Origin of the sequence: Lacipirellula parvula (assembly GCF_009177095.1) — a bacterium.
In the GTDB taxonomy this organism is placed as follows: domain Bacteria; phylum Planctomycetota; class Planctomycetia; order Pirellulales; family Lacipirellulaceae; genus Lacipirellula; species Lacipirellula parvula.
In genome coordinates, this window is record NZ_AP021861.1 from 4148912 (window position 1) to 4205264 (window position 56353).

Consider the following 56353-nt stretch of genomic DNA (forward strand, 5'->3'; position numbering starts at 1 on the left):
CGCAGTTCACGATCGAACTGCCGGCGCCGCCGCGATTGAGCGGTTAAGTTGCCTTCCCCTTTTTCAGCTACGCCGGCCCCCGTATCATCGTTAGCTATGTCGACTCCCACCGCCGCCAAAGCTGGTCCGCCGATTAAGGTGCTCGTCGTCGACGACGAGGCGGCGCACGCTGAAGCGGTCGCCGACAGCCTCGCGCGGGTCGGCTACGACTGCACCGTCGCCACGAGCGGCGCCGAGGGGATGGCGATGCTCGCCCGCGACGCCTTTGAGGTCGTCGTGACCGATCTGCGGATGAAGGACTCGACCGGCCTTGAGCTCCTCGCCAAGTCGAAGGAGCTCCTCCCCGACGCCGAGGTGATCCTCGTCACCGGCCATGGCTCGGTGCAATCGGCCGTCGAGGCGATGCAGCAAGGCGCCTTCAACTACCTGCTAAAGCCGCTCGACCTGAAGCAGCTCCGTTCGGTGGTCGACAGCGCCTCGCGAACGCAGCATCTGCGGCGAGCAAACGCCGAGCTCAATCGCCGACTCGACGAGAAGTTCGGCTTCGAAGGGGTCATCGGCAACAGCCCCCAGATGCACGACGTCGTCACCCGCCTGCAACGGATCGCCCCGACCGACGCCACCGTCCTCATTCAGGGCGAGACCGGCACCGGCAAGGAGCTAGTCGCCCAGGCGATCCACCAGAACAGCCCGCGGAAGAACCGTCCGTTCGTCGCGCTCAACTGCGCCGCGCTCAGCGAGAACATCCTCGAAAGCGAGCTGTTTGGCCACATCCGCGGGGCGTTCACCGACGCCAGCGCTGATCGCGTCGGCAAGTTCGAGTACGCCAGCGGCGGGACGCTGTTCCTCGACGAGGTCGGCGACATGCCGCTGCCGACGCAAATCAAACTGCTGCGGGTCCTCGAAAGCGGCGAGATCACTCGCGTCGGCTCGAACGAACCGGTCAAAGTCAATGTACGGATCCTCTCGGCCACCAATCGCGATCTTGAGGAAGCGATCAAAAGCGGCACGTTCCGCGAAGATCTCTACCATCGGTTGAAGGTGCTTACGGTCCGCCTGCCGCGGCTGAGCGAACGCTCGCAAGACATTCCGCTGCTGATCGAACACTTCATCCAGCTTCACAGCGCGCGGCATCACAAGAAGATCAAAAGCATGACGACCGCCGCGCGACGGCGGCTGATGGCGTTCAACTGGCCCGGCAACGTCCGGCAGCTGAAGAACGCGATCGAGAGCATGGTGGTGGTCGACTTCGACGAAGTGCTCGACGTGGACGACTTACCGCCGGAACTACTCACGCCGGGCGAACAACCCGAACCGGTTGGCGCGAGCGCCGGCCTCGGCGAACTCGTCGGCCGGCCGATGGCCGAGATCGAAGGGCTGTTCATCGCCGAGACGCTCAAGTCGACCGGCGGCAACCGCGAGGAAGCGGCCGAGATGCTCGGAATTGGCGAGCGGACGCTCTATCGGAAGATTAAAGAATACGGACTGAATTAAGGAAGCCAGTCAGTTGCCCGTGGTCCGTTGTCAGTTGCAAAAAGGCTGGTGACATTCCCCAGCAACTGACAACGGACCACTGACCACGGACGAAGTTCAATGCCAACCATTCGCCAACTGCCGCCGAGCGTCGTCAACAAGATCGCCGCGGGCGAGGTGATCGAACGGCCGGCGAGCGTGGTGAAGGAACTCGTCGAGAACTCGCTCGACGCCGGCTCGCGGCGGGTCGACGTCACGGTAGAGCAGGGGGGAACCGAGCTGATCCGCGTCGTCGACGACGGCTGCGGCGTGGCGCCCGAGCAGCTTGAACTCGCCCTCGCCAGCCACGCGACGAGCAAGATCATCGACGCCGACGATCTGTTCCGCGTCGCCACGCTAGGCTTCCGCGGCGAAGCACTCGCCTCGATCGCGGCGGTGAGCCGGCTGACGTTTCGCAGCCGCCCCGTCGATGCGCCGCTGGCGACGGAGCTCGAAGTCGTCGGCGGAGCCGCGGAACCGCTCCGCCCGACCGGCGGTCCCTGCGGCACGACCGTAGAGGTCCGGAACCTGTTCTTCAACACGCCGGTGCGGCAGAAGTTCTTGCGAACGACGCAGACCGAGATGGGCCATCTCACCGAGGCGCTCACGCGGCTCGCACTCGCTCATCCGCACGTCCACTTCACGCTCAACCATGGCGGCCGGCTCATTCACGACCTCCCGCCGGGCGACGCGAGGCAACGGATCGCGGCGCTGTTGGGGCAAGATCTGGCCGACAGCTTGATCTCGATCGAGAGCGCCGAAGACGACATCTCGCTGCAAGGCTTCGTCGCGAACCCGACCCACAGCCGGCCGAACAATCGCCTGCAGTACCTCTTCCTCAATGGCCGCTTCATTCGCGACCGCTCGCTGCAGCACGCCCTCGGCGAGGCGTATCGCGGCCTGCTGCTAACGGGCCGCTTCCCTGTCTGCTTTCTCCATCTGCAAATGCCGGCGGCGGCGGTCGACGTCAACGTTCACCCGACGAAGCTTGAGGTTCGCTTCCAGGATGGCGGCCGCGTCTACAGCCAGCTGCTCGGCACGCTCCGCACTAAGTTCTTGTCGACTGACTTAATCGCCCGCGCGTCGAGTCCATCAAGCGGTAGCGCCGACGACGATGAGATCATGGCCGCCACACCCGCGGCGTCGCAGGGGCTGTGGGATTGGGCGAAACGGCAACTCGGTCCCGCCACGGGCGACGGCCAAGTGCCGGAGTTCGTCCCCTTCGCCGATCGCGACCAGCGCAACGCGTTGCAACTCCATCGCGTCGCGCCCATGCCGTTCGGCGGGCGCTCGCCGGCGCCGCACGGTTCCGCGTCGCCGCTGGCGGCAGACGAAGCCAACCGCAACCTCGCAGACAACGCAGCAGCAACCGACGAAAACCCCTTCCGCGCCGAGTACGCCCGCTCCACCGGCGAGCGGTTCGACGAACCGCACGCCGGCGTCGAGTCGCTCCGCGCTCCGCGGGCCCTGCAGATCCACAACCGCTACCTCGTCACCGAGACTGAAGAAGGGCTCGAGGTGATTGACCAGCACGCCCTCCACGAGCGGATCCTCTACGAAGCCCTCCGCGAGCGGGTCCTCGCCGGCGCCGTCGAGAGCCAGCGGCTGCTCGTCCCCGAACCGGTCGACCTCGCCGCCAGCGAAGCGGCCGCCGCCGTCGAGAACCGCGAGGTACTGGCCAAGCTCGGCATGGAGGTCGAGGGGTTTGGCGGCGAGACGGTACTCGTTTCCTCCTATCCGGCGATGCTCGCGAACCTCGCCCCTGCGGAGGTTCTCCGCACGTTGGTGGAGCAGATTCTGGCAGGCGGAAAAACGCCCGATTCCCGCGACGTGCTCGACGAACTCCTCCACATGATCGCCTGCAAGGCGGCCGTCAAATACGGCGATCGCCTCACCCCGCAGGAAATCGAGGCCCTCCTGGAGCAGCGGGGGCTCGCCCAGGACCACCATCATTGCCCGCACGGCCGGCCCACCGCCCTAATTTTCACGCGCGAACAGCTCGACCGGCAATTCAAGCGGATTTGATCGATCGGGCCGATTGGTTCACAATGGACCGGCTATGGCCCGCCCCCGAGGGTCAAGCATCCTTCTTGCGAGTGTAGAGCCCCCATGATCTGCGTTGCCATTGGTCGTAGCCGCCACAAACATATCATGGCCGAGCATCAGCATCTGGCTGAGCAAGGCGCCAAGATGGTCGAGCTGCGCCTCGACTACGTCGCCGGCAAAGTAAACATCCGCCGGCTGATGGCAGGCCGCCCCGAGGGGTGCCAGGTGATCATCACCTGCCGCCGCAAAGAGGACGGCGGCAAGTGGCCCGGCTCCGAGGAAGCGCGGCTGCTCCTGCTGCGCGAGGCGATCGCCGAGGGGGTCGATTACGTTGACCTCGAAGAAGACATTGCCGGGCAGATCCCGCGGTTCGGCCGGACGAAGCGGATCGTCAGCTACCACAACTTCCGTAAGACGCCTGACGACCTCCGCGACCTCCACGCGCGGATGACGCAGCTCAATCCCGACATCATCAAGCTCGCTACGATGGCGAACTCGCCGCACGACAACCTGCGGATGCTCGAGATGATGCAGGAGAGCGAGATTCCGACCGTCGGCATGTGCATGGGCGACATCGGTACGCCGTCGCGAATTCTGGCCGGCAAGTTTGGCGCTCCGTTCACCTACGCGACGTTCCACCACGAGCGGACGCTCGCTCCCGGTCAGCTCAGCTTCAAGCAGATGACCGACATCTACAACTACGAGCGGATCGGCGCCAACACCACCGTCTTCGGGGTCATCGCCGACCCGGTCGGTCATAGCCTAAGCCCGCACGTTCATAACGCGGCGTTCCAGGCAGCGGGGATCGACGCGGTCTACGTGCCGTTCCGCGTCCCGGCCGATGCGCTCGCGCTGTTCATGGAAGACGCGACCCGGCTCGGCATCAAAGGACTCAGCGTCACGATTCCGCACAAAGAACAGATCGCCCGCAGCCTCACCAAGGTCGACCCGGCGGTGAAGAGCATTGCCGCGGTGAACACGGCGATTTTCGACGGCCAGGAAATCATTGGCTACAACACCGACTACAACGCTGCAATGGACTGCCTGGAGCACGCTCTTGGCGAAGTCGGCTCCGATCCGAGTCCGCTCAAAGGCAAGCGCGTGCTGGTGCTCGGCGCCGGCGGGGTCGCGCGACCGATCGTGTTCGGGCTGCGGAAGCGGGGAGCGACGATCACCATCGCCTCGCGGACGATGCCGCGGGCCGAACGGCTGGCGAACACGTTCGAGGCGAAGGCGATCGACTGGGAAGCGCGGCATCGCGGCCCGTGCGACGTGATCGTCAATTGCACGCCGATCGGCATGCATCCCAACGTCGACGAATCGCCGATCCAAAAAACCTTCCTCAAGCCGAACATGCTGGTGTTCGACACGGTCTACAATCCCGAGTCGACGCTGCTGATCAAGGACGCCCGGTCGCGCAATTGCGCGACGGTCACCGGCGTCGAGATGTTCGTGCGACAGGCGATGCTGCAGTTCTTCCTGTTCACGCGGCAGGAAGCCCCCGCCGAGTTGATGCGGGAAGTCCTCAAGCGGGCGATCGGTCCCGTGAAGTACTTCCCGCCCGCAGCGGAGCGGCAAGAGCCGGAAGAGGAAATCGATTTGCCGATGGACGAGTCGGACGAAGGTTAGTCCGCCAATTCAAAAAAACAGAATACATTCAACACAGAGGACACGGAGAACACAGAGAAGAAGGCGAAACGTGGCATCACCTCTATGTCTTCTCTGTGTCCTCTGTGCTCTCTGTGTTGAAAACCTCATCAATATCTTTGCTTAGGGGTTTGAACCCTTTGCGTCGCCGTCTTATGAGCCCTCAATCCATCGCCTTGATCGGCTATCGCGGCAGCGGCAAGACGGCCGTCGCCCAGGCGCTCGCCGCGCGCCTCGGTTGGGAATGGGTCGACGCCGACGTCGAGGTCGAAGAGCGGGCGGGCAAGTCAATCGCCGCGATTTTTGCCGACGACGGCGAAACGTCGTTCCGCGATCTTGAGGCGATCGTCGTAGATCTCCTCTGCTTGCGGAAGCAAACTGTCGTCGCTCTTGGCGGCGGCGCGATCTTGCGGGAGGTGAATCGCAAGGCGATCCGCGGTTGCGGCGCCGTCGTCTGGCTGCAGGCTTCGGTCGAGACGCTGGAAGCCCGCATCACGGGCGATCCCGCCACCGCCGCGCGCCGCCCGAACCTGACCGCAGGCGGCGGCCGGGCCGAGATTTCTCGCCTTTTGACCGAGCGGACGCCCCATTATCGGGCATGTGCTACGCTTGAGGTCGATACCGAAGATAAGAGCCTGGCCGATATTGCCGACGAAATCGTCGCGGCGCTCGGTCAGGCATAACCTCTCGATAGAGTTCAAGAAAAACATTTAACACAGAGAGCACAGAGGACACAGAGAAGAAGTCATTGCGGTTGCTTGGCATTGCGTTTCTCTGTGCTCTCTGTGTCCTCTGTGTTGAAGCCTTTCTTCTGAACTTTCATTCGCACCGTTCACTCCAGCGACTGCATGATGCTCGCCCCGCCGCTTTGGATCGGACTCCTCATCGCCGCCGTCGCCGGCTTGGCCGCCGGCGCCTACGTCAATTGGGCGACCTACGCCCTCGCTTGGAACCGCCGGCTGATCTCGCCCTGGTCGCCCCCGCATGAACGGGCGCCCGCGCGGCGACTCAGCGATCGCATTCCGGTGTGGGGCTGGTTTGGATTGCGGCGCGAGGCGAAGGTGCATGGCGCCGGTTTTTGGCTGCGGCCGCTATGCGTCGAAATCACGACGGCAGGAATGTGGGCGGCCCTCTACTGGTGGGAAGTCGAACGGCAGGGGCTACTGCACCACCAATTCGAAGCGCTCGTCGGCGGCGCGCTGCAACCGGGCGTGCTCGTCGCCCCGGAGTCGATCACGCTGGCGACGTTCGTCTCGCATGCGCTGCTGATGACGCTGATGCTCGCCGCGAGCTTGATCGACTTCGATGAAAAAACGATCCCCGACGGCGTGACGACGCCCGGCACGTTGCTCGCGCTGCTGCTGGCGGCCGCACTGCCAATGTCGCTGCTGCCGCATGCCGCGGAGCGGAGCTTAACGCCAGTCGCAGGCGTCGAGATCGCCGTGCCGCTGCCACCGGAGGCGATGAAGGGCAGCGCGCTCTACGTCGAGCCGCTGTCGCTCGTCGCGCCGCATCCTTGGCCAACTTGGCTCGGCGGCGCGCCGCAAACGACAGGGCTGTGGATCGGTCTCGCCTGCTACGCCATTTGGTGGATTGCGCTGACGCCGCGGATCATGCGCTGGCGCCGCGGGCTGGTATTCGGGCTGCGCGTGCTCACGGCCCGTTCGCTGCGAGAGCTCCTGCGGCCCGATTCGGCGCTCATCGGCGTCTGCGGATTCGCCGGCATCGCGGCCATTTGGTACCGCGGCGGGGCAGGGTGGCTGGGGCTGCTTACGGCGCTCGTCGGCATGATCGGCGGCAGCGCCATGGTGTGGGCCGTGCGCATCGTCGGCCGCGTCGCGCTCCGCAAAGAAGCGATGGGCTTCGGCGACGTCACGCTCATGATGATGATCGGCGCCTTCCTCGGCTGGCAGCCCACGATCTTCATTTTCTTCATCGCGCCGTTTGCGGGGCTCGTCATCGGCTTCACGAAGTTCATCTTCCGCCGCGACGACATGATTCCCTACGGCCCATTCCTGTGCCTCGCCACGGCCGTGGTGACGGTGTGGTGGGCCTGGTTCTGGAACCAGGAGCCAGGGAGCTATCAATCGATCTTCGAACTTGGCTGGCTGCTGCCGTCGGTACTGGCGATCGGCGTCGTCATGCTAGGCGCGATGCTGGTCATTTGGCGAAATATCAAGGAAGCGATTTGGGGCGTGGAAGAGGAGTGGGCCGAGTAGCCCTTCAACCATGCGTCGATTGTTCGAGACGATTACTGAGTTCGATACAGACGCCGCCCGCGAGGCGCTGCGTCGGCACCGCTACGGCGTCATCGAAGCCACCGGCGGCCGCGTAACGGCGATCCACCTACGTCCCTGGCCGAAGCTCCTGTCGTGGTCGGAGTTCTGGCCCACCAGCAGCCGCTACCACGCGCGCGGCGAGGGGGATCGCTGCCTGATCTACTACAACCAGCCGCTGGGGCACTCGAATTACCTCGCGCTGAAGTACATCGTCTCGACCGCTGGCTCCTCTTACGCGACGTTTTGTGCGGCGGTGAACGAGCTCGACCGCATTGCCGAGCTGAAGCGGAGCGACGCCCTCTTGTGCGACGCGGCGAACGTGCGGCTCAGCGATCGCTTGTTCGCCCGCTTCGGCTGGGAACCGCATGCCGCCTCACGCTGGCATCGCAATTTTATCAAGCGGTTTTATGGGGCGTATCCGGCAGGACGTGGCGGCTGAGCGGGTGGCTGTCAGTCGTCCGTGGTCAGTCGTCAGTTGCTGAATGCGGGGAAAATGAACCCGGCAGCAGCCGCAACTGACCACGGACCACTGACAACGGACAGCTAGCATCTATTACAACCGCCCTTGCTCCATGCTCGCGGCGATGCTACCGTTCGCCCGCTTCGAGACCCCACCCATCACGCCGCCTGTCACTCGCGCCGTGCACCGCACCGTTCTTACCATCGCGACGCTCGCCTTCCTTGCCGGTTGCGGCAAGCTGTCGATTGCGCCCAATCAGCAGCAAGCGCAGCTCGCGATGCAGCAGCAGGTCACGACCCTGGCTCAGCAGAACACCGAGTATCAAGCGCGGGCCGCCTCGCTCGACAAGAACAATCAAGAGCTTGAGTCGCTGCTTGCCCAGTCGCGGCAGCAGGTGCAGTTGTTGACCGATGAAGTTGGCGCCACGCGGACACAGTTGCAAACGACGACCGATCAACTGCTCGCGATGCGGACAAGCAACGAAGAGCTCAATAAGATGAGCACGCAGTTGGTCGCCACGTCGAACAAACGGGCCGGCGCCGAGATCCGTCCGAACAACACGCTGCTGAAGAATCTTTCCGTCAAGCAGATCCCCGGCGTCGAAGTGCGGCAAGACGGCGACGTCGTGCGGGTCGAGATTCCCGCCGATCGCGTCTTCATGCCGGGCAGCAATTACTTTCAGAACGGCGGCGAGCAACTGCTTGACAACGTCGCCGCCGATCTGCGGCAGAACTTCCCCGATAACCTGATCGGCATCGAGGGTCACACCGACGACGGCGCGACCCACTCGCAGCAATTCCCGACAAACCACCATCTGTCGGCCGCCCAGGCGCTGGCCGTCTACAACTCGCTGGCTCAGAAGCAAGTCATGGCGCCGAACCAGCTCTTCGTCATCGGCCACGGCGGGAATCACCCGGTCGTGTCGAATTCGAGCGACGCCGGCAAAGCGCGGAATCGCCGCGTCGAGTTCGTGATCTATCCGGAACGGCTTGCCTCTCGCTAGCAGCCCCGGGTCAACGACCCGCCGGAGCGAACTCGTCGATGCGTTGCCTACCGCTGCTTCCGACACATGCGAACTGAAGCGATTTAGCTGTTAACTCCAACGATCAACGCTCCGGCGGGTCGTTGACTCGCGGCTACTGTTCGGCGGCGAGGATTGCGTCGACGACGCCGGCCGTTGTGTAGGGATCGGCGATGGCTGAAACCTCGTAACCGGCGTCGGTGAGGACGCCCGCCGTCAGCGGGCTGATCGCGACGAGCTTTGTTTGCTTGAGATCAGCGCCGAACATCGCGATCAGCGACCGAGCGATCGCCGAGCTCGTGACGGTCGTCCACTCGATGCGGCCCTCCCGCAACGCGTCGGCGATCTCGGGATCTGGCGTCGTGACGTCGCGGCTTTGGTAGACGACCGCTTGCCGCACGGTCGCTCCGGCCGCTGTAAGCGTTTCGGCCAACACTTCGCGGCCACGGCTCGCCCGCAGCAACAAGATGTTCGCCCCTTTCGCTGCCGGCGCGAGGGCCTCCGCCAGCGATTCGGCTCGGTATTCCTCCGGCAGCAAGTCGGCGTGTAAGTGATACTCACGCAGCGCCTCGGCCGTGCCGGGCCCGATCGCCGCGATCTTGCAGCCGCCAAGCGCCCGCAGGTCGAGCTTGTGGGTCGCCAATCGATCGAGGAAGTAACGGACGCCGTTGGAACTGGAAAAGACGAGCCATTCGAACGACGCCAACTCGCGAATCGCGGCGTCGGCGGCCAACCAATCGGCGGGCGGGCCGATCTCGATTGCCGGCTGGTAGTAGACAGCGGCGCCGAGTTCGGTGAGCGCTTCGACCAACCCCTCGGATTGCCCAGCGGGCCGCGTTACTAAGATCGACCGCCCCACGAGCGGCCGCGCGGCGAACCAGTCGGAAGCCGACCGCGCCGCGACCGCTTCGCCCACGATCACGATCGCCGGCGGCCGCACCTTGCCTGGCGCGAGCACCGTCGCGAGTTCGCCAAGCGTCGTCGTCAGCGCCTGCTGCTGCGGCCAACTCGCGCGGCGGACGATCGCCACCGGCGTATCGCGGGGCTTGCCATGGGCGATCAGCTCGGCCGACCACTGCGGCGCCGAAGTCACTCCCATGTAGAAGACGAGCGTACCGGGAAAGCGGGCGAGCCCCGCCATGTCGAACGAGTCTTCACGGTCGCGCGACTGCTGGCCAGTCACCAGCGCGACGCATGACGCCGAGTCGCGATGCGTGAGTGGGATGCCGGTATAGCTGCTGGCCGCTTGGGCGGAGGAGATGCCAGGGATGACTTCGTACGGCACGCCCGCCGCGTCGAGCGCCGCCAGTTCTTCCGCGGTGCGGCCGAAGATCGCGGGATCGCCACCCTTGAGCCGAGCGACAATCTTGCCAGCCCGCGCGGCGGCGATCATTTGCTCGTGAATCTCGTCCTGCGTCACCAGCCGCCCGTGGCCATGGCGGCCGAGGCAACAAAGTTCGGCGTCGGGGCGAGCGTATTGGAGGATCCTGGGGTTCACCAGGTAGTCGTAGAGCACCACCTCGGCCTCGCCGAGCCGCTGGCGGCCGCGCAAGGTGAGCAGCCCTGGATCCCCAGGACCGGCTCCGATGAGGTATGCTTTACCGGTGGATTTTGCCATTTATGAGGTTGGTACGGCGTTGCGGCGGGTAAAGCGGCCACAACATTGCTGGGGCCTGGGCTGCTGTTAGAATAGCAACCAGAGGCCCGGCTTGCGCATCAGCGCGAGCCGAAGATTCGTTTCGCTTTTCAGTGCACGCCCGGAACCGGCACGGCTTACATGGCGACGGATTCGCAAACTGCTCCGCTCTCCGCCCCGCGCGGACCTGCTCCCCTCGCGCCGAGCGTACGTCATCGCCTCACCAAGACGTACGAGCACGCCCAGCGCTGCGTCGAGAAGGGGGACCACGAGTACGCCAACGAGCTCTACACGCAGTGCGTATCAGAGGATCCGGCGAACGTCGTCTACTTGCAGGCGTTTCTGACGAACCTCCACAAGAAATACAACAACAATAAAAAGGGCGCCAAGCTCGCCGCCCTGAAGGTGAAGTCCTACCGCTCGGCGATGGCGAAGGCGGCTCAGCAAGGACTGTGGCTGCAAGCGTTCACCGCCGGCTGCGGGGCGCTCGCCCTCAACCCGTGGGACATCCAATCGCTGCTGGCGATGGCTTCAGCCTGCAACGAACTGCATGTCGACGAAGCGCAGCTCAGCTACCTCCGCCGGGCGCTCGACGTCGACGGCAAAGACCCGGTGGTGAACCGGCAAGCCGCGCTCGCGCTGCAGCGGATGGGGCAGTTCGACCAATCGATCGCCTGTTGGCATCGCGTCGAACAGGCCAAGCCGCACGACGAGGAAGCGCAGCAGGCGATTCGCAATCTATCTGTTGAGAGAACCATCCATCGGGGCGGATACGATCCGGCGCTACTCGGCGGGAAGCAGGCGAGCGACGGCTCTGTTTCAACGGGATCGATGACTGTCGCGCGACTGTCGAAGTCGGGCGAGGAGACCGAGGAAGAGGCGGCCGAGCGAGCCCTCGCTCCGGAGGAACGCTACAAGGCTCAAATCGCCAAAGATCCCTCGTCGATCGAAGCTTACTTTCGGTTGGCAGACCTATACCTGCACGACGGCCGACTCGACGACGCCCAGCAGGCGCTCGACCTCGCCAATCAAGCGAGCGGCGGCGGCCAGCTGTCGGTCCGCGAGCGGCTGGAAGACCTGCAAGTCCGCCGCGCTGCCAGCCAACTCGCGTCGGCTCAGAAGTTCTTCGAATCGCAAAACACCCCGGAAGCGAAGCAGCTCTTTGACCGGGCCCGCGCCCAGGCGAACCAGGTCGAACTGGAGGTCTTCGCCGCCCGGGTCGACCGCGATCCGCACAATCCGCGGCTGCAGTTCGAGCTGGGCCAGCGGCTGAAACGAGCCGGCAAGACGAAGCAGGCGATCACCGCCCTCCAGGCCGCCCGCAGCGAACCGAAGCGGAAGGCCCTCGTCCTGCTCGAATTGGGCGAATGTTTCCAAAAAATCGAGCAGTACAAGCTCGCCCTGTCCCACTACGAACAGGCCCTCGAGGCTGTCGAGCCGGGCGACCAGGAAGTGCGGAAACTGGCCCTTTACCGGGCCGGCGTGCTCGCCACGGGCCTCCGGGAGCTCGACCGGGCGGAGCGGCATTTGGCCGATTTGGCCGGTATGGATTATGGCTACCGGGATGTGTCAGACCGGCTAGACAAGATCGCCTCGTTACGCGATAGTGGTTGATTCGCCAGACGGCCGTAGGCCGATCATGGGTGTGTGCGGCGTACGAGGCGCCGCCAGCCGATCCGAATTCTCAGACCCCACATCGCAAAAACACGATGCCCAGTTCACCGAGTGCCAAGAAGCGTCTCCGTCAGAGTATCGACCGCCGTGCCCGCAACCGCGTGGTGCGCTCGACCCTCCGGACCCAAATCAAGAAGGTTCGCACCGCCATCGCCGCCGGCGACGTCGCTGCCGCCGAAACCGAATTCCGCAACGCCGTCGTGAAGCTCGACAAGGCCGCTGCGAAGAACATCCTGCACGCCAACGCCGCCGCTCGTCTGAAGTCGCGGTTGTCGAAGGCGGTGAAGGGACTGAAGACGAAGGCCACCGCCTAGTCTGGTCGCTGCAGAATCGGATCACAGGAAAGACCCTGGTCGGGATCGGCCGGGGTCTTTCTGCGCGCCTGCGGCGCGGGTGAGTAGGTGTTTGGGTGAGTGCGTTGCAAGCGGGATGGCGATGCGCGAGTGGTGACGCACTCGCCGCTGCTAGCCTGAGGCAAGCTTGCCTCAGGTTAATGCCCGTGGCGTGGCGGCCCCACTCTCACCACTCGATCTTCTCCGCCGCGAAGATAGGGCCTTCGACGCAGGTCCGTTTGTAGTCCCACTCGCCGTCGGGCTGGCGGACTTTCACGACGCAGCTAAAGCAGATGCCGATGCCGCAGGCCATCGGGGTCTCGAGTGAAAGCTCGCACGCGACGCCACGCTCGATCGCCAGATGGGCAACCGCTTCCATCATCCGCTCCGGCCCGCAGCAGGCGATGCGAATCGAGGTTTCGCCATTGGCGGCAGCTTCGTCGAGTAGCTCGCCCAGCGTCGCCGTGACGAGCCCCTGACGGCCGACGCTGCCGTCGTCGCTGCTGACGCGGACGTCGATCCCGGCGCCGCGGAAATCGTTGACTCCCGCCAGCAAGTCCGCTGTCCGCACGCCGTAACAGAGCGTCGCGCGGCCCGCACGGAGCGGTTGCCGCGACGGATCGCCGTAATGGCGGCCGCCGAGGGCTTCACGCCCCAGGGCGAGGAAGGGCGTCTGGCCAATGCCGCCGGCCACCATGATCAGATGATCGACCGGCTCATTTGAAAAGCCGTTGCCGAGCGGGCCCCAGGTTTCGATCGCGTCGCCCGCCTTCACCTGGGCGAGCCGGCCCGTCATCCGGCCGACCACGAGGTAAACGACATCTACCCCCTGCGGCGTGCCGTCGGGGCCGAGCCAAGTGTCGTAGAGGGCCAGCGGCCGCCCCAGCAGAGGGTCGCTGCCGCCGGCCAGCCGCAACATGAGAAACTGCCCCGGCGTCACCCGAGCAGCGATCTCCGGGGCTTCCAGGCGGATGCGGTAGGTGCCGCTCGCCAGTAGCACGTTCTCGACGACGCGGGCCGTCGTCTGGACCGCCTGGTCGGCGTAGTGGGCCGCTCCGAGCGGGTTGGCTTCCTTGCTACAAGTTCCTCCGCTCACCGATTGCCTCCCGGCTTAGGCTTCCGATGGCCCTTTTGCGGGCCGCTCTTACGCTGGAACGCACCGGGACGCCCCGGCTTCTTGCCGCCAGCTGCCTTTTGCGGCGGCTTCCCGGCAGGCTTGCGAGGAGCGACCGCCGACGAGCCGTCGTCGCCGATGAGGCTGCGAGTTGGTTCCATCCCGCCGATCACGCGGGGGGGCTTCGCTGGGGCCTTGCGGCCACCAGCAGGCTTGTTGCCTACCGGCTTGCGACCGCCCGGTTTGCGATCGCCTGCCGGACCGCCGCCGCCAGGGCGTTGGGTCCGCGTCGTCGCTCGCTTGGGGCCGCCCGCTCCGCGTCGCGGCGGACGCCCAGCGGCTGCTTGCTCGGCTTCTTCCTTCGGGCCGGCTGCGGCCGCTTCGCGCAGCTTCTTGACTTCATCAGGAGTCAGCATCCGCACGGCGCCGCGCGGCATTTCGCCTAAGCGAATCGGGCCGACGGCGACGCGAATCAGCCGCTGCACCTTGTGGCCCAGCCGGGCCAGCAGCCGCCGCACTTCGCGGTTGCGGCCTTCGTCGAGCGTCATCTCAAGCTGCGTCGCCCCCTTCTTGGAGGACTTCACGCGAACGTCGACGGCGTGGACGAACCCATCCGACAGGTGGACGCCGCGCTTCACTTGGTCGAGCACGTCCTGAGCCGGCTGGCCAGCGACGAGCACGTCGTAGATCTTCTCGACGCCATGCCGCGGGTGGGTGAGTTGATCGGCCAGCGGCCCGTCGTTGGTCACGAGGATCAGCCCCTCGCTCGCCATGTCGAGGCGGCCCACGGCGAACATGCGGCCGACCCCAGGGGGAAGCAGGTCGATCACACGCGGCCGACCGCTGGGGTCGCGACTCGTCGAGACAACGCCCGGCGGCTTGTGGACCGCAAAGTACTGCAAGCGAATGCGCGGCAGCGGCTCGCCGTCGACCTTGATTTCCTGGCGAGCGCGATCGACGCGAACGCCGAGCTCGGTCACGATCTCGCCATCAATCTGCACACGACCGGCCGAGATGTATTCTTCGCAATCGCGACGGCTCGCGAGGCCCGCAGCGGCGAGCACCTTCTGCAGCCGTTCGCCTTCGCGCGGTTCGCTGGATGAGCGCGGGCCGGCCAAACTGGGCCGACGCTTCGGCGGTCCGCCCGCGAGCGGCTTCTTACCCACAGGGCGGCGTTCGCCCGCTGGCTTGCCGCCGGCCACAGGTTTGCCACCCGCCGATTTGGCGCCGATCGGCTTCCGTCCGGCTGGTTTACCGGGGCGACCACTCCCACTATTTGATTTGCCAGCGCGGGGCTTACCGGGGCCGCGCTTTCCGGGAGGGGACGCCATGGGTGACTGCTTCTGCTAACTGCCTGGATACGAATGAAACAACATCCTGCATGATAGCTTGCAGCGTCCGCCGACCCCAGTGGCGCCGCTCGTTCCGGGTGGAGGAGCCCTTCGCATTCCTAGCCCCGGGCTCCGCCCGGGGGTCGGCGTGAAATAGGGGCAACGTTCCACGGCGTGGTGCGCGACCCCCGGGCGGAGCCCGGGGCTAGTGGCAAACCGACGAGAGCGGATCAGTAGCGAATGCCGGGCTGGCCGACGGGCGCACTGTAGCTGGGCGTGGTCGGAATCGTCGGATAGCTCGGCACGCTGGTCGCGGCAGGCGGCGAGTAGACCGGGGCCGAGGGAGTGTATGACGGCACGCTGGGAGTCGTTGGCGTGAACGCCGGGGCGGTCGTGCTGGGAATCGTCATGGGGACCGACGAACCGCCCACGAACGGCACGGCCGGCGCCTGCGTCGTCAGCGAGTTGCGGCGCGCCGCTTGAACGATCGAGTAGTCCTGGGCCCGCTCGACTTCGTTCCGCGGGATACCGAACTCGCGAGGCCGGCCGCCGTCGATCTCCGGCCCCAAGTCGGGAAGCGGGTAAGGGTCGAACGCCTCGGCATTGGCGCGTTGGTATTTGGCCGGGCCAGGACTGCGCAATTGCGGACGATGGATCGTCGACGAACACCCAAGCGCCGACGCGGCGGCGAGGATCAGCAAGGTTCTGCCATGGAGTTGGCGGGCCATCGAACAATCCGGGAGCGGGTGCGCAGTGCGGGGAGCGACGCGCGGGGATTGTAAGAAGCTCGGCGATTTCGGCAAAGAGGAGCTGGCGCCCGGTTGCTAGCGTTGGCGCATGCTAACCGGGGAGCGAGATATCAAGCAGCAACGCATCTTCTCGGGCGAACACCGTGGCAGTTTCCACCGCTGCGGGCAGGAGCGCCGTTTCGCCTGCTTTCAGAACTTCCTTGTGACCGCCAGCGCTGACTTCGACTGCTCCCGCGAGAACTGCCAGCAAGTGAAACGAATCGCCGCCGCCTAGCGCCGCGTCCGATCCGGCGGCAATCGACACTCGGTCGAGCAGAAACTTGTCGCACTCAACGAGCCGCTCCCGTCCCGCTTCCTGAGCCGCAGGGTGCTGCGGCGCCACGGCCCCGCGCGTGTAGTCGATCGTCGCGAGCGATTCGTGGACGTGCAGTTGCCGTGGGTTGCCGGCGGCGTCGACGCGGTTCCAATCGTGGAGGCGGAACGTCGTGTCGCTCGCCTGCTGGATCTCTGCGATCACCAGCCCCGCGCCGAGCGCGTGGACCGTTCCCGCCGGAATGAAGACGCAGTCGCCGACGCGGGCCTCGAACTCGTGAAGGCAGGTTTCGCAGTGGCCGGCGGCGATCGCAGCCGCTAGTTGTTCCGCCGTGACGCCCGGCTTCAGTCCTGCGTAAATCTTGCTGCCGGGATCGGCGGCGATGACGACCCACGCTTCGGTCTTGCCAAGGTCAGGAGGTTCGAGCTGGGCGCCTTGCTCGTCGTTTGGATGGACCTGCACCGACAGCGTGCGGTTGCAGTCGAGAAACTTAAACAGCAGCGGAAAGCTCTCCGTCGAGACGCCGCCCCCAAGAAGGGCTGTGGGCTGCTCGCGCACCAACTCGCCCAATGTCCACCCCGCCAGCGGGCCGTTGAGGATCACGCTCTGGTCGGCGCCGTGATCGACAATTTCCCAACTTTCGGCATAGTCGTCCCCAGCGCCAATCACCTTGCCGAGCATCGTTCCGAGTCGGCGTCCTCCCCACAAGTAACGGCGGAAAAGGGGCTCGAACCGGAGCAAATAGTCGCAGCGGGGAGTCATGGCGTCGGTCGGAAACCTAGGCTTGGGTGCGAGTTAGGACGCGGCAACGGCCGGCGGCGTGCGTTGTCGCCGCAGCAGGTCGTTTGTAACATGGAAGCTGCGAGTTGCGAGCGCCGAGTTGGCAGTTTTCTATCCGAGTCGCCTTCGCTAGTCCCCCTCAGTTCAACCGTCTCGACTCTCCGCCTGCCATGCCGATGCGACCTGAAGATGAAGCCCGGCTCGAAGAGTCGAAGATGTCGTTCGGCGCTCACCTCGAAGAACTGCGGCGGGCGCTGTTCAAGTCGATCGCCGCGCTGTTCATCGGCTTCTTGTTTGGCCTGCTGTTCGCCAACGACATCGTTGCCTATGTCCAGACGCCCGTACGCGATTCGCTGCAGCGTTTTTACGAACGGCAGGCCGAACGGCAACAGCAAGAGTTAGCGGCGGAACTAGCGGCGAGTGGTCACGCCGATCATGGCGGCGCCGTCGTCACGGCTGAGGAAATGCAAAAGTCGGGGCTGATCGTCTCGCAGTACCTGATCGCCCCCGACGACTTGCGGCGGCTGATCGAAGAGCAGTATCCGCAGCTGAAACAAGCCACGCCGCCCGTGGCCGCGGCCGCCGCAGGTGAAGAGAGGGGAGCCGACGCCGCGGCTGCTCCTGCCCAAACGCTAAATCGCGATGAGCTAATTCAGCTCCGCCTATTCCAACCGGCCGATCAAGACCAGCGGTTGCGGGTGGTCGGGCACAGCACGATGGAACCGTTCTCGATCTACATCAAAGCGGCGTTCATCGCGGGGATCGTGTTTGCCAGCCCGTTCATCTTCTATTTCATCTGGGAGTTTATTGCGGCGGGGCTGTATCGCCACGAACAGAGCTACGTCTATACGTACCTGCCCATTAGCTTGGGCCTGTTCATCGGCGGGGCGCTCTTGGCGTTCTTTTTCGCCTTCCAACCAATGCTCGACTTCATGCTGTGGTACTTCGAGAAGACCGAGACGCAGCCTGATTTGCAGTTGAGCGATTGGGTGAGCTTTGTGTTGATGATGCCGCTCGGCTTCGGCTTTAGCTTCCAACTGCCGCTGGTGATGCTGCTGCTCGAACGGATCGGCATCTTCACCGTAGAGAGTTATTGGTCGAAGTGGAAGTTCGCGATCATCGTGATCATGGTCTTGGCGATGGTCCTCACGCCGTCGACCGATCCCTACAGCATGCTGCTGATGGGCGTGCCGCTGGTTGGCCTATACTTCGGCGGGATCTGGCTCTGCAAGGTGGCGCCAGGCAAACGGCTTGATTCGCCGGGCGATTTGCTGGCGCGCGGAGTTTAAACGCCGACGTCGATTGCCGTCGCGGGATAGTCTCCCGCCAGAATCGGCGGCAAGAGCGCCGGCAGACGGCGTGGCGCGAACAAGGCGTCCGACTCCGCGAGTTCCTCCAGGCTCCACCAGCGGTGGCTAAGGATGTACGAGTCGGCATTGGCCCCGTTGACCGCTTCCTGCGCGGTGCGGGCCACAAAAAAATGTTCGCTTTGCCGGCACTCAGCGTCACCCCACAGATAGACGTGACGCCGGGTCCAAATCTGCGGCCCAATCTCAAGGAGCTGCCCCGTCTCTTCCCACAGCTCGCGGCGAGCGGCGTCCTCGAACGTCTCTCCAGGCTCCAGTCCGCCCCCGGGCGTTAGCCAAAAGTGCTCGCCGCGATGGCCCTTTGCTTCGAAGAGCAAAATTCGATCGGACGTGGAGATCAGCACGATCCGCGCCGCGTCGCGACTTATTTCTCGCTTCTCCGGCATCGCTAAGCCAGCCCGCCGAGCGCGGCTTCCGAGCGTTCGACCGTGCGCCCCGCTCGTCGATCGAACGAGTGCGCCAAGTCGGACGCCAGCAACAGGTTGGCGAATGCGTAGAAGATAATGCCGGCAATGTAGGCGACTGCGAACTCCGACTCGCCGCGAAGATTCATGTCTTCCATGAAGTAAATCACCGGCGCGACGAGCAAGTAGGGAATGCAAGGCGCCATGCCGATGGCCGCCGCTTCGTCGTCCATCCCGTTGTGAGCGCCCACCGCCGCGACGCTGCAGCAGCAAAACAGGTAGCCGCCGCCGACGAAGAACACCGTTGCGAGCGTGTACCCCATGGCCCGCAAACTTGTCGACGAAACGAGCGAATAGTGCAAACCGACCTGCGAGACGAACAGTGCGGCGAGCGTGAAGCTAAGCGCCAGCAGCGGTAACATCAGCAGGAAACGAACATCGAAGGTCGCGGCCAACGCCCAGACCACCATCAGCAGCGCAAAGCCCCACCGCGCCGAATAGAGATTGCCAAGCAGTTTGGCGCGCATGATCTCCGCTCCGGTGAGCGGAGTCGACAATAGCGAGATCCAGCAGTCGCGTTCTTTTTCCAAGGTCACCAGCCCCGCGCTCCGCCCCGCCAACGTGAGCAGCAGACCGGTGCCGAGCAATCCCGTCGTCATCGCCATGAAGATGTAATACGCCTCGGGGTTGAAATCGAGGATTTCGAATTTAGCGCAAATGAAGAAGTACGCCGTCAACCCGAGGGCAATGACGACGATGATGGCGTTCGCGAACGAGCCGAGAACGCCAAGCTTCGTCTTGGCCGAAGGGGCAAAGGCTTCCTTCCACAGCATGCCGTTCTCTGAGAGTTCGGGACGCCAACGGAATGTTTCCATGCCGCGCCGGCGTTCGAGCTTCCGCTGCTGCTTGGCGTCGCCGCGACCGGCGTCCCGGAGGTGGACGCGGCGGACGGCGTGAGTGGCGAGGGCGATCAGCGCGACGGAGAATCCCACCTGCCAGGCCGCCATCTTCAGCACCGGCTCGAAATCGAACGCAACGCCGGCGGCGAAAACGCTGCGCATCGATTGGCCGAGAACGACCACCGGATTCAGCGAAAGCACGAATGTTAGCCCAGCTTGAAGCCCCTCAATCACCGCCGAGCGTTGCTGAAGTTGCACCTGCACCATCAATAGCATGGCTGAGAGGATGCCCGGCACGATCAGCAGCACGGCCAGGAGGCGGTAGACGCGCATCACCGCGTCGCGGGAACGGGGCGACCAAACCGAGACGCACACGCTCAGAGCGGTCAAAAACAACGCCGTGCTGGCGGCCGAGATGAACGAACCAGCCAGCAAGTTAGCCGGGATGCCGCCGAGCAAGCGAAAAATGAACAGAATCGGCAGGCTGACGAGCACCAACTGCCCCACGATCAGCAGCCGTGCGAACGTCTTGCCGACGACGATCTCGAAGTTCGACAGGTCGGTGGCGAACAAATATTCGATGGTCCGCCGCTCGCGCTCCGTCGCGATCGTGCCGACGGCCATCGCCGGCGCAATGGCGATGATGCCGAGCAATTGCACCCAACTGAAGGCAACAAAGAACGTCGTTGCCATCTGGGCGACTTCACTGATCGAGGGCGCATCGCCGCCCGAAATTCGCTGCATCTGGCTCATCGAGGAGTACGAAACCCACAAGACGAACAGAATGATCAGCGCGTAGATCACCCGCACCAGGTATTGCCGGCCTTGGCGGGCGGCGGCGACGAGTTCAACTTGAAAGATCGGTCCCAGCAGCATTGCTACGTTCGCAGGCGGCGTGAAAGGGGTGCGCGGCGTGCGATATGGTAGCAGTCGGGATGCGCGGGGGCAAAGAGCGCGCGGCTCCGGCCGGTCGTTGACCGGCGGCTACGGTACGGGCGACCTTAGATTTGGTAGTTCAACTCGGGGCGCATGTCGTCGGGCGTGTCGTGGCGGAGGCGGAGCTTCGGCGCCTCAAGCACCACGGTCGTGTGCGGCTCGACGCTGCGAGTGAGCCAAACGCTCGAACCGATGACCGAGTGATGTCCCACCACCGTGCGGCCGCCGAGGATCGTCGCGTTAGCGTAGACGACGACGCCGTCTTGTAGAGTCGGATGCCGTTTTTGGCCGCGGACGAGTTGACCGTCTTCGTCGGTCGGAAAGCTGAGGGCGCCCAGCGTGACGCCTTGGTACAGCTTCACATGATCGCCGATGTGGCTCGTCTCGCCGACGACGACGCCCGTGCCGTGGTCGATGAAAAAGTGCCGCCCGATCGTCGCGCCCGGATGGATATCGATGCCCGTGCGGCTGTGAGCCCACTCGCTCATCATCCGCGGGATGAACGGGATCGACAGCTCGTACAGCAGGTGGGCAAGCCGGTAAACGGTGATCGCCTCCAAGCCCGGATAGCAAAAGATCACTTCGGCCGGCGTCTTGCAGGCGGGGTCGCCGTCGTAGGCGGCCTGCACGTCGGTGGCGAGGATTTCGCGCAATTCCGGCAGCTGATCGAGAAACTGAATCGTCTTCGCTTGGCCGAGGGCTTCATAGTCCTCGGGGCCGTCGCAAATGCTCGTCGCGCCGGCTTCGTGGCGGAGCGCGCGGCCAATCTGCGTCGTCAGGCGATCGTGCAGCCGATCGACGAGATCGCCAACGTAATAGCCGATGTTGCCGTGATGGAGTCCCTCGCGGCGACGGTAGCCCGGGAACATGATTTCGTTCAGCTCGTTGATCGCGGCGACGATCTCGTCGTAGCGCGGCAGCGGGCAGTGATCGAGATGGTTCATCTTGCCGGCGCGATCGTACGTGGCGACGATCCGCTCGGTGATGTCGGGCAATTGATCTTTCAGACGGAAATCGGTGGCCATGGCAGTTCGCCTCTGGTGGCGGAGTCGGCGAGCGGAGGGACGTGCGAAGGGCGTGAGCTTCGAACGGATGATCGGAGGGTGCGGCGCCACGATCGGCGACGCGACGAAGAAGATCCCGCGTTACGCGGGGCAAGTACAGCGGCAACCGGCAGCGATCATCGGATGCGGTCCTGGCGACTTGGGTGAGGATCGGGAGCTAGGACACGGCCTGCCCCTTGGAGGTTCTTTTCGGCGCGGCGGACGCGGCAAGTTTAGCTATTTTACCGCTTGCAGCGGTCGGAGGGGAAGATCGCTCGGGCCAGGGTTAGACGCCGCTAGCGTCGCGAGGGCTCCGCAGCGACGACGCCGACGGTCGACCCCGCCGGCATTTCGCCCACCGGAACGAGCACGGCAAGTCGCGCGAGTTTGTCGAAAAAACTGACGCGTGTGGTCAAAACGCCTCGCAAATCATGTTAGGGTTCGAGTAGGGCGCCGACGCTGGATTGATTGTCACCTAGGCGGGGGACAACCGTGGGCCCTTCGTTAGCTGAGTATGATGCTCTCTGGATGCTGGCGGCGCTCGTGCCGGTGGCGCTGGCGGCGGCCGCTTGGGCGCTGCAGATGTCGTGCGGCTTCTGTTCCGTCGAGCCGCCTGAGTTCACCCATGCGGTCAGCATGGTGGTGATGATCGCGATCGCGAATGCCATCTTACGGCTTGCGCTGCAAATCACCGGTTCGGCCTACGGCATGGCGCCGCAGTATCTCATTCCCGCGCTCGTGACGAGCGCTGTGATCGCCGTGGCGCTGCCGACGACGCCGTTCTCGGCGCTGACGATCACCATCGTGCAGATCGTGCTTTGCGCGCTGATTTACGTCGCGTTCACCTGGGTGCAAGAAGCGGCGATCGCGTCGTTCATGCTGCTCTGAGACGTGCGTCTTCGCATACAGCCGAACAAGACGGTCGCGGCAGAAAGCGCCAGTGCGGCGCCGGTCGGCTCCGGAACGCTCGCCCCCGCCACTGCGCCGAGCGGGAATTCGGCGTCGATCGCGCCGAAATTCTGTTGCAAGATCCACACGTCGTAATCGTCGACCAGGCCGTCGCCGTTCGCGTCGGCTGGTTGAACGCCAGACATGCCGAAATCTCGCTGCCAGAGGAGGAAGTCGGCGCCATCGACGATGTGATCGCTGTTGAAGTCGGCCGGCAGCTGCAACAACTCACTGGGAACTTGCCAGCCGACGTCGGCGAGCGCCGCATAATCGAGCGGCGTGAAAAACCGACGCTCCCCGCGGGGCAGCGTCGGACCGAGCGAAGGTTTAGGCTGCGTCCCTGGCATGTAGGGGGGACTGGTGACTCCCGACGCCCAATGCTGTCCCGCCAACAGCGGCACGGGACCGCCGTAAAGTGCCTGCGAATTGGCCCCCGCGAACATGTTGTTGGAAATATCCGCGCTGAAAGCCGCCGAGGTGCCGAAGCCAAGCATGTGAGCCAACTCGTGCGTGACGACGGTGTAGAAGTCGTACTCGCCCTCGTCAGGGATGGTCGAGAGATCGTAATGCCAACTACGCGCTGCGCCAGACGTGTCGAGGGTGTCGACGGCGATCACGCCTCCCCACGGTGCGAAGTCGTTGCTCGCGTTGCCTTGGTTGCGATTCGTCACCGCGTTGCTGAATGAAACGGACGGCGTCCCGATAAACGTGTAGATGCCGGGGCTGGCCTGCCCTAGCGTCGACCCCGCGAGATCGAGCGGCATGGCGTAGACGATCAGCGTGTCCTGCGGCACCGCCAGGTTCGACGCCAACTTGTAGGTGTTCGTGGACGGGTCGACGTAACGAGCGATCCACTGGTTCCCACCACCGGGCTGAATCGCCGCCAGCGTATCGGTGAACGACGTGAAGGTCTTCGCGGCGAACTCCAACGTCGTCCGCGCGGCGGTTGGGTTCTCCGCCGTGCCGAAGAAGCCGATGCCCTGGTCGTGCGTGTAGTCGAACTGGATCGTGATCGCCGCGGCCGGCGCGAGCGAGAATATCCCGCAGAGCGCCATGACGCAGCATGCCGTTGCAAGTCGCCAATTCGCGCGTCGGCGCGCAGCTCCTCCAGCTTTCACAAAACTGGCGGCGGCGGTGCGGCGAGGCATGGCGACCAAGGGGCAGGGCGTCGGTGAGCGTCAGCTTCCAGGGTAGTCGCCCCGCCCCATTTCGTCGAGAAACGGGCTGACGCCTGCGGCCAGTTCGACGGCTAGCCGCAGGCGCGAGGCCCCATTTTCCGGCTCAATCTTCCTCTTCTTTGAGCTTCGCCTTGCTCAGCACGTCATGCTGGACGTTCCCCGGCACGACGTCGTAGTGGGAGAAATCCATCGTGAAGCTCCCCTGGCCGCCAGTCATCGAGGAGAGGGTGCGGGCGTAGGTCGTCACCTCGGAGAGGGGCGCCTTCGCCTCGATCGTCGTCATGTTCCCGCCCGAGGATTCCATCCCTACCATCTGGCCGCGGCGACCGGGCAGATCACTAGACACGTCGCCAACATTCGTGGCCGGCACGCTGATGTGAAGGTTCACCACCGGTTCCAATAGCGCCGGCTTCGCCTTTTTAAAAATCTCCGCCAGGACCTTACTCGCCGCGATCCGGAACGCGGTTTCGTTGCTGTCGACCGGGTGATCCTTACCGTAGTAAACCTCGACGCAGACGTTCTGCACCGGGAAGCCGGCGATGACGCCGCTCTTCACGCGTTCGAGAAACCCCTTCTCGATCGCCGGCATGAAGTTGCCGGGGATCGAGCCGCCGACCACTGTATCGACCCAGAGAAAGTTGCTCGCCTTGTGGTAGTGCGTGTTCTTCAGCTGCGGAAACCGCTCTTTGCTGGCAAACGCCACCGGATCGGCGCCTTCGGGGAAGGGATAGATGCGGGCGTGGACTTCTGCAAATTGCCCGCTGCCGCCAGACTGCTTCTTGTGACGGTAGCTGCCGTCGGCTTCGATCTGCACCGTTTCGCGGTAAGGAATCTTCGGCTCGTGCGTTTCGATTTCGACATGATCGCGTCGCTTGAGCCGTTCTTTCGTGAGCAGCAGGTGAAGCTCGCTCATCCCGGTGATGACCATCTCTTTCGTCTCGGGGTCGTGCTCCAGGTGAATCGTCCGATCTTCCTCGGTGATCTTGTGGAGCGCGCCCGACAGCTTCACTTCGTCGCCCCGATTCTTCGGCGCCACGGCGAGGCCGACCATCGGCGTGGGGAAGCTGATCGGCGGGAGTTCAACGTCGCCGACGGTGGTGCCGGTGTGGAGGTCTTCGCACTTGGCGACCGCGACGATGTCGCCGGGGCCGGCTTCGTCGACGGCGTGCGTGGCGCCACCTTGCACTTCGAGTAAGGCGCCAAGCTTCACGCCCTTGCGGGCATCGCCGGCGTGAACGATCGCGTCGCGGCGGAGCGTGCCCGCGTAAACGCGCAGGAAGCTGAGCCGTTGGACGAACGGATCGATGCGAGTTTTGAAAACTTGCGCCGCCAAGGGGGCCGAAGGATCGGGCTTCAGCGTCACATCGTCGCCGTTGACCAGCGCATGGCGAGCGATCGCGGTCGGCGCGAGGGCGGCGAGCGTCAGCAGATCGAGTAGCTCGGCGATGCCGACGTGCTTCTTGGCCGAAACGCACACGATTGGCGTGAGCGTCCCCGCCGCGACGGCGTTGGCCATCAGTTGCGATAGCTCTTCGTCCGACGGCATTTCACCGGCGAAATAGCGTTCCATCAGCTGCTCATCGACTTCGATGATCGACTCGACGAGCGCTTCGTGGATCGGCCGCGGATCGACGACGGCGCCTTCGACGTTCGCCGGGATCATCAGCGTATTGACGACGCCGCTGAGCGAATCGCCCGTGCCGATGGGAACGTTGAGCGGAATGCAGCCGTTGCCGAACGCTTCCTTGATCGAGGCCACTAGGGCAGGGAAGTCGACGTTCTCGGCGTCGAGCTTCGTGAGGACGATGATTCGCCCGCAGCCGGCGCTGCCAGCTTCAGCCCAGGCGCGGCGAGTGTTGACTTTGACGCCGGCGTGGGCGTCGACCGCGATGAGGGCGGTTTCGACGGCGCGGAGGGCGCCGATCATTTGACCAACCAGGTCGGGATAGCCGGGCGTGTCGAGAAAGTTGAAGTGGCGGCCGGCGTGATCGAGGTGAACGAGCGAGGCCTCGATGGAATGTTTGTGCTGTTTTTCTTCGTCGTCGAAATCGCAGACGCTCGTGCCGGCGTCGACGCTCGGGTTTCCTTTGACGGCGCCGGTTTCGACGAGCAGCTGATCAATCAGCGTCGTCTTGCCGGCGCTACCGTGGCCGCAGATGGCAAGGTTCCTAATGTCCGCAATGTTCTTAACCATGATTCGATCCCCGTTCCTCGAAAAGAGAAGGTGAGTGTCCGGTGACTGCGAATGATCAAGCGATTAAGCGGCGGGCTGGCTCCTATGAGATTGAAAGGTTAGTAATGAGGAGGCGTTTGAATGCGGGGATTTTTACCACGAAACACACGAAAGAAACGAAAAGTAAAAGGGAGTTATTGAATAACAGCTGGCGTTGGACGAAGCATGCGCCAGTTAAACCTGAACTCCATATTTTTTTGAATTCTTAATTCCCTTTCGTATGTTTCGTGTGTTTCGTGGTTAAAAACTCCCCGTATTTGTATTCTACGTCGCACCAGCAACTGGCGTTTTCGACGCGATTAGGGCATCTTTCAGCGTCAGCGTGCCGGCGTATAGCGCGCGGCCGATGATGGCGCTGTGGAGGCCCGCGGCGGCGAGGTCGGCGACGTCTTGCGCCGTCGTGACGCCGCCTGAGGCGACCACCGGCAGCTTTACCGCGGCCTGCATCTCGCTCATCGCCGCGACGTTCGGGCCTTGCAGCATGCCGTCGGTCGCGATGTCTGTATAAATGATGGCAGCGAGCGGGTCGTTCGCAAAGAGTTGCACGAATTCCACCGCTTGGACGCTGCTCGTTTCCAGCCAACCGTGCGTAGCGACGAAGCCGTCGCGGGCGTCGAGCCCCAACACGAGCTTGCCAGGGTACTTGGCGACCATGTCGCGAAACCACTCGGGCTGCTTGAGCGCCGAGGTGCCGAGAACCACGCGCGACAGGCCGAGATCGAGCAGCGACTCGATCGTCGCTTCGTCGCGGATGCCGCCGCCGAGTTCGCACTCCATGTCGACCGTGGCGAGGATCTTGCGGACCGCGTCGAGATTCATCGGCTTGCCCGAGCGGGCGCCGTCGAGATCGACGAGGTGAAGATGCTTGGCGCCATCGCGCTCAAAGCCCGCGGCAACGCTCGCCGGGTCGTCGGAGAAAACCGTCTCGCGGGCGTAATCGCCCTGCTGCAGCCGAACGCAGCGGCCCCCTAACAGATCAATCGCGGGCCAAACCTGCATAGCAAACAACCCCGAAGCGAGGGGTGAAAACGGACGGGCGAACTACTGAAATCATCGCAGAGTGAGTGGCCGAATTCAAGCGGCGACGCGAAGGGTGTCGAGGGCCTTTTGCCACTAGCCGCGTTGACTCGAGTGGTGCGCCGCCAGTGGCAAAAAGGCCCCCGACACCTTGGCTCAGAGTTCAGCAAAGTTCTTCAGCATCTGTAGTCCCACGCCCTGACTCTTCTCCGGGTGGAATTGCGTGGCGAAGAGGTTGTCGCGCCATATCGCGGCGCAGAACGGGTTCGGGTACGACGCCTCGCCGGCGATCACTCCTTCGTCCTTCGGCACAACGTAGTACGAGTGCACAAAGTAAAAGTGGGCGTTGTCGTCGATCCCTTTGAAGATCGGCGCCGGGCGGCGTTGGGCGACGTGGTTCCACCCCATGTGGGGGACTTTGTACTCGGCCGGGACGTCGAAACGGCGGACCTCGCCGGGGATGACGCCGAGCCCTTCGTGGACGCCGTCTTCGTAGCCGACGTCGAACAGCATCTGCAGCCCGAGGCAAATGCCCAGAAACGGCTTGCCCGAGTTGATCGCCCCCAGAATCGGTTCGACCAACTCACGGCGGCGAATCTCGGCGATCGCATCGGCAAACGCGCCGACGCCGGGAAGCACAATGTGGTCGGCCCGCTCCAACACCTGCGGATCGGCGGTGATCGCGGCCGCATGCCCGACGCGTTCAAACGCCTTTTGAACGCTGCGGAGGTTCCCCATTTGGTAGTCGATGATGGCAATCATTTGCGGGGAGAGGCTAGGGGCGGGAGTTCGAAATGGGGCAGGGCGCCGTTACAGCTTACCGGACCGGTTACGGACGGCGGCGGTTCGCGGATCCGCCATTCTAACTGGCCGCGGGGCGTTTATGTAGCGGCGACAAAGTAGCCGCGGCTCAACGAGCCGCCGGAGCGGGCCAGAAAATGGCGAATGTGGAATGAGGAATGGGGAGAAATTCTCCTATGGCCCCATTCCCCATTCAGCATTCCCCATTCGGTACCCGCTCCGGCGGCTCGTTGACCCGCGGCTACCAGTTGTACCGCTTAGCGAAGCTGGTGGGGGAAACGTCTGACGTTTGATGCAACGCCAGCTATCCGTTCGATGAACATTCCTGGAGACGCCAGCGACAAGGATGCCGCCATGCACAGACGACTAGCGCCGAAAGTGAGAGCCACGCTCTACCTCCCCGAGGATCTGCTCGACGAGGCCCGCGACGCCGCTGTGTTCCTGGCTGGGTACCCCGCTCGGCTGACGCTCACCGGATTGGCGGAGAACGCGTTTCGAGCCGAGCTCGAGCGTTTGAAATTGCTCTACAACGGCGGCCGAGACTTCCCGCCCCGCGACGCAGACCTCCGCGGCGGGCGTCCGATTGCTGCGTAAGGAGTTGGCCATGGATTCCGCCACGCCGATCATCCCATCCCCCTCGACGGGCTGGGGCAGGTTGGCCGCGACGCATGGAGAGCCGTCCGCCATCGCCGGCGGCTCGAACGGCGCCAAACAGTTTCGCCGCGAGGATGACGCTGCCCAATTGAAGGCGCGGCTGTTGCGGATGATCGTCGCGAACGAAGAGACTCGCAAAGCAGCTGCCGACGAAGCTCGCAACGGGCGGTAGTTCGGTCGCTTTCCCACCAACCTGCCGCGCGTCGATTGACGACGCCGTTCGTCCCCTCTCCAGCGCCGCCCGGCAATGTTCTCGACGATGCGAATGGCGATGCTACGGCCTATCGCCATGCTCGCGATGGCGTGGTTGACGCTGTCTGCATCGGCGCTGGCGAACTCACTCGGTGCGCCACAGGCGATTGAACCAGGCGCCTTTACGCCCGTGGGCTCGCCGCGGTCGGCGGTCGACTTCACTAGTCAGCAGCCACACCCGGCCGTGGCACGGATCGTCGTCCCGGAAGGAGATGCGACCTCGTACGGCAGCGGTACGCTCGTCGATGTCCGCGATCAATACGGACTGGTCGTCACCAACTGGCACGTCGTCCGCGACGGCAATGGGGAAGTGGAAGTCATCTTCCCCGACGGGTTCCGCTCGAAGGCGCGGCCGCTCAAGGTCGATGCCGATTGGGATCTGGCGGCGCTCGTCATCTGGCGACCGAACGCAGCGCCGGTAAAGCTGGCCGCCACGGCGCCGCAAGCGGGCGAGCAACTAACGATCTGCGGCTACGGCTCGGGGAATTACCGTGCCGCGACCGGCCGTTGCACGCAGTACTACGCCCCTGCCGAGAACCTGCCGCAGCATATGGTGGAACTCGACGTCGAGGCCCGCCAAGGCGATTCGGGCGGGCCGATCTTCAACTCGCGCGGCGAACTCGCGGGCGTGCTGTTCGGGGCAGGGCAGGGAACGACGCTCGGCAGCTTCGGCGGCCGCGTGGAACACTTCCTGGCGAGCCTGGCGCCGAACATCGGCACGGGAACGCAAGGCGCCGCGGCGATTGCGCATGCCGAGCCGCCGCAATCGCAGCTGGAGGCCGATAACATCAACCGCGGTGCGAGCGCGATGCTAGTGGGAATGCACTCGCCAAGCCGCGGCGCTGATGCATCGGCAATGAAGCATAGTCACTCAAGCGAAGCAGAATCGGCCTTTAGCTTCGCAGCGACGACGAGCCACGGCGATTGGCAGGCAGTCGACGAACATTCAGCAGCGGGCGCGACGCTGCCGGCCGCGACGAATGCAACGATGATGCATGTGGCGGATGGCGGAGCGGTGCGCGGCGGCGGCTTCAGTTGGTTCGAATCGACGAAGAACCTCCTCGCGCTCGTCGGCATTGCGGCGATCGTCGTGCAATCGCTGCGGCTGATTCGCTAAGAGCTCTCCCAGTTAAGTCTGTTGTCAGAGCAAGTCCTTTGTGGGAGGCGTCTCCGACGCCGATGCCGGTCACAACACCATGAACGAATGCGGTAGCGCAATGCTGCGTCGGGGTCGGAGACCCCTCCCACAGAATTTTAGAGCAAGGCCTGAGGTAGGTGTGCCTGCTACAAAGTGCAAGCATTCTTGTAAGAGCTACAACGTTGCGAGCTGACGCTGCGATCTTCTCTCGTGAAACTTGCTGCGCGATGATCACACAGCGATTGGCACGCGAGCTGCATTAGTCGCTCTCGTCCAACACGGCACGTCACTCGTCAGCGAAGCCCGCAACCTTCGCTCTCCTAGACGATCCAGACGTGTCTGACTCTCGCACGGGCGCCGACGCATGGCGCAGTAACTCTTCCCGCTACGGGGCAGTTGCGAGTCGGGACGCACGCCGAAGGGCTCCACTTGGCATCCTCGCAGGGCCAAGTGGGGCCCTTTTTTTTCGCTGAAAGCCACCGGCTCTGCCGGTGGACGAACTTCTGGTAGGCGCTGCCGCTAACAAAACGCAGAGTTGCCCGTGGCGCGTCCACCGGCGGAGCCGGTGGCTTTTACTATTTGGTGGAACGCGTGAGCAGCCAATCGCCCCAACTGGCGGAGAGTTGGCTGAGCGCGCAGAGGATGCGGACCTTCGCGGGGATCACCAAATCGGCGCGGCGCTGTTCGCAAGCCTTCAAAATTCGTTCCGCAACGTAGTCGGGATCGAGCGTCTTCAAATGCGCGCCCGCCCCCGGCGCTTGGGCCGCGGCTGGCACGCCGACGCCGTCGGCGGCGTATCGCTTGCCGTTGTCTTCGCGGGTGAACGGCCCCGGGCAGACGAGCATCGCGTGGACGCCCTGGTCACCGAGTTCCAATCGCAACTGCTGCGTGTAGGCGGCGATAGCGAACTTGCTCGCCGGGTAAGCGCCGGTGTAACGGGGCGCCACCTTGCTGGCGAGCGAGCCAATGTTCACTAGGTGGCCGCGGCTCTTGAGCAACAGCGGCGCGAAGGCGCGCGTCGCGCGAACCATCGTGTAGAAGTTCGCTTCGAACAATTGTTGAAAATCTTCAGGCGCGGCATCGAGCACCTTGCCGCGGGTCGAGCGGCCCGCGCAGTTGCAAAGCATCTCAACGCGACCGAACTTTTCCGTCACCTCAGCGGCGACGCGGTCGACGTCTTCCTGCCAGGCCATGTCGCCGGCAATCGGAGTAACGTTGCCGCCGGCGCGTTGCAACTCGCCTGCCGCGGCGTCGAGCGCGTCTTGCCGACGGCCGATGAGCACCACGCGAGCATTACGTTTTGCTAAGGCGCGGCCAATCGCCAGCCCCAAACCGGCAGATCCGCCGGCAACGACGCAGACTTTGTCTTGCCAATACGACATGTAGTGTAGGACGGCCCATTGCGGGTCGCCGGAGTGGACGTGCGGATGGAAGAAAAGGCTGCGTACGGCCCTCCGCAGCGGGGCGATGGGGTGAGTTGACCGTATTCCCATTCCGCCGTCCAGTAGGCACAATACACGCCAATTCACCTTCCCCCCTCTCCCCGCCGCACGACCCCCGCGGGTCGCTGAAACACGCCATGGACGGAAATCCGCTCTCAGCCCCCCGCGCTCAATGGGCCCGCACGAAGATCGTGGCCACCGTCGGCCCCGCCTGCGGCGAAGTCGAGCAACTCACTGGACTCGTACTCGCCGGCGCCGACGTCTTCCGCCTGAACATGGCCCACGGCGGGCCGGAGCAGCAGCAGGTCTTCGTTGATCGCATTCGGCAAGTGAGCCGCGATCTCAATCAGCCGCTCGCGATCCTCGCCGACCTCGGCGGCCCGAAGATCCGCCTCGGCGAGATTCCGGGCGAAAGCATCTTTTGCCGCCTGGGCGACGAGTTCTTCTTTGTCGACGACGAATCGAAGGCGCCGAACGAACTGACCGCCACCTACGAACCGCTGCTCGAAGAACTCTCGGTCGGCGATATCGTGATGCTCGCCGACGGCACGGTGAGCATGAAAGTCGAAGAGGTAAAACCGGGCCGCGTGCGGACCTCGGTGGTGCAGCGCGGCACGATCCGCAGCCGGCAGGGAATCAACCTGCCTGATGTGAAGCTAAGCGCTCCGGCCATCAGCGTCGAGGATTATCAGCATGCCATTTGGGCGGCGAAGGCCGGCGTCGATTACATCAGCCTTAGCTTCGTGCGGTCGCCGGACGAAGTGCGGACGCTGAAGGACATCGTGCGTTCGAGCAGTTCGAAGGCAGGCGTCATCGCGAAGATCGAGAAGCGTGAAGCATTGCTGCGGCTCGAAGAGATCGTCGCCGAAGCGGATGGCGTCATGGTGGCCCGCGGCGATCTGGGCGTCGAGATCGACGTCGCCCGCGTGCCAGTAGAGCAAAAGCGCATCGTTCGCGTCTGCCAGGAACTGCAGAAGCCGTCGATCATCGCCACGCAGATGCTCGACAGCATGCACGATTCGCCCCGGCCGACGCGGGCCGAAGCAACCGACGTGGCCAATGCGATTCTCGACGGCGCCGATGCGTGCATGCTTTCGGGCGAGACGGCGATCGGCAAGTTCTCGCGGGAAGCGGTCGAGATGATGAACCGCATCGCGCAGGTCACCGAGGAAAGCATGGCGGGCCGGCCGCCGCGCGAGATGACGCGGCCGCGGGCCGATAACTTGCAGGAGATCACTCGCGCGGTCGTTCGCGGGGCAGGCACCATGGCTCACTCGCTTGGCGCCAAGCTGGTGGTCGTCGCCAGCCACTCAGGCCGGACGGCGCTGGGGCTGTCGCAGCAGCGGAGTTTTGTGCCGACGATCGGCGTCAGCACGAGCGAAACGACGCTGCGGAAGATGTGCCTCTACTGGGGCGTGACGCCGCTGCGCGGGGCGCCGGCAACCAACGTGGAGCAGCTGATTCGCCATGCCGACGACTGGGCCTGCGACGCCGGGCTGGCCGCGAAGGGAGATCGCCTCATCATCGTCGGCGGCTCGCACTTGGCCGCGGGCCCGGACAACCCGAACGCGACTGGCGTGCATGACATTGTGATTGTGCACGAGGTCGAAGGCGTGCCGGCGAAGGACGCGACGACGGAAGCGAAAGCTTAGCTGCACCGCACGATGTCTGGCGTCTTTAAGAAGCTTGTTCAACAGCAAGCTGTGGAAGCCTCACAGACACCTCAACCTTGAGGTTCCCTCCCCTTGATGGGGAGGGTTAGGGAGGGGTGATTGAAGCTGGTACCAGCGATCTACCCCCTCCCCAGCCCTCCCCTCAAGGGGGAGGGAGCCACAATCTCCAAGTCATCATAGATGTCGCATCGCTTCGCGAGCGAAATGCGATTTTAGGCGACAGAAGCGACGCTCTGTAAATCGTTGCAGAGCGGTACGTTACGCTTCATGTCGCTTTTTAGATGTCGCATTTGGGGCGACATCAAGCTGGCTGGCGACGCTTCGTGCGTCGTTGGCATGGGACGCGGAATCGGCGTCGGAGACGCCTCCCACGTCGTTGGAGATTGCGCCCTGCGGTTGGACTGAGCGGGATGTCAAAGAGCGGTCGGCGCGCAGCATCGCCTTGGTGAGTTCACGTTAGCAGATGCGCGGCGGGGCGCTGAGTGGCGATTTTCGGCCACCCGGGAGCCATGCGAAGAGGCGGCGTCGCTGGGGATGGAAGCCGCATTGGACTGGTCGCTTAAGCGACCAGTCCGAAGGGCGAGAGGAGATTCCGTGCGGGGGGGATTCCTGGCGGCGAGTTAGAACCAGGACTTCTTTTCGACGATGTACGTCTCGTAGAAATCGTCGTCGGACTTCGTGAGGTAGATGATTCCCTCGATGAAGCCGATCGTTCCCATAATCACCGAGCCGATGCCGCAGGTGCAGATCGTCGTGGCGGCCATGATGATGCCGGCCGTGTTCAAGCCCAGCACGAACTTGTGGATGCCAAACGAACCAAGCATGATGCCGCAGATGCCGGCGGTGATCTTCTTCGACGCCGCGTCGCGAATCGCCGGATCGACTTGCAGCTTGCCGACCGAGCGCGTCGCCTCGCCCAGATAGGTCGGTTGAATGGCGCCGCACTTGGGGCACATCTGCGAGTTCGCGGCGATTTGCGCGCCGCAGGTCGGGCAGTACTTGAGCGTTTGGGAACTCATCGGCAAGGCTCGCGCGGCGTTTGGTCGGGCGTGGGATGAGGCGGGCGGGAGCGTCGGGCGCTACTTCTCGTCCGGCCGACGCGTCAAGGCAAAGTATACGACGTAAAACCAGCTGAAAAATCCGGCCACGATCGCCAGCAAAATCGACTTATTGCGCTGCCAGGAGCAGACAATGGCGATGGCTGTGCCGAAGGTGATGCCTGAATGGACGACCGTTTCGACGACGTCGACTTCTGCCAAAAGCATGCGATTCTCGTTCTGCTTGAGGGGACGAGACTGAGTTGTGCGTGATTGTGGGAGGGGTCTCTGACCCCGAAGCGGCATTGAGCCACCGCAACGGTTTGTATTGGCGAGCGGAATCGGCGTCGGAGACGCCTCCCACAGAAACTTGCAAGTGGCGACTACTTCTTCGCCGCGGGCTTCGTCTCGATCACCGCCGACGCTTGTTGGACCTCGCTCTTCACTTCCTTTACTTCGCTCGGCAGCAGCCGTTCTTGGAGCTTCGAAACGAAGTGCAGGCTGCTCGCCTTACTGCTGTGGCCGAGGATGCGCTTATCGACGTTGTGCTCCTGGGCGATGATGCGGCCCTTGGCGACGTCGAAGCGGACCGTGCCGTCGGTGAGTCGGTCGACGAGCTGCGAGCGGGCGTACGAATCGACCGGCGTGAGGATCTGGTACTCGACGTCGATGACGGCGACGCCGTTCTTCACGTCGCGTAGTTTGCAGATGCGGCGGGTTTGGATTTGCAGGCTGGCGCCCCCCTTGCGCAGGACAGTGACGTTGTAGGGGTGGCTCCACTTTTCGCCGACGGCGATTTCCGCTTCCGGCAGCCCGAGCGTGATCGGCATGTCTTCCTGAGGTTTTTGCTGCGGATGCTTCTGTTCGCGGAACGTCACTTTGCCGTCCGGAGCGATGCGGAGCACCGACAGCGGAATCCCGATGGCGCGAGCCGCCGTCTGGAAGCCCGTCGGCACGGGGTCGTTCGTGCGGCTGTCGAACTTGTTCGGCGGCAAGCCGGGCGATTGATTCGACATCTTCACCCACTCGACGACGTGCATGAATTGCATTTCGCCGTTAGGGAGGACGTCGGTCACCTTCCACGACTTGACTGATTCAGTTTCGGTTTCGACTTCCTCGCTCCGTCCGTCTTGGTTGTTGCGGAGCTTGCTCACCAGCTTCACGTCGTAGCGGAGCTCTTCGCCCATGGCGAACTTGTAGCGGAGGAGATACTTTTCGCCGCTGGCGGTGGCTGCGGCGGCAGCCGGAGCGGGGGTCGACGTCGTTGCCGCGGTTTCGGCGGCGAGGGCCAACGGCGCGAATGAAGAGAACAACAGAGCGACGTAACAGCTCGTGCGAGCTAGGTAGGTGTTCATCGACCACGCCTCCATGCGGGTTTGATAGTTCGATTTGGTCCGAATCCTAGGACCGTTTTCTTGTATGGGTGCCACTGGCGTGTCGCCAGTGTTTTTTTCTGCCTGCGGGGCGGTGCATCCACCCTTGTTAACGTTTGAATTGTCGCGTCAGGCCAGACGAGCCTGTTTTGCGATCGACCGAATTGAAACCAACGAACGCCTCTCACTGGCGACACGCCAGTGGCACCCGAAGCCGGGGCTAGGGGACGCTGAGCCGCTACGACTCCTTCAGCTTGAGGCGTCCGCCCCAGCCGAGTTTCTCTCGCAGCGTCCGGTAGTATCCACGTCCGCGGACTTCGATCAACTGGAATTCTGCGCTGGAGCGCTCGATTCGAATGCGGTCGTCCGCCAAGACCTGGCCGATTGGCTTGCCATCGACCAGCAACGTCGTCCCCTCGTTCGGCTTGGGGACGGCGAGTTCGTAGACGTGGTCGGCCGAGTCGATGACCGGGCGGTTGGTGAGCGTGTGGGGGCAGATCGGCGAAACGACCAGCGTTTGCAGGCTTTTTTCCATGATCGGGCCGCCTGCTGCGAGGTTGTAGGCGGTCGAGCCGACGGGGGTGCTGACGATCAGGCCGTCGCAGCTGTAGGTGGTCGCGAGGTGGTCGTCGACGAACAGTTGGATCTCGACCATCGAGAACGACGGGCCTGCTAGCACTACGGCTTCGTTGAGGCCGAGGGTGCGAGATTCTTCATGGCCGCTGCGATGGACGCTGCACTCGAACATGAGGTGCTTCACGACCCGATACTGGCCGGCGACGATCTGCGGCAGGATTTCGTCGAGGTCTTCGGGCTGGATTTCGGCGAGGAAGCCGAGGCGGCCGAGGTTGACGCCGAGGACTGGCAGCTGGGTGAAGCCCATTTGCCGCGCGGCGCGAAGGATCGAGCCGTCGCCGCCGAAGACGACCACCAGGTCGGCGTCGACTTCGGGGAAGGGGTCGTGAAAGTTGTCGAGCGAGGCGGCGACGTCGAGGTGACGTTCGATGATCGAACGGAGGTTCGCGGCCTGATCGGCGAGGGCCTGGCGGCTGCCGTCGACGAGGAGGATGGCGCGGAGGCGGCGGGGGGATTTCGATGATGCTGGTGCGGTCATACCGCAGAGCATAGCGTTGGGAGATTGGGGGAGGTAGCCCGGGATGAATTGAACCACGAAGGCAGTAAGGGCACGACGAGGACGCAAAGAAAGAGAAGAAGCAGAGCCCCCGCCCCCGTAGACCTCTACGGTACGACCATTTCTGTCGTCCATTGCTCGACCAAATCTCGCAATCGCTTCCGAGACTCAGCCGAAGCCCCACACACATCGATCATCTGCGTAATTTTTTCTTCCAGCAACTGGATAACGAGTACATCATCTTCGACTGGGTATCGGCTGCGGAAGTCGTACCCAACGTGGACTAAGAATACCTCCTGATCGCCCGAGACAATTTGCAGCCAACTTTCGTCCCGATCCACGAAAGCCAGCAACAAAATCTCGTGCGGGCAGGGATCCACACGCATTTCTTCAAAACGCTTCTGAAGATCGGCGATCGCCTGAGACTGTCGGCGTAGGGCTTTTACAAATGTGCGATTAGCAGTTATTGAACACACAGAAAGCTTCATGCGCGGTATTTACCTACCGGATTGCGAAGCAATTGGGACGCGTGACTAACGCATGGGGATGCCCGCGGCCAGGCGTTGGCAGGTGGCGACGATGCCGGGGACGTCCATGCTGAGGTCGGCCAGCAGTTCGTCGCGTTCGCCGTGTTCGACGTAGTGGTCGGGGATGCCGAGGCGGCGGACGCGGCTGGCGTCGACGCCGGCGTCGGCGGCGGCTTCGAGGACCGCGCTGCCGAAACCGCCCATGAGCGTCGCTTCTTCCATCGTGACGACCCACGGCAGGTCGCGGATGGCGCCGACGATCGCTTCGGTATCAAGCGGCTTGAGGAAGCGGGCGTTGATGACGCCGACATCGAGGCCTTCCGCGCGGAGGCGATCGCTCGCTTCGAGGGCGCGGCGGACCAGGGCGCCGCAAACGACGATGCAGCCGTCGGCGCCGGTGCGGATCGTTTCGCTGCGGCCGAGTTCGATCGGCGCCTGTTCGCGTTCGATCGTGACGGCGCTGGCCTTCGGGTAGCGGAGGCTGCAGGGGCCGTCGAACTTCAGCGCGAAGTCGAGCATCGCCGGCAGGTCGGCCGCGTCGCCGGGGGCCATGAGGACCATGTTCGGGAAGACCCGCATGTAGCCGAAGTCGAAGACGCCGTGATGGGTCGGGCCGTCGGGGCCGGCGAGGCCGCCGCGATCGAGCATGAACGTGACCGGCAGGTTCTGCAGGGCGACTTCCTGGAAGATGTGATCGTAGGCCCGCTGCAGGAACGTGCTGTAGATGTCGACGATCGGCCGCATGCCGACCTTTGCTTGGCCGGCGGCGAACGCGACGGTGTGGGCTTCGCAAATACCGGTGTCGAAAAAGCGGTCGGGGAATTCCTCGCGGACCTTTTCGAGCTTATTCCCTTGGCACATCGCGGCGGTAAGGACCGTGACCTTCGGGTTCGCGCGCATTTGGTCGAAGATCGCCTGCGAGGCGACGTTCGTGTACGCGGGCGCCGCGGGGCCCTTCTTCGCGATGACGTATTTGTCTTGCTGCCGTTCAAACTGCGGCGGCGCGTGGTAGGTGACAGGATCCGCGGCGGCCGGGTGGAAGCCGTGGCCCTTCTCGGTGACGACGTGGAGCAGCACCGGCCCGTCGATCCGCTGCACCATCTTGAAGTATTTGCGGAGCAGGCCGATGTTGTGGCCGTCGATGGGGCCGATGTAGCGGAAGCCCATGTCTTCGAACATCATCCCGCCGCTGAGGCCCGCCTTCGCGGCTTCCTTCAGCTGCACCAGGAACCGCTCGGCCGGATCGCCGAGGAGCGGCACACGGTTGAGCATCTTGGCGATCTCGCCCTTGAGCCCCGCATAGGCAGGATTCATGCGGAGGCGATCGAGATAGTCGGAGACACTGCCGACCGGCGGGCAGATCGACATCCGGTTGTCGTTGAGAATCACCAGCAGCTTCTTGCTTTGCCGGCGGCCGTTGTTGAGGGCTTCGAACACGACGCCGGAGGGGAAGGCGCCGTCGCCGATCACCGCGACCGTGTGTCGGTTCTCTTCCGGGCGGAGGAAGGCGTCGCCGCTGGCGAGGCCGAGCGCGGTCGAGACGCTCGCCCCAGCGTGGCCCGTCATGAACAGGTCGTACTCGCTCTCGGCCGGGTTGGGGTAGCCCATGAGGCCCCCCTTGGTGCGCATCGACTGGAACTGTTCGTAGCGGCCGGTGAGGAGCTTGTGGGGGTAAATCTGGTGGCCGGTATCCCAAATCAGGCGGTCGCGTTTAAAGTCGAACGCCTGGTGGAGACTGATGGCAAGTTCCACGACGCCAAGGTTTGAGGCGAAGTGCGCGCTGCGGCAGGCGATCAGCCCGCAGAGGACCTCGCGGATTTCGCCGGCGAGTTGCTCAAGTTGCGGAAGGGTCATTCCGCGGAGATCGGCCGGGTCGCGAATCGTTTCCAGCAGCGTTGTCATGGCTTTGCCTGCAAAGTCTGTGGGAGGGGTTTCTGACCCCGAAGCGACTTGGTGAAACCACGACGGCTTGTGGTTGTGAACGAAATCGGCGTCGGAGACGCCTCCCACAAGAGAGTTTCTCGCTCAGGCAGCGTTGTCATCAACGGCTCCTACGCCCCACGAATTCCGCCAGTTCGCGAAGCGGCTGCGCCGCCGCTCCGAATGAATCGATTGCCTGACACGCTTCTTCGATGAGTTCCGCGGCACGGCGGCGGCTTGGTTCGACGCCGAGCAGGGAGGGGTACGTCACCTTGCCACGATGCCGATCTTTGCCGATCCGCTTGCCGACGTTCGCTTCGTTGCCGCTGACGTCGAGCAGGTCGTCGACGATTTGGAACGCGTGTCCCAGTTTTTCGCCGAAGAGGACCAAAGCTTGCCGCTGCTCTGCGGAACCGTCGGCGGCGACGGCGCCGAGTTCCAGCGAGGCGCGGAACAAGGCGCCGGTCTTCCGCCGATGAATTGATTGTAGTCGTTCGAGGCCGATGTGACGAAATTCGGCCGCCAAATCGTCGGCCTGGCCGCCGACGAGGGCCTCGGGCCCGGCGGCTTTGGCGAGCAGGGCACAGCAGCGGGCGGCCCGTTCGCCGGGCTGGATACCGGTGGCCAGCACCTCGAACGCCCGGGTAAGGAGGGCATCGCCGACCAGGATGGCGGTCGCCTCGTCGAATTGCTTGTGGCAGGTGGGGCGGCCGCGGCGGAGGTCGTCGTCGTCCATCGCCGGCAGGTCGTCGTGAACCAGCGAATAGGCGTGGATCATTTCGACCGCGACGGCGGCGGGAAGGGCCTGTTCGACGGCGGCCGCGCCACCGCAGGCTTCGGCGGCGAGCAGCACCAGGTGCGGCCGCAGCCGCTTGCCCGGGGCGAGCAGACTGTAACGGATCGCCTCGCCGAGTTGGGCAGGGCAATTGGCGTCGAACTGCGCCCAACGGCGGAGCGCGGTTTCGATCTGCTCGCTACGCTGGGCGTCGAGCGGGGGAGAATCTGAGGTGGGAGCGGCGGCCATGGGCGTCGAGCAGCAGGTCACGGGGGAGGCTTCCTCGCGCTCCCGGCAAGCCGCCATGCTAGAACAAACTGGCCTCATCGTCCACGCGGGCGGCGTCCGATCCGGCCGGCCGGGCGGTCCGCCGGCGGCTGCGGGAGGCCGATTTCTCGGATAAATCCTCATCATCGGCGTCGTCGAGGGGGACCGTCTTGGCCCGGCCCTCGGCGTCGAGCGACTGGACGAGTTCGATCCGACGCTCGGCATGGCGGAGGAGCTGGTAACAGCCGTTGAGCCGGCTGACCCCTTGCTCGTAGGCGGCCAGGGAATCGCCGAGGCCGAGCTTGCCCCCCTCGAGCTTGGCGACGATTTGCTCAAGCTCGGCGAGCGATTGCTCGAAGGTGAGTTGTTCGGCTTCGGCTTCTGGTTTCTTCTTGGCCACTGCTGGTCGCTCCGTCTGGCTCAATATCTTAAATGCGGAATGCTGTTTAACACAGAGAGCACAGAGGACACGGAGAAATGCCGAAGGAGCATCACTCTGCCTTTCACTTACTGTTTTTCTCTGTGAACTCTGTGCTCTCTGTGTTGAATGTATTTTTAGTCGTTCTCACGCTCAACATGGTCGACCACGCTAACGACGGCGCCTTGCTGGAAGCGAGTGACGAGGCGTTGGCCTGGTTTCAGCTTTTCGGCGGAGGTGATCAGCTTCGACTCGCCTTCGCGGAAGGTGAGGCTGTAGCCGCGGCCGAGGACGCCGAGCGGGCTGAGCGTTTCGAGTTTCGCGGCCATCGTTTCGACGGCGCCGCGGCGATCGCGGAGGAGCGTTTGCGAGGCGGCCCGCAGGCGGAGCGCGAGTTCGTCGAGCCGGCGGCCGCGGAGGTGGATTGCTTCGAGCGGCCGGCTGAGCGACGGGCGGCTGGCGATCGCGTCGAGGCGATGCCGGTAGTGCGTCGCGCGGGTGGTGAGTGCGGTGCGGAGGCGGTGTTCGAGACTGCGGATCGCATCGTTCAAGTCGGCGGCGGAGGGGACGACGCGCTCGGCCGCTTCGCTGGGGGTGAGGGCTCGCACGTCGGCAGCGAGGTCGGCGAGCGTGACGTCGATCTCGTGGCCGATGCCGGAGATCGTGGGGATCTTCGACGCGGCGATCGCACGGACGACGGCTTCTTCGTTAAAGCACCAGAGGTCTTCGAGACTGCCGCCGCCGCGGGTGACGACGAGCACGTCGATCTTCGGCTGCACCTTATTCGCGGCGCGGATGCCGGCGACGATTTCCTCTGCGGCGCCGTCGCCCTGCACGCGGGCCGGGAAGACGAGGACCTCGACGCCGCGCCACCGACGGTGCATCACCTGCAGGAAGTCGCGGATCGCGGCGCCAGTGGGGCTGGTAACGACGCCGATGCGGCGGGGGAACGTCGGCAGGCGCCGCTTGCGGGCCGAGTCGAACAGCCCTTCGGCGGCGAGTTTGTCGCGGCGCTGGCGGAGGGCGAGTTCGAGGGCGCCCATCCCTTTCGGTTGAAGTTCGTCGACGACGAGCTGGTAGCTGCCGCGCGGCGGGTAGAGATCGAGCCGGCCGCGGCAGACGACTTCGATGCCGTCGTGCAGGGCGAGTTTTAAACGGGCCGCGGTGTTCCGCCACATGACGGCGCGGAGTTGGGCGCCGTCGTCCTTGAGCGTGAAGTAGCAGTGGCCCGACTGCGGTTGCGAGTAGTTGGAGATTTCGCCGGCGACCCACACCGAGGGGAAGTTTTCCTCCATCACCCCCTTCAGCCGCGCGGAGAGCTGCGTGACGGAAAGGATTTCGTTGGGGTCGGGCTGTTGGCGGGCGGGGGGCATGCTTTGCGAGGCGTTAGTGGTCCGTTGTCAGTGGTCCGTTGCTGGGCAACGTAGCAGATTGAGTGGGGGGAGGGGAACCGCCGATGAACGCAGATAAACGCAAATGAAGTGGATGATGCAGATCCCTGCTATCTGCGTTCATCGACGTTTATCTGCGGTTCCGAATTGCATTCCCTTGGTGCTCTTGGCGTCCTTGGCGGTTAATGCATTCGTATTACTCAGGTTCGCCGTACACTGAATTGTCAGGCGAGAGGAAACCGGTGCCGGTGGCGATTTGCTTGGCTCCTTGGTAGTCGTCTGTTTCTGTAAAACGTTCAGCGCGGACTTCGGCGTGGCCGTCGCAGAAGGCGACGCAGGTCGTGTCGAGATGCCGGTAGCCTTGCGTGCCGGCGTAGCGGCCGTTGAAGGTGTCGTCGCCTTCGCTGTCGAAGGGCGCCCGCATGAATTTGTTGGCGCCGGCGGCGTACTGGCCGTCGCCGAAGATGGCGGTGCGGGTTGGGGCTTGAATCGACTTTTGCGTCGCGGGCTCGAGAATGTTCTCGCTTTCGCCGTGACCGATGTAGCTCGTGTTGTAGTTGTAGCCGGTGTAGGGATCGATGGCCCAATTCGCGGCGCCGTCGAACGACGGGCACTGCTGAATCTCCAGCGGCCCGGCGTCCTCCCACAGAATGCCGGGGACGACATACGCCGCGGCGGCGGGCGGCTTGATCGTGGTGAGGTCCCAACAGTAGGAGTAGTGGACGCCGTCGCGCTGCGCCGTGTAGTAGGCGATCGGATATCGCCCCGCGTGGCGGTCGGCGTGCATGTGGGCGGCGAGGGCCATTTGGCGGAGATTGCTCAGGCACTGCGTCCGCCGCGCGGCCTCGCGGGAGTTGCTCACCGCGGGGAGGAGCAGGCCGAGGAGGATCGCGATGATAGCGATGACGACGAGGAGTTCGACGAGGGTGAATGCCGGGCGGGCGGCGGGGTGAGTTCGGCGGTAGTTCATGGATTGAGTTACCGACGAGGTTTGCGGCGCCGATTCGCACCAACCAATCAAATGTGTGGTTCCCTCCCCTTGAGGGGGAGGGTTAGGGAGGGGTGATTGATGCGGGCACCAGCTTCAGCCCCCCTCCCCAGCCCTCCCTCCAGGGGGAGGGGGCAAGAAGGAGTTATTTGTGTGAGAGCCGAAACTTGCGGCGTGAGCATGCGACGATGCCTAGCACCGCAAGCGTGACGGCGCTCGGCTCTGGAACTTGCACAACCGCCTGGCTCGCGGCGCCGCTCGCTCCAAAATGCTGCTTCCACACATTCAGGTCCTCGGCATCGACAATCCCCGGCGAGGCGGTTTCGTTGGGGAGCGGCATGCTCCCGCCGTAGGCGCGTTGCCAGGCGAGGAAATCGGCGCCGTCGACGAGGCCGTTGTCGTCGTAGTCGCCGGGCAGGGGCGCGGCGGCGGTTTGGACGATCGCGAGCCACGCTTCGCCGGCGGTCCAATCTTCGAGAAGCGCCATGCCGGCGGTCGCGTCAAAGGTGAACGACGTTTCGCTCCAAGCATCATCGCTCCACGACAATATCTGCAGATCGCTGCCGTCGCCGGCGTAGTCGCTGCTCACGCCGAGGCGGTAGTCGGCGGCGAACGCGACCGGCGCGTCGCCGACGAGAGTGGTTACTTCGAGTGCAAAGTTGGTGAGCACGTTCTTGCCGGCGAGCGCGGCGAGGGCCGTTTCATCGGCAAGCGGAGCGGTGGTCAGCTTGGCCAAGTCGGCGACGGCGGAGAAATCAGCGATCACCGCCGACTTCGCAAGGTCCGCGCCCTGCTGAAAGAAGAGCCTCGTCCCTGCGTCGACGTTATCCGGGGTGATCGACAGCGAATCGCCGAGCGTCATCGGCCGCACGTCGGCAAAGCCGTCAATCTCGCCATCGCGGAACTGGGCGGTCGCCTCGACGCGCACGTACTGAATCGACGAGAAGCCGGTGGGGGCGAGGTCGATCCCCGTGCCGCCGCCGGAGTTGAGATACATGCCGATCGCGTTGGCCGCTGAAAGTTGCTGGCCCTGAACGCCGAGCACCGCGTCGAGCGTCGGGTTCACCGGCTTCGTAAAATCGGTTGGCGTCGAGGTCCAGCCGTTGCCGGTGGCGTCGTGCTGCGCGCCGCTCCACTGCGTTCCCTGCGTCGGAAACGCGGTGTCGCCGTACGGACCGTTCGCATAGGTGTACCAATTGACGTTGTCGGGGCTCACCGAGATGACGACCGGCTCGGCGAACAGGCCGCCGACCAGGTTGTACGCCCGCATGTCGCTTGAATCGCTGACAAAGCCGTTGCCGACGTAAAACGAGTTGCCGAAGACGTTCAGATCGATGCCGTACGGGTTAGTCGGATCATCGACGATCGGCTGATCGAATTTAACGGTAATGAAACCGTAGTCGTAGCCGCCGCCGTTCGACTTGCGGCTGAGCGTCGTGATGATTTTGTTGCCGGCGAGATCGCGGTTGTACGCGGGCTCGACGATTTTGATGTGATAAGGCGCCGTGCCAATGACGGGGTCGTTGTTGTTGGCAACGCGGGTTGGCTCGCCAAGGACAGCGAGCGGATCGTTGTAGAGGGCCGCGCCGCCGAAGGCGCCATTGTGGGCGACGAGCGTCGTGGCGTAGGGACTTTGGGCGGCCGCGGTCGAAGCAAGCGCGGCCGCCAGAGTCAGTGCGAGGAAGAACCGCCCTGCCGGCAATCGCCGGCAAGACGGGGTCGTAGAAACTTGCATGGGACTTCCTTGATTGGTTTTGTCCGTGGTCAGTCGTCCGTTGTCAGTTGCTGAGGAAATGCCGCAGCTGGATTGAAATTGTGGGAGGCGTCTCCGACGCCGATTTCGCGCACCACGCCGAAGCGTTCCAGCCGCGCCGCATCGGCGTCGGAGACGCCTCCCACAGAATTGTCGCTACTTGCGTCGGCGAATGGTGAACATCGCCAAGGCGACGGAGGCGGCGAGCGCGAACGCGGCTGGCTCGGGGACTTGGGCGGGCGTCGGCACGGCCGGCGTTCCGCTGTCGCCGGTTGTGAAATCGACGTAGCTCCAGCCATCCCACGAACCGTTGGTCAGTTCGCGACCCGAGAAGCCAAGGCCCGAATAGCCCCACGCCGGGGCGGAGGGGTCGGAGATCCAGTAGCTCCAGTAACCGGTGAACCAACCTTCGCGGTAGTAGTCGTCGCTGTCGGTCGCGGCGCCCGTCTCGACGCCTTCGAAACTCGAAACGAACGAGCCGCCGTCGCCGTCGACGTCGTAGCCGATGCCGAAGGTCGAGTTGCCGAGGCCGCCGCCGAAGGAACTCGCCCGCAGGTAGAGGCGACTATCGCTCCCTGAGTACGTGCCCAACTCTGAGCCGCCGTCGCGTTCACGCACGAGGGTCGTGCCGGCGATCGCGCGAAACATCTGCTCGCCTGTCGCCGTGCCGTCCCATTGGTAGCCCCAGACGTAGCTCGCATTGCCCGTGGGGTAATAGAAGTCGACGACCAGCGCTGCGCGGTTGCTGCCCGTGCCGACCCAGTAGTCGACGTCGCTGAAATCGAACGCGTCGTAAGGGGAGGCCTCGACCGCCATCGGGGCAGCCGTCAGCACCAACAGGGCGATCGCCAAGCAACGCGACCGGCGACGCATCAGCAAACCAAAGGTCCCGGCCGCGGCCACGAGTAGCAGTGTCGCGGGCTCCGGCACGGCGTAGGCAGTTACCGCACCGTTCTGGTAGTAGCCGAGAAGCAACTCGCCGGTGCCGGCGTTGTAATTCCACGTCGGCGGTTGGAGCGAATCGAGCGTCTCCTGCGGGCTGGCGATCTTACGCAGCACGCTTGCCGGCGAGTTCCCATTGATCGGCGGCGCGGCTTGCGGATTGGCCAATGCGTCGGCGACGGCGCTCGCGCTGATCAGTGCTGCGTAGCCTTTGTCGTTCGAACCGCCGAAGAAATCGGCGCCGCCGACGAACATGTTGCCCGAGCCATCGAAACCGAAGGGGTAGGCCGAGAGCAAGTCAGCGACCGGCGTGCCGGTGGCTTCGAAGTTGAGCGGGGTGTTCGTCGCGAGGGCGTTTTGCCAATCGCCGGCGGCGAAGGCTTTGATCCACCCGGTCGAACTGCCGCCCGTGTTGTAACCATAGCCGTTGCCGGTGTAGAGGTTGCCGGCCGCGTCGATCGCAACGCCGGCCGAGGCGCCGCCGATGTTGGTAATCACCGGGGTCATCGTGGCGGTTTGCGTGTCGAGGATCTCGACCCGCGGGCCCGACATGCCATTGGCGATGGCGAGGTAGCGGTTGTCGATCCACTCGCCAGCGAAGTCATCGCCGTTGAAAATGGTGACGCTCGCGGGATTAGCGGTTTCGAAGACGGCAATCGTACCGCCCGCGTTGCTGCCGGCTGCGGCGCGGGTTCCATCAGGCGACACGGCGAGGAAGCCGGGGCCCCAGGACATCAACGAAAAGCCGGGGATGTCGCCGAGCGCGTTGAAGGCGCCGCTCTTGGGAGCCGTCTCGACGGAGACGTTCACGCCATTGAGCAACAGGAGCCGGCCGTCGGGAAGGGCGTCGAACAGGACGTTGCCGCCCGAACTGTCGCCGCCGGCGGGGAGGGTGAAGTTGCGCGTCGGCTGGTAGGCGTCGATGCCGACGGCCTTCGCTTGCGGAGCGGCGTAGCTCGCCGCGAGCGTGAGGGCGCATGCGAGCGCCGCACTGAATCGTAGAAGTCTCGTCATTAGCTGAATTCCAGCTGCGGCTGTGATCGCCGCATGGCCTAATCGCGAGGCCGAGGTGGGCAGGAGCCTGCGCGGGAAGTTCGCTCACGACGAACAGCCAGAAGGGCAAGAACTGGCGAAACGACGTCGACCATCGCCCGCACACAGCGGCACGATGCGACAACAGCGAGTGAAGCCAGGTCCGGCCCGTCCTAAACGCGAAGACGGAAAACGGGCGCCCGACGCCGTAGCGTCGAACGTTTGCTCCCAGGCCGGTCTTCTGGCTTCAGACATCTCGGCCGATCGCCTTCCCATTTCGACAGCAGTCGAAACAGTGGCTTGTTGATCGGCCAATCAAACGTCCATCACAGCGGCGCGTCCGCGTCGGATTCTCACCGACTTCCCTTCGCGGCGACTGGGGAGTCGCCACGGGCTTTCGCCGCCCGAGAGCAGTGGGACAAGATAGCTGGCCGCGGTGGGCTGTGCAAACGGGTGCGGAAGAAGACTAACCGCCAAGGACGCCAAGAGCGCCAAGGAAAATGCAAAAGACTTTCCCGCGAATCACGCGAATGGTCGCGAATAGGAAGAAGGAATCACGATGAATTGAATTCATGCATTATTCGCGCTAATTCGCGGGGACTATTTCACCCCGTATTCCCTTGGCGCTCTTGGCGTCCTTGGCGGTTGCCTTTGCATTTTCCCGCGATCACTCAGCCACGCCGAAGTCGTGGTTGAGGCTCCGCCACACCGAGTGGATGTGGTTCGCGGGGTTGCCGGCGGGGTCGGCTTGGATGTTCACCAGTTCGAGCAGGAACGTCGGGCCCTGGATGCGGTAGGCGTGGCCGACGCCCGGTTTGTCGGCGCCTTGCCAGGCGAAGTGGACGCGGTCGAAGCCCGAGGCGTCGATCTCGGCGAGGCGGGCGGCAGCGAGTTCGGGCGCCTGGTTGTTGCAAAACGCGGCGAGCAGCGAGCGGAGCGTTTCTTTTTGGAGATCGGTGAGCTGCTTGGCGGGAATCCCCTCGGGGGCGGAGCGGGGCGGTTCGGGTTGGCCGGCGGCGCGGTAGTCGGCGGGCGGCTTGTCGGCGATGATCGCCTCGGCACGCTGCGATTGGTCGAGGCTCGTCAGTAAATCGAAGGCGAGTTGCTCTTCTTGGGCCAGCGTTCGCGTACCGACTTCGGGCCCTCCTTCGACGAACGTGATCAGCGTGGCGGGGTTGGCGCCCCAGAAGCTCGGCGTGTCGCCGACGATCGTGCCATCTTGCACTGCGATGTTCTGCGAGAAGTGGTGACCCTCGAAACTCCACCCCCAGGCGCCCACGCCGGCTGGCTCGCCGAAGATGGTGATGAAGTACCGCTCGGGATCGCGGAGCGGCGCGCCCTGCACGTTCTTCTCGCCTTCGCGGAGGTTGTTTTCGAGCGACATGATCTTGAGCGCTTTGTCGTAGCCGTCGTCGCTGAGGCCGGAGTGGAGCAGGGCGAGGGCGAGTTGGCGCTGTTCGGGCGAGAGGACGGCAAACTCGACGCCCTTGCGATCATCCTTCGGAATGTTGTGCCAATCGCGGCGCTGGGGCGAATCGAACGCGACGACGGCTTCGGTGCGCTGCTCAGGCGTGAGCGCGGCGAGAAAGGCGTTGGCGGCGGCGGCCATTCCCTCAGCGCGAGACTGTGCGAGTACGGGGGCAGCGTGGAGTAGCAGAACGACGACGCAGGCGAACTTGGCGGCGAGGTGAACCATGAGGCGATTGCTCGCGAGAATGGAAAAGGGATGACGCGACGCCGGTCAGTGTAACCGGCTGGGGTGGGCGATGCGAACGGCGCAGCAGAGAAGGATGGCAGATACGACAGCTCGTGGATGCGCGCTAATCGCGGGCGGAGAGGCCTATTCAACGACAAGCTACTGAAGCCTCAGAGAAAACAAAACAATGAGGTCCCCTCCCCTTGAGGGGGAGGGTTAGGGAGGGGTGACGGAAGCGGGTACCAGGGTTCCACCCCCTCCCCAGCCCTCCCCAGCCCTCCCCTCAAGGGGGAGGGAGCCACAACATTTCTCTTAACAAGGAGCTCGCTGTTGAATCGGCTTCGAAAGACGGAGCTAGAAGCGCAGCGCGGCGAGCGACTTGATCGGCGGCAGGTCGGCGGCTTGGAACTCGCCGGTTTCTTTGGCTTGCCAAATGCGGCCGGTGGTGACGTCGAAGCCGGTCAGCCAGCCGCCGCCGTGGCAGTAGGTGTCGATGCAGACGAGATGGCCGAGGTTGAGAATCTCGGCCTGCTTGTTCGCCGTGTGGCCGACGACGGCAGTCTTGCCCGAGAGGTGGGCTTCGGGCGTGTGCCACTTCAGCGATTGCCAGCGGAGGTCGCGCCACGGCTGGCGCGTGAGCGGGCGGCTCGCCAGGTAGTTGCCATGGGCGAAGAAGTGGGTGGGGCGTTCGACGACGTCGCCCCAGGTGCGGAGGAACTCGACGTGGTCGGGCTTGATGCCGCCGACGCCGAAGTTCTTGCCGTACGAGTCGAGTGTTTCAGCGCCGCCGTGGACGAGCCACTCTTGGATCGGCATCGTGCCGTCGATTGCGTCGAGCATCATTTGCTCGTGGTTCCCCTGGATGCACTCGACTCGACAGCGCTGACCGAGCGCGATGATCTGGTCGATGCAATCGCGGCTATCGGGGCCGCGGTCGACGACGTCGCCGAGGAAGATCACCGTGTCGTGCGGGGTGAGTTGCAGGCCGTCGAGCAGCGTCTTCAAGGCTGTGTTGCAGCCATGAACGTCGCCGACGGCGATAGTGCGGGGAGCGGGCTTCACGATGGGGCGGGACACGATAGTTATTTGAACGGCGAACGGGAGGGCGGCGTTAGGATCGGAACCGCCGAGGGACGCAAATGAACACAGATTTCAAATGCGGGAGATCTTCACGAAGCAGCGACGCTAGGTGGATTCGCGACGTGCATCCTTGCAGTGTGCGGAGCGAGGTGTCAGGGGAGATAGGTCCATTGTTGCCGGGGGACAGGCGACGGGCAATGTCAGCAATCCCCTGGAAAGATTACGTTTCGGCGCAGCTAGGCAGGGATTGGACCGCTGCTCTAAAGGCGAGGCGAGGCTCTTGGCCCGGAATCGCTCGGCGGTTGGAACCTACCATCGCTGGCAGATTGACATTCGAATTGAGCCCGATAGGATGAACTGATAATTCGGCCCCAAGTGCAAGGGCCGCTTGACTTTCCAGCATTTTCCTCGCTGCTGCCGCGGTCTCGTCGGCGGGGCGACTGACCTTAGAGGATCGCCCTTCGATGGCTGAACCGATCACCCAGTTCGAGCATGCCCGCGCCGGCAACATCACCCGCGAGATGAACTACGTCGCCGAGCGCGAGTCGCTGCCGGCCGAAACCATTCGCGAGGAATTGGCGGCGGGCCGGATGGTGATTCCGGCGAACATCGTCCACGCGGCTGGCCGGCTCGAACCGATGGCGATCGGCATCGCCGCCCGCTGCAAGGTGAACGCTAACATCGGCAACTCGGCCGTTACGAGCGACATCGACGGCGAGCTCGAAAAACTCCACACCGCGGTCCACTACGGCGCCGACACGGTGATGGATCTGTCGACCGGAAAGAACATCGACGGCATTCGCAAGGCGATTATCGAAGCCTCGCCGGTGCCGATTGGCACGGTGCCGATTTACCAGATGCTCGAGCAGCTGGGCGGCGACATCGAAGAGATGCGGCCGCAGCACTTCCTCGACATGGTCGAGCATCAGGCGAAGCAGGGCGTCGACTACATGACGGTCCACTGCGGCGTGAAGATGGAACACCTCCACCTGACGATGGGCCGCACCACCGGCATCGTGAGCCGCGGCGGTTCGCTGATCGCCAAGTGGATGATGGCCCACAAGAAGCAGAACCCGCTGTACGAGCACTTCGAAGACTTGTGCGACATCATGCGGCAGTACGACGTGACCTGGAGCCTCGGCGACGGCCTGCGGCCGGGGTCGCTGGCCGACGCGAGCGACAAGGCGCAGTTCGCGGAGCTCGACGTGCTGGGCGAACTGACCCGCCGCGGCTGGGCCCGCGGCACGCAGGTGATGGTCGAAGGGCCAGGCCATATCCCGATGGACGAAGTGGCGATGAACGTCGAACGGCAAATCGAAGTCTGCGACGGCGCGCCGTTCTACGTGCTCGGGCCGCTGGTGACTGACTTCGCGCCGGGTTACGACCACATCACCAGCTGCATTGGCGCGGCCCTGGCCGGTTGGGCAGGGGCGGCGATGCTTTGCTACGTGACGCCGAAGGAACATCTTGGCCTGCCGGAGCAGGAAGACGTCAAGCAGGGGATGATCGCTTACAAGATTGCGGCGCACGCGGCCGACATCGCCCGGAAGCGCAAGGGCGCCCGCGATCGCGACGACGCGCTGTCGAAGGCGCGGTTCGAATTTGACTGGAACAAGCAGTTCGAGCTGTCGCTCGATCCGGAAACGGCCCGCCGCTACCACGACGAGACGCTGCCGCAGGATACGTTCAAGAGCGCGCACTTCTGCAGCATGTGCGGGCCGAAGTATTGCTCGATGAAGATTACGCAGGATATTCGCGAGATGGCGAAGAAGGGCGAGTTGGTCGAGCTTTCGGAGCCCGTGGCGAAGTAGCGGTTTTTTCTTTCGGAACCGCAGATGAAAAGCATTTTGTGGGAGGCGTCTCCGACGCCGATGACGCGTAACAGTTCAAGCGATGTGCGGACGGCAATCCAGCATCGGGGTCGGAGACCCCTCCCACAAAGAGTTAAAGGAGCATGCCATGAAACGGTTAGCTTGGTTGGGTGCGGCGCTGTTGGCAGTTGGTTGCGGCACGTCGTCGGTTGACGTAGCGAAGACTGGCGACGAGAGCGCGACCGTTGTGACAGTGGCCAAGTTTAATGAAGCAGGAGCGCCGACCGTCGACTTCAGCGTGCCGGGGATGCACTGCGAATCGTGCGTTGCCCATGTCGAGGGCATTCTGGCTGCTCAACCGGGCGTGAAAGACGTCGAGGTCGATCTCGATTCGCTGACCGCGAAGGTGGCGGTCGACGACAAGGCGTTCGACGGCGACAAGGCCGTCGCGGCGCTCGTCGACATGCAGTTCGACGACGCGAAGGTGATCACCGCCGACGCGGCGGCCGCTGCAAAGGCCAAGGCGAAGGAGCAAGCGACGGCTCCTGCCGAGGAAGCGCCGGCTACGCCAGCTGAAGAAGCGGCGAAAAGCTAACGGCTTCTACTGCGAGGGCGCGGCGGCCGCGACCGGCGGTCGCGGCTTTATGATCCGGGGCTTGGCGTGCTCAGGGTGCAGCAGTCGCTGACGATTCGTGCTTCGGGTGGTAGAAGAGCGCGATCGGCAGCGTTAGCGCCGCGATGAACAGGAACATGGTGGCTCGCGGCCAGCCGGCGGTTTCGACGCCGCGGGAGATCGCCCAGTAGAGCGCCGCCGAGACGAGCACGCCGACCCAATTAGCTTGGTTCATCACGGCGATCATGCGGCCCTTCTTGTCTTCCGGGGGGCGCGACTGCATGAAGACTTGCAGCGGCACGGCGAACAGGCCGGTGAACGCGCCGAGCAGCAGCATCACGGGCAGGCTCCCCCAAAAGCCGAGCCACTGGCGGCCTTCGCCAATCCCGGGGAGATTCGAGAAGTTTCCAGCCGCATCGACGACGCCGACGGCGTCGCCGCCGCCGGGGATACCGGCGATCACCAAGCAAACGAGCATGCCGATGCAGCCGATGCGGAGGAGGCGGAAGTCGACGCTCCCTTTCGACACGATGCCGCCGATGACGCAGCCAATGGCGATGCCCACGCCGATCAAACCAGCCAACACGCTGGTGTAAGCATCGCCGACGCCCAATTCGATTTTGCCGACGGCGTTCACCGCCGAGGGAACCATGCCGGCCAGCAACCAGAAGACGCTGGAGACCAAGAGCGCGGCAAGCAACGGCCGATCGGCGGCGAGCATCGCTCGCATATCTGGCGGGACGGTGAGCGCCGAGGCCTGGAACTTCAAGTTCGGATTGGCGGCAGGGACGCGGCGAACGCCGAACGAGGTGATCGTACCGATGACGGCAATCACCACGCACGCCGTCGAGGCGGCCCACAGCCGGCCGGTCGCCAACAACATTCCGGCGACGACGGTGCCGAAGATGATCGCCAGGAAGGTCGTCATCAGCATGAAGCCGTTCGCGCGCGGTAGATCTCGCTCACGAAGCATCTCCGGCAGGATGCCGTACTTGCCGGGGCCGAAGAAAGCGCTGTGCGTCCCCATCAGAAACAGCACGAAGTACAGGAACGTCAGCGAGCCCGATTTCCAGTAAATGTAGAAGCCGAGTCCGCCGAGCGCCATGATGATCACTTCGGCGAACTTGCAGAGAATGATGATCCCGCGCTTGCCGAACTTATCGGAGAGATATCCCGCGTAGCCGGTGAAGGCAAGGAACGGCGCGGCGAAGACGAACATGGCGAGCGACTGATCGTCCTTCGCTTCGCCGCCGACGACGCTGACCGCGGCGATCGACAGCAGCAGGACCAACTGCTTGTAGAGGTTGTCGTTGAACGCCCCCATGAACTGGGTGGCGGTCATGCACCAGAAACTGCTGTCGTTGTAAAACGTCGGCAGTTTGTCGAAGTCGATGTGACGACCAGTCGACGGAGGAATGGACTGATCGATCGCTGCCGCGGCATGTTCTGGTGAGCTCATGCCGGGGATTATGGGGCCGGCGGGGCAGGGCGGCAAGGCGGATCGTCCGACGTGGGAGGATTAACCACGAAGGCGCGAAGGCTTGAAGGACGCGCGAAGGAGGTAAGTGAAGAAACCGCGAATCGCGTCACACGACCTTGATCTGGTCGAGGCCTGCCTCCTCGGCGGGGAACTGCGGGTTCATCTTTTCCAGCGTCTCGCGCAGTAGGTTGCTCACCACGAGATTGCGATACCACTTGCGGTCGCCAGGAATGATATGCCAGGGGGCGTGCTCGGTGTTGCAGCGGGTGAGGGCGTCGGCGTACGCATCTTGGTAGTCGTCCCACAGCTTCCGTTCGTCGAGATCGGCCTTGGCGAACTTCCAACGCTTCGTGGGATCGGCAAGGCGGGCTTCCAGTCGTTCGCGCTGTTCGTCTTTGCTGATATGAAGGAAGCACTTCACGACCGTCGTGCCGTTCGCGGCGAGGTGACGTTCGAAGCCATTGATCGCTTCGTAGCGGCCGCGCCAGACCGACTTGGGGACTAGCTTGTGAACGCGAACGATCAGCACGTCTTCATAGTGCGAACGGTTGAAGATGCCGATGTGCCCGCGCGCGGGCGTCGCTTTGTGGATCCGCCAGAGGAAGTCGTGTTCGAGTTCCTCGACGCTTGGCTGCTTGAACGCGGTGATGGCGAAGCTAAGCGGATTGATGCCGGTGGTGGCGGCGCGGATCGTGCCGTCTTTGCCCGAGGTGTCCATTCCCTGGAGGACGAGCAGGACCGAACGTTTGTTTTCCGCATACAGGCGGTAGGCGAGTTCGCCGGAGATCGCGGTGTTCTCAGCGATCCGCTCGGCGGCGGTCTGCTTGTTCCACTGGCCGTCGATGTGGCGCGGATCGAAGTCAGCGAGTTTGACCGGCGCGTGGCGGTGGGGAATCAGCGGTTGCGTCATGGAAGTCTGGTCGCGGGCGAGGTGCAGCTGTCGCGGATTTCGACACATAAGTTCAGCCGCTGAATTGTAGTCGACGGAATGTGCACACGCTTGGTCCGAGATCGGCACAATCGTTAGAAGCGGCGCCAAGCGACGTGAAAAATCGACTGGGGATATGCGCACGGCAGGTGGATCGCCACGGGGACGAACCTACATTTTTCCGTTGACTTCCCCACGTAGGCGGCGTGGTTGCGAAGTCCTCCCATGGCTCGAGCAGCGTGACCACCTATGTCAGCGACCATTCTCACCGACAAATCGACTGCCGCCGTCGCCGGCGATCAAGCGGAAGCTTGCCGCGAGCGCTCGTTCTCCGAGCTATTGGGAGACCTGTCGAACTCGCTCGACGCGGCGATCGGCGAGATTCGCGACATCAATACGAACACGAAGCTGCTGTCGCTGAACGCTCGCATCGAAGCCGCCCGCGCTGGGCTGGCGGGCGCAGCGTTTGGCGTCGTTGCCCAGGAGATGCAAGATCTCTCGGCGAAGACTGCCCAAGCGGCCGATTCGCTCGCCAACCAGACGAAGCGCGTCATCGAAGAGTTGGTCGACGTGCTCGGCACCAAAGTCCGCGGCACGCGGTTGAGCGACATCGCGCTCACCAATATCGACCTGATCGATCGCTGCCTGTACGAGCGGACGTGCGACGTGCGGTGGTGGGCGACCGACCAAAGCGTCGTCGACGCGCTCACTGCTCCGACGCCCGAAGCCCTACGGCACGCGAGCCAGCGGATGGGAGTCATCCTCAGCGCGTACACCGTCTACTACGATCTGGTGCTGTGCGATTTGCATGGCCAAGTGGTGGCCAACGGTCGGCCGCATGAATACAAGTCGACAGGCATGAGCCAGGCGAGCGAGACGTGGTTCCGCGAAGCCGCGGCGAGCAGCTCGGGGGACGAGTTCGGTTTCCAAACGGCCAACCGGTCGCCGCTCGTCGACGGCAAGTTGTCGCTGATCTACTCGTGCGGCGTGCGGCAGGAAGGGAAAGCCGACGGCAAGCTGCTCGGCGTGCTCGGCATCGTCTTCAACTGGGAAGCGCTCGCGCAGACCATCATGACGAGCGCACCCGTCGCCGAAGAGGAGCGGGCCGCGACGCGGTGCGTGATCACCGACGGCGACGGCACGATTCTGGCCGACTCATGGGGCAAGCAACTGCAGGAACGCCTGAGCCTGCCTGATCTCTCGAGCATTCTTGCCGAGCGGAAGAATTTCACGACCGGCGACTATCGCGGGCAGGCTTGCTGCATCGCCCACGCGCAGGCGCCCGGGTTTGAGACCTATTCGACTGGCTGGCATTCGCTGGTGATTCAGCCGGTGGACTGAGCGCTTGCATGGTGCAGCCGCAGGCGAGAGATTGGAATGGCGATCCATTCCCCGTCTCTTGCGAGGTTGCGCCATGAGCGTCGAACACAAAAGCGTCATTGTCACCGGAGCGTCGCGCGGCATTGGGCGGGCGATCGCAGAGCGGCTCGCGGCGGATGGGTACGCCGTGGTCGTCAACTACGCCGGCAACCGGGCGGCGGCCGATGAAGCGCTAGCCGCCATCAAGGCCAGCGGCGGCAAGGCGATCGCGGTACAGGCCGACGTTGCGAAGTCGGCCGACGTGGTGCGGCTCTTCGACGAAACTGAAAAGGCCTTCGGCGGCGTCGACGCGCTCGTGAACAACGCTGGCGTGATGAGCATGATTCCGATCGCCGAGACGGAAGAGGCGGCGTTTGAGCGGATGTTCGACGTCAATGTCCGCGGCACGTTCCTCACGCTAAGGGAAGCCTGCAAGCGGATGCGCGACGGCGGGGCGATCGTCAACTTCTCGACGAGCGCAACGCTGCTGCAGTTGCCAGGCTACGCGACGTACTGCGCCACGAAGGCGGCGGTCGACGTCTACACGACGATTCTGGCAAAGGAAATGCGCGGGCGTTCCATCCGCGTGAACGCGGTGGCCCCGGGGCCGGTGGCCACGGAATTGTTTCTCGACGGCAAGTCGCCAGAGACCGTCAGCCGATTGGCGAACCTCAATCCCTTTGCCCGGCTGGGCGAGCCGGAAGATATTGCCCGCGTCGTGGCGTTTCTGCTGAGCCCCGAGGCGGGTTGGATTAACGGGCAAACGGTTCGTGCGAATGGCGGGATGAATTAGTCAATACTTGCCCCGGCGGGGCAACGTGATGTAGCCAGGGGCGCAAGCCCCTGGTTGAAGCCCGCAATGATCATCGTAGCCCCGATAGGGGCGACATCGTTCGCAATCGGCGCCATCGATGAGAATGAGGTCGCCCCTCCGGGGCTCAAAACACAGAAG

At 64.0% G+C, this 56353-nt stretch carries 50 protein-coding genes and 1 riboswitch (1 of these 51 only partly in view); of the genes, 20 read left to right on the forward strand and 30 right to left on the reverse strand.

Going from position 1 to position 56353, the window contains the following annotated elements:
• The 8 genes from PLANPX_RS16110 to PLANPX_RS16145 all read left to right on the forward strand — a co-directional run.
• Nucleotides 1-47 carry the final stretch of a two-component system sensor histidine kinase NtrB gene (locus PLANPX_RS16110; protein ID WP_152099718.1) on the forward strand. 685 nt of this gene lie to the left of the window's left edge, so the window shows 47 of its 732 coding nt (coding positions 686-732); the start codon falls outside the window, past its left edge; it ends in the stop codon at nucleotides 45-47.
• A 49-nt stretch (nucleotides 48-96) separates the two neighbouring features.
• Nucleotides 97-1494 (forward strand): sigma-54-dependent transcriptional regulator, encoded by a 1398-nt coding sequence (locus tag PLANPX_RS16115; RefSeq protein WP_152099719.1) that lies wholly within the window; start codon nucleotides 97-99, stop codon nucleotides 1492-1494.
• Nucleotides 1495-1593: 99 nt separating this feature from the next.
• A complete protein-coding gene (gene mutL, locus PLANPX_RS16120; RefSeq protein ID WP_152099720.1) occupies nucleotides 1594-3537 on the forward strand; it encodes a DNA mismatch repair endonuclease MutL in 1944 nt (647 codons plus the stop codon).
• Nucleotides 3538-3621: 84 nt separating this feature from the next.
• The gene (gene aroE / locus PLANPX_RS16125) at nucleotides 3622-5187 is read left to right on the forward strand and encodes a shikimate dehydrogenase (RefSeq protein WP_152099721.1); all 1566 of its coding nucleotides are present in this window, start codon (nucleotides 3622-3624) and stop codon (nucleotides 5185-5187) included.
• Between the two features lie 173 nt (nucleotides 5188-5360).
• The gene (locus tag PLANPX_RS16130; protein ID WP_152099722.1) at nucleotides 5361-5888 is read left to right on the forward strand and encodes a shikimate kinase; all 528 of its coding nucleotides are present in this window, start codon (nucleotides 5361-5363) and stop codon (nucleotides 5886-5888) included.
• Between the two features lie 165 nt (nucleotides 5889-6053).
• Nucleotides 6054-7424: a prepilin peptidase gene (locus PLANPX_RS16135; RefSeq protein WP_152099723.1), complete on the forward strand. Its 1371-nt coding sequence runs from the start codon at nucleotides 6054-6056 to the stop codon at nucleotides 7422-7424.
• Between the two features lie 10 nt (nucleotides 7425-7434).
• Entirely contained in the window at nucleotides 7435-7923 is a 489-nt protein-coding gene (locus PLANPX_RS16140; RefSeq protein ID WP_152099724.1) for a hypothetical protein, read from the forward strand.
• Nucleotides 7924-8125: 202 nt separating this feature from the next.
• A complete protein-coding gene (locus tag PLANPX_RS16145) occupies nucleotides 8126-8947 on the forward strand; it encodes an OmpA/MotB family protein (RefSeq protein WP_172992106.1) in 822 nt (273 codons plus the stop codon).
• A gap of 133 nt (nucleotides 8948-9080) precedes the next feature.
• On the opposite strand, the gene cobA is transcribed toward PLANPX_RS16145, so the two are convergent.
• A complete protein-coding gene (cobA, locus tag PLANPX_RS16150; protein ID WP_152099726.1) occupies nucleotides 9081-10583 on the reverse strand; it encodes a uroporphyrinogen-III C-methyltransferase in 1503 nt (500 codons plus the stop codon).
• A gap of 159 nt (nucleotides 10584-10742) precedes the next feature.
• Here cobA and PLANPX_RS16155 point away from each other — a divergent pair, with 159 nt between their 5' ends.
• Together PLANPX_RS16155 and rpsT are read left to right on the forward strand one after the other, a co-directional pair.
• The gene (locus PLANPX_RS16155) at nucleotides 10743-12215 is read left to right on the forward strand and encodes a tetratricopeptide repeat protein (protein ID WP_152099727.1); all 1473 of its coding nucleotides are present in this window, start codon (nucleotides 10743-10745) and stop codon (nucleotides 12213-12215) included.
• A gap of 95 nt (nucleotides 12216-12310) precedes the next feature.
• Nucleotides 12311-12589, forward strand: a complete 279-nt coding sequence (rpsT, locus tag PLANPX_RS16160) for a 30S ribosomal protein S20 (RefSeq protein ID WP_152099728.1) — start codon at nucleotides 12311-12313, stop codon at nucleotides 12587-12589.
• Nucleotides 12590-12794: 205 nt separating this feature from the next.
• On the opposite strand, the gene PLANPX_RS16165 is transcribed toward rpsT, so the two are convergent.
• The 4 genes from PLANPX_RS16165 to PLANPX_RS16180 all read right to left on the reverse strand — a co-directional run bounded on the left by PLANPX_RS16165 (nucleotide 12795) and on the right by PLANPX_RS16180 (nucleotide 16876).
• Nucleotides 12795-13703 carry a dihydroorotate dehydrogenase electron transfer subunit gene (locus PLANPX_RS16165; RefSeq protein WP_152099729.1) on the reverse strand — a complete coding sequence of 303 codons (909 nt, stop codon included), beginning with the start codon at nucleotides 13701-13703 and terminating at the stop codon, nucleotides 12795-12797.
• Nucleotides 13700-15052 (reverse strand): pseudouridine synthase, encoded by a 1353-nt coding sequence (locus PLANPX_RS16170; protein WP_152099730.1) that lies wholly within the window; start codon nucleotides 15050-15052, stop codon nucleotides 13700-13702. The genes PLANPX_RS16165 and PLANPX_RS16170 overlap by 4 nt, the downstream gene beginning before the upstream one ends.
• 230 nt (nucleotides 15053-15282) lie before the next feature.
• The gene (locus PLANPX_RS16175) at nucleotides 15283-15780 is read right to left on the reverse strand and encodes a hypothetical protein (protein WP_152099731.1); all 498 of its coding nucleotides are present in this window, start codon (nucleotides 15778-15780) and stop codon (nucleotides 15283-15285) included.
• Nucleotides 15781-15892: 112 nt separating this feature from the next.
• A complete protein-coding gene (locus PLANPX_RS16180) occupies nucleotides 15893-16876 on the reverse strand; it encodes a type I phosphomannose isomerase catalytic subunit (RefSeq protein WP_152099732.1) in 984 nt (327 codons plus the stop codon).
• A gap of 188 nt (nucleotides 16877-17064) precedes the next feature.
• On the opposite strand from PLANPX_RS16180, the gene tatC reads away from it, so the two are divergent.
• Nucleotides 17065-18183, forward strand: a complete 1119-nt coding sequence (gene tatC / locus PLANPX_RS16185; RefSeq protein WP_152099733.1) for a twin-arginine translocase subunit TatC — start codon at nucleotides 17065-17067, stop codon at nucleotides 18181-18183.
• Here the strand turns inward: tatC and PLANPX_RS16190 are convergent.
• From PLANPX_RS16190 to epsC, 3 genes are all read right to left on the reverse strand, one after another.
• Nucleotides 18180-18647 (reverse strand): NUDIX hydrolase, encoded by a 468-nt coding sequence (locus PLANPX_RS16190; protein ID WP_152099734.1) that lies wholly within the window; start codon nucleotides 18645-18647, stop codon nucleotides 18180-18182. The genes tatC and PLANPX_RS16190 overlap by 4 nt on opposite strands.
• 2 nt (nucleotides 18648-18649) lie before the next feature.
• The gene (locus PLANPX_RS16195; protein ID WP_152099735.1) at nucleotides 18650-20440 is read right to left on the reverse strand and encodes an ABC transporter permease; all 1791 of its coding nucleotides are present in this window, start codon (nucleotides 20438-20440) and stop codon (nucleotides 18650-18652) included.
• Between the two features lie 125 nt (nucleotides 20441-20565).
• Nucleotides 20566-21525 carry a serine O-acetyltransferase EpsC gene (gene epsC, locus PLANPX_RS16200; protein WP_152099736.1) on the reverse strand — a complete coding sequence of 320 codons (960 nt, stop codon included), beginning with the start codon at nucleotides 21523-21525 and terminating at the stop codon, nucleotides 20566-20568.
• A gap of 510 nt (nucleotides 21526-22035) precedes the next feature.
• Here epsC and PLANPX_RS16205 point away from each other — a divergent pair.
• Nucleotides 22036-22431 carry a hypothetical protein gene (locus PLANPX_RS16205; RefSeq protein ID WP_152099737.1) on the forward strand — a complete coding sequence of 132 codons (396 nt, stop codon included), beginning with the start codon at nucleotides 22036-22038 and terminating at the stop codon, nucleotides 22429-22431.
• On the opposite strand, the gene PLANPX_RS16210 is transcribed toward PLANPX_RS16205, so the two are convergent.
• The 4 genes from PLANPX_RS16210 to hisH all read right to left on the reverse strand — a co-directional run bounded on the left by PLANPX_RS16210 (nucleotide 22374) and on the right by hisH (nucleotide 27681).
• A complete protein-coding gene (locus PLANPX_RS16210; RefSeq protein WP_152099738.1) occupies nucleotides 22374-23639 on the reverse strand; it encodes a hypothetical protein in 1266 nt (421 codons plus the stop codon). The two genes, PLANPX_RS16205 and PLANPX_RS16210, sit on opposite strands and share 58 nt — an antisense overlap.
• 133 nt (nucleotides 23640-23772) lie before the next feature.
• Nucleotides 23773-25863 carry an elongation factor G gene (locus PLANPX_RS16215; protein WP_152099739.1) on the reverse strand — a complete coding sequence of 697 codons (2091 nt, stop codon included), beginning with the start codon at nucleotides 25861-25863 and terminating at the stop codon, nucleotides 23773-23775.
• A gap of 303 nt (nucleotides 25864-26166) precedes the next feature.
• The gene (gene hisA / locus PLANPX_RS16220) at nucleotides 26167-26901 is read right to left on the reverse strand and encodes a 1-(5-phosphoribosyl)-5-[(5-phosphoribosylamino)methylideneamino]imidazole-4-carboxamide isomerase (protein ID WP_172992107.1); all 735 of its coding nucleotides are present in this window, start codon (nucleotides 26899-26901) and stop codon (nucleotides 26167-26169) included.
• Between the two features lie 174 nt (nucleotides 26902-27075).
• Nucleotides 27076-27681 carry an imidazole glycerol phosphate synthase subunit HisH gene (gene hisH, locus PLANPX_RS16225; RefSeq protein ID WP_152099741.1) on the reverse strand — a complete coding sequence of 202 codons (606 nt, stop codon included), beginning with the start codon at nucleotides 27679-27681 and terminating at the stop codon, nucleotides 27076-27078.
• Between the two features lie 393 nt (nucleotides 27682-28074).
• Here hisH and PLANPX_RS16230 point away from each other — a divergent pair, with 393 nt between their 5' ends.
• The 3 genes from PLANPX_RS16230 to PLANPX_RS16240 all read left to right on the forward strand — a co-directional run bounded on the left by PLANPX_RS16230 (nucleotide 28075) and on the right by PLANPX_RS16240 (nucleotide 29743).
• Nucleotides 28075-28314 (forward strand): hypothetical protein, encoded by a 240-nt coding sequence (locus PLANPX_RS16230; RefSeq protein WP_152099742.1) that lies wholly within the window; start codon nucleotides 28075-28077, stop codon nucleotides 28312-28314.
• 10 nt (nucleotides 28315-28324) lie between these two features.
• The gene (locus tag PLANPX_RS16235) at nucleotides 28325-28546 is read left to right on the forward strand and encodes a hypothetical protein (protein ID WP_152099743.1); all 222 of its coding nucleotides are present in this window, start codon (nucleotides 28325-28327) and stop codon (nucleotides 28544-28546) included.
• A gap of 99 nt (nucleotides 28547-28645) precedes the next feature.
• On the forward strand, nucleotides 28646-29743 hold the full coding sequence (locus tag PLANPX_RS16240) for a S1 family peptidase (protein ID WP_172992108.1): 1098 nt from the start codon (nucleotides 28646-28648) through the stop codon (nucleotides 29741-29743).
• A 596-nt stretch (nucleotides 29744-30339) separates the two neighbouring features.
• On the opposite strand, the gene PLANPX_RS16245 is transcribed toward PLANPX_RS16240, so the two are convergent.
• A complete protein-coding gene (locus tag PLANPX_RS16245; protein WP_232536143.1) occupies nucleotides 30340-31146 on the reverse strand; it encodes an SDR family NAD(P)-dependent oxidoreductase in 807 nt (268 codons plus the stop codon).
• Between the two features lie 197 nt (nucleotides 31147-31343).
• Here PLANPX_RS16245 and pyk point away from each other — a divergent pair, with 197 nt between their 5' ends.
• On the forward strand, nucleotides 31344-32858 hold the full coding sequence (pyk, locus tag PLANPX_RS16250) for a pyruvate kinase (protein WP_152099746.1): 1515 nt from the start codon (nucleotides 31344-31346) through the stop codon (nucleotides 32856-32858).
• Between the two features lie 641 nt (nucleotides 32859-33499).
• Here the strand turns inward: pyk and PLANPX_RS16255 are convergent.
• The 15 genes from PLANPX_RS16255 to PLANPX_RS16320 all read right to left on the reverse strand — a co-directional run bounded on the left by PLANPX_RS16255 (nucleotide 33500) and on the right by PLANPX_RS16320 (nucleotide 49207).
• Entirely contained in the window at nucleotides 33500-33898 is a 399-nt protein-coding gene (locus tag PLANPX_RS16255; RefSeq protein ID WP_172992109.1) for a TM2 domain-containing protein, read from the reverse strand.
• Nucleotides 33899-33958: 60 nt separating this feature from the next.
• The gene (locus tag PLANPX_RS16260) at nucleotides 33959-34144 is read right to left on the reverse strand and encodes a hypothetical protein (protein WP_152099747.1); all 186 of its coding nucleotides are present in this window, start codon (nucleotides 34142-34144) and stop codon (nucleotides 33959-33961) included.
• A 155-nt stretch (nucleotides 34145-34299) separates the two neighbouring features.
• Nucleotides 34300-35271, reverse strand: a complete 972-nt coding sequence (locus tag PLANPX_RS16265; protein WP_152099748.1) for a hypothetical protein — start codon at nucleotides 35269-35271, stop codon at nucleotides 34300-34302.
• Nucleotides 35272-35527: 256 nt separating this feature from the next.
• Nucleotides 35528-36403: an NAD(+)/NADH kinase gene (locus PLANPX_RS16270; protein WP_172992110.1), complete on the reverse strand. Its 876-nt coding sequence runs from the start codon at nucleotides 36401-36403 to the stop codon at nucleotides 35528-35530.
• A 125-nt stretch (nucleotides 36404-36528) separates the two neighbouring features.
• The gene (locus PLANPX_RS16275) at nucleotides 36529-36909 is read right to left on the reverse strand and encodes a hypothetical protein (protein WP_152099750.1); all 381 of its coding nucleotides are present in this window, start codon (nucleotides 36907-36909) and stop codon (nucleotides 36529-36531) included.
• A gap of 45 nt (nucleotides 36910-36954) precedes the next feature.
• On the reverse strand, nucleotides 36955-38850 hold the full coding sequence (dxs, locus tag PLANPX_RS16280) for a 1-deoxy-D-xylulose-5-phosphate synthase (protein WP_152099751.1): 1896 nt from the start codon (nucleotides 38848-38850) through the stop codon (nucleotides 36955-36957).
• A 139-nt stretch (nucleotides 38851-38989) separates the two neighbouring features.
• On the reverse strand, nucleotides 38990-39892 hold the full coding sequence (locus tag PLANPX_RS16285; RefSeq protein ID WP_152099752.1) for a polyprenyl synthetase family protein: 903 nt from the start codon (nucleotides 39890-39892) through the stop codon (nucleotides 38990-38992).
• Nucleotides 39893-39950: 58 nt separating this feature from the next.
• A complete protein-coding gene (gene xseB / locus PLANPX_RS16290) occupies nucleotides 39951-40310 on the reverse strand; it encodes an exodeoxyribonuclease VII small subunit (RefSeq protein ID WP_152099753.1) in 360 nt (119 codons plus the stop codon).
• 155 nt (nucleotides 40311-40465) lie between these two features.
• Nucleotides 40466-41701, reverse strand: coding sequence for an exodeoxyribonuclease VII large subunit (gene xseA, locus PLANPX_RS16295; RefSeq protein ID WP_152099754.1), 1236 nt, complete (start codon nucleotides 41699-41701; stop codon nucleotides 40466-40468).
• Between the two features lie 214 nt (nucleotides 41702-41915).
• Entirely contained in the window at nucleotides 41916-42689 is a 774-nt protein-coding gene (locus PLANPX_RS28255) for a type II secretion system protein (protein ID WP_152099755.1), read from the reverse strand.
• A gap of 163 nt (nucleotides 42690-42852) precedes the next feature.
• Nucleotides 42853-44442 (reverse strand): hypothetical protein, encoded by a 1590-nt coding sequence (locus PLANPX_RS16305; protein ID WP_152099756.1) that lies wholly within the window; start codon nucleotides 44440-44442, stop codon nucleotides 42853-42855.
• 29 nt (nucleotides 44443-44471) lie between these two features.
• Entirely contained in the window at nucleotides 44472-44606 is a 135-nt protein-coding gene (locus tag PLANPX_RS28260) for a hypothetical protein (RefSeq protein ID WP_261344397.1), read from the reverse strand.
• Nucleotides 44607-44616: 10 nt separating this feature from the next.
• Entirely contained in the window at nucleotides 44617-46416 is a 1800-nt protein-coding gene (locus PLANPX_RS16310; protein ID WP_152099757.1) for a PEP-CTERM sorting domain-containing protein, read from the reverse strand.
• A gap of 231 nt (nucleotides 46417-46647) precedes the next feature.
• A riboswitch (cobalamin riboswitch) is annotated at nucleotides 46648-46857 on the reverse strand.
• Between the two features lie 244 nt (nucleotides 46858-47101).
• Nucleotides 47102-48130 carry a DUF3500 domain-containing protein gene (locus PLANPX_RS16315; protein ID WP_152099758.1) on the reverse strand — a complete coding sequence of 343 codons (1029 nt, stop codon included), beginning with the start codon at nucleotides 48128-48130 and terminating at the stop codon, nucleotides 47102-47104.
• 354 nt (nucleotides 48131-48484) lie between these two features.
• Nucleotides 48485-49207 (reverse strand): metallophosphoesterase family protein, encoded by a 723-nt coding sequence (locus PLANPX_RS16320; protein WP_172992111.1) that lies wholly within the window; start codon nucleotides 49205-49207, stop codon nucleotides 48485-48487.
• A gap of 467 nt (nucleotides 49208-49674) precedes the next feature.
• Between PLANPX_RS16320 and thiC the strand changes: the two genes are divergently transcribed.
• Both thiC and PLANPX_RS16330 read left to right on the forward strand, forming a co-directional pair.
• On the forward strand, nucleotides 49675-51021 hold the full coding sequence (thiC, locus tag PLANPX_RS16325; RefSeq protein WP_152099760.1) for a phosphomethylpyrimidine synthase ThiC: 1347 nt from the start codon (nucleotides 49675-49677) through the stop codon (nucleotides 51019-51021).
• A 148-nt stretch (nucleotides 51022-51169) separates the two neighbouring features.
• Nucleotides 51170-51616, forward strand: coding sequence for a heavy-metal-associated domain-containing protein (locus tag PLANPX_RS16330; RefSeq protein WP_172992112.1), 447 nt, complete (start codon nucleotides 51170-51172; stop codon nucleotides 51614-51616).
• Nucleotides 51617-51686: 70 nt separating this feature from the next.
• On the opposite strand, the gene PLANPX_RS16335 is transcribed toward PLANPX_RS16330, so the two are convergent.
• Complete coding sequence (locus tag PLANPX_RS16335) at nucleotides 51687-53093, reverse strand: MFS transporter (protein ID WP_152099762.1); 1407 nt, start codon at nucleotides 53091-53093, stop codon at nucleotides 51687-51689.
• Between the two features lie 127 nt (nucleotides 53094-53220).
• Nucleotides 53221-54024, reverse strand: a complete 804-nt coding sequence (locus PLANPX_RS16340; protein ID WP_198421744.1) for a polyphosphate kinase 2 family protein — start codon at nucleotides 54022-54024, stop codon at nucleotides 53221-53223.
• A 267-nt stretch (nucleotides 54025-54291) separates the two neighbouring features.
• Here PLANPX_RS16340 and PLANPX_RS28265 point away from each other — a divergent pair, with 267 nt between their 5' ends.
• Nucleotides 54292-55383, forward strand: a complete 1092-nt coding sequence (locus PLANPX_RS28265; protein ID WP_152099764.1) for a methyl-accepting chemotaxis protein — start codon at nucleotides 54292-54294, stop codon at nucleotides 55381-55383.
• Nucleotides 55384-55456: 73 nt separating this feature from the next.
• Nucleotides 55457-56194 carry an SDR family oxidoreductase gene (locus PLANPX_RS16350; RefSeq protein ID WP_152099765.1) on the forward strand — a complete coding sequence of 246 codons (738 nt, stop codon included), beginning with the start codon at nucleotides 55457-55459 and terminating at the stop codon, nucleotides 56192-56194.
• Nucleotides 56195-56353: the final 159 nt, after the last annotated feature.

Coding starts and splice junctions, on each gene's coding strand:
- PLANPX_RS16115 (WP_152099719.1), top strand. CDS start 97: ATGTCGACTCCCACCGCCGCCAAAGCTGGTCCGCCGATTAAGGTGCTC.
- mutL (WP_152099720.1), top strand. CDS start 1,594: ATGCCAACCATTCGCCAACTGCCGCCGAGCGTCGTCAACAAGATCGCC.
- aroE (WP_152099721.1), top strand. CDS start 3,622: ATGATCTGCGTTGCCATTGGTCGTAGCCGCCACAAACATATCATGGCC.
- PLANPX_RS16130 (WP_152099722.1), top strand. CDS start 5,361: ATGAGCCCTCAATCCATCGCCTTGATCGGCTATCGCGGCAGCGGCAAG.
- PLANPX_RS16135 (WP_152099723.1), top strand. CDS start 6,054: ATGATGCTCGCCCCGCCGCTTTGGATCGGACTCCTCATCGCCGCCGTC.
- PLANPX_RS16140 (WP_152099724.1), top strand. CDS start 7,435: ATGCGTCGATTGTTCGAGACGATTACTGAGTTCGATACAGACGCCGCC.
- cobA (WP_152099726.1), bottom strand. CDS start 10,583: ATGGCAAAATCCACCGGTAAAGCATACCTCATCGGAGCCGGTCCTGGG.
- PLANPX_RS16155 (WP_152099727.1), top strand. CDS start 10,743: ATGGCGACGGATTCGCAAACTGCTCCGCTCTCCGCCCCGCGCGGACCT.
- rpsT (WP_152099728.1), top strand. CDS start 12,311: ATGCCCAGTTCACCGAGTGCCAAGAAGCGTCTCCGTCAGAGTATCGAC.
- PLANPX_RS16170 (WP_152099730.1), bottom strand. CDS start 15,052: ATGGCGTCCCCTCCCGGAAAGCGCGGCCCCGGTAAGCCCCGCGCTGGC.
- PLANPX_RS16175 (WP_152099731.1), bottom strand. CDS start 15,780: ATGGCCCGCCAACTCCATGGCAGAACCTTGCTGATCCTCGCCGCCGCG.
- PLANPX_RS16180 (WP_152099732.1), bottom strand. CDS start 16,876: ATGACTCCCCGCTGCGACTATTTGCTCCGGTTCGAGCCCCTTTTCCGC.
- tatC (WP_152099733.1), top strand. CDS start 17,065: ATGCCGATGCGACCTGAAGATGAAGCCCGGCTCGAAGAGTCGAAGATG.
- PLANPX_RS16190 (WP_152099734.1), bottom strand. CDS start 18,647: ATGCCGGAGAAGCGAGAAATAAGTCGCGACGCGGCGCGGATCGTGCTG.
- PLANPX_RS16195 (WP_152099735.1), bottom strand. CDS start 20,440: ATGCTGCTGGGACCGATCTTTCAAGTTGAACTCGTCGCCGCCGCCCGC.
- epsC (WP_152099736.1), bottom strand. CDS start 21,525: ATGGCCACCGATTTCCGTCTGAAAGATCAATTGCCCGACATCACCGAG.
- PLANPX_RS16210 (WP_152099738.1), bottom strand. CDS start 23,639: ATGCCTCGCCGCACCGCCGCCGCCAGTTTTGTGAAAGCTGGAGGAGCT.
- PLANPX_RS16215 (WP_152099739.1), bottom strand. CDS start 25,863: ATGGTTAAGAACATTGCGGACATTAGGAACCTTGCCATCTGCGGCCAC.
- hisA (WP_172992107.1), bottom strand. CDS start 26,901: ATGCAGGTTTGGCCCGCGATTGATCTGTTAGGGGGCCGCTGCGTTCGG.
- hisH (WP_152099741.1), bottom strand. CDS start 27,681: ATGATTGCCATCATCGACTACCAAATGGGGAACCTCCGCAGCGTTCAA.
- PLANPX_RS16230 (WP_152099742.1), top strand. CDS start 28,075: ATGCACAGACGACTAGCGCCGAAAGTGAGAGCCACGCTCTACCTCCCC.
- PLANPX_RS16235 (WP_152099743.1), top strand. CDS start 28,325: ATGGATTCCGCCACGCCGATCATCCCATCCCCCTCGACGGGCTGGGGC.
- PLANPX_RS16240 (WP_172992108.1), top strand. CDS start 28,646: ATGCTACGGCCTATCGCCATGCTCGCGATGGCGTGGTTGACGCTGTCT.
- PLANPX_RS16245 (WP_232536143.1), bottom strand. CDS start 31,146: ATGTCGTATTGGCAAGACAAAGTCTGCGTCGTTGCCGGCGGATCTGCC.
- pyk (WP_152099746.1), top strand. CDS start 31,344: ATGGACGGAAATCCGCTCTCAGCCCCCCGCGCTCAATGGGCCCGCACG.
- PLANPX_RS16255 (WP_172992109.1), bottom strand. CDS start 33,898: ATGAGTTCCCAAACGCTCAAGTACTGCCCGACCTGCGGCGCGCAAATC.
- PLANPX_RS16260 (WP_152099747.1), bottom strand. CDS start 34,144: ATGCTTTTGGCAGAAGTCGACGTCGTCGAAACGGTCGTCCATTCAGGC.
- PLANPX_RS16265 (WP_152099748.1), bottom strand. CDS start 35,271: ATGAACACCTACCTAGCTCGCACGAGCTGTTACGTCGCTCTGTTGTTC.
- PLANPX_RS16270 (WP_172992110.1), bottom strand. CDS start 36,403: ATGACCGCACCAGCATCATCGAAATCCCCCCGCCGCCTCCGCGCCATC.
- PLANPX_RS16275 (WP_152099750.1), bottom strand. CDS start 36,909: ATGAAGCTTTCTGTGTGTTCAATAACTGCTAATCGCACATTTGTAAAA.
- dxs (WP_152099751.1), bottom strand. CDS start 38,850: ATGACAACGCTGCTGGAAACGATTCGCGACCCGGCCGATCTCCGCGGA.
- PLANPX_RS16285 (WP_152099752.1), bottom strand. CDS start 39,892: ATGGCCGCCGCTCCCACCTCAGATTCTCCCCCGCTCGACGCCCAGCGT.
- xseA (WP_152099754.1), bottom strand. CDS start 41,701: ATGCCCCCCGCCCGCCAACAGCCCGACCCCAACGAAATCCTTTCCGTC.
- PLANPX_RS28255 (WP_152099755.1), bottom strand. CDS start 42,689: ATGAACTACCGCCGAACTCACCCCGCCGCCCGCCCGGCATTCACCCTC.
- PLANPX_RS16305 (WP_152099756.1), bottom strand. CDS start 44,442: ATGCAAGTTTCTACGACCCCGTCTTGCCGGCGATTGCCGGCAGGGCGG.
- PLANPX_RS16310 (WP_152099757.1), bottom strand. CDS start 46,416: ATGACGAGACTTCTACGATTCAGTGCGGCGCTCGCATGCGCCCTCACG.
- PLANPX_RS16315 (WP_152099758.1), bottom strand. CDS start 48,130: ATGGTTCACCTCGCCGCCAAGTTCGCCTGCGTCGTCGTTCTGCTACTC.
- thiC (WP_152099760.1), top strand. CDS start 49,675: ATGGCTGAACCGATCACCCAGTTCGAGCATGCCCGCGCCGGCAACATC.
- PLANPX_RS16330 (WP_172992112.1), top strand. CDS start 51,170: ATGAAACGGTTAGCTTGGTTGGGTGCGGCGCTGTTGGCAGTTGGTTGC.
- PLANPX_RS16335 (WP_152099762.1), bottom strand. CDS start 53,093: ATGAGCTCACCAGAACATGCCGCGGCAGCGATCGATCAGTCCATTCCT.
- PLANPX_RS16340 (WP_198421744.1), bottom strand. CDS start 54,024: ATGACGCAACCGCTGATTCCCCACCGCCACGCGCCGGTCAAACTCGCT.
- PLANPX_RS28265 (WP_152099764.1), top strand. CDS start 54,292: ATGTCAGCGACCATTCTCACCGACAAATCGACTGCCGCCGTCGCCGGC.
- PLANPX_RS16350 (WP_152099765.1), top strand. CDS start 55,457: ATGAGCGTCGAACACAAAAGCGTCATTGTCACCGGAGCGTCGCGCGGC.